At 65.6% G+C, this 57,671-nt stretch carries 54 protein-coding genes (2 of these 54 cut by a window edge); 32 read left to right on the top strand and 22 right to left on the bottom strand.

The features are described from left to right. The 3 genes from ABLE94_RS04695 to ABLE94_RS04685 all read left to right on the top strand — a co-directional run. Positions 1-181, top strand: partial view of a hypothetical protein gene (locus ABLE94_RS04695; RefSeq protein WP_348808155.1) — the 3' portion only. 14 nt of this gene lie to the left of the window's left edge; the window shows 181 of its 195 coding nt (coding positions 15-195); its start codon lies off the left edge, out of view; the stop codon is at positions 179-181. Positions 182-292: 111 nt separating this feature from the next. Further along, positions 293-1,549 (top strand): uroporphyrinogen-III C-methyltransferase, encoded by a 1,257-nt coding sequence (cobA, locus tag ABLE94_RS04690; protein ID WP_348803462.1) that lies wholly within the window; start codon positions 293-295, stop codon positions 1,547-1,549. A gap of 137 nt (positions 1,550-1,686) precedes the next feature. Next, positions 1,687-3,216 carry a DHA2 family efflux MFS transporter permease subunit gene (locus ABLE94_RS04685; protein ID WP_348803463.1) on the top strand — a complete coding sequence of 510 codons (1,530 nt, stop codon included), beginning with the start codon at positions 1,687-1,689 and terminating at the stop codon, positions 3,214-3,216. A gap of 38 nt (positions 3,217-3,254) precedes the next feature. Here ABLE94_RS04685 and ABLE94_RS04680 read toward each other — a convergent pair whose 3' ends face one another. Further along, a complete protein-coding gene (locus tag ABLE94_RS04680) occupies positions 3,255-4,034 on the bottom strand; it encodes a hypothetical protein (protein ID WP_348808154.1) in 780 nt (259 codons plus the stop codon). Positions 4,035-4,092: 58 nt separating this feature from the next. Beyond that, positions 4,093-4,833, bottom strand: coding sequence for a peroxide stress protein YaaA (gene yaaA, locus ABLE94_RS04675; protein ID WP_348808153.1), 741 nt, complete (start codon positions 4,831-4,833; stop codon positions 4,093-4,095). Between the two features lie 82 nt (positions 4,834-4,915). Here yaaA and ABLE94_RS04670 point away from each other — a divergent pair, with 82 nt between their 5' ends. The 3 genes from ABLE94_RS04670 to ABLE94_RS04660 all read left to right on the top strand — a co-directional run bounded on the left by ABLE94_RS04670 (position 4,916) and on the right by ABLE94_RS04660 (position 9,326). Further along, entirely contained in the window at positions 4,916-6,646 is a 1,731-nt protein-coding gene (locus ABLE94_RS04670) for a proline--tRNA ligase (protein WP_348808264.1), read from the top strand. 68 nt (positions 6,647-6,714) lie between these two features. After that, positions 6,715-8,217 (top strand): RelA/SpoT-related domain-containing protein, encoded by a 1,503-nt coding sequence (locus ABLE94_RS04665; RefSeq protein WP_348808152.1) that lies wholly within the window; start codon positions 6,715-6,717, stop codon positions 8,215-8,217. Positions 8,218-8,345: 128 nt separating this feature from the next. Beyond that, on the top strand, positions 8,346-9,326 hold the full coding sequence (locus tag ABLE94_RS04660) for a GTP pyrophosphokinase (RefSeq protein ID WP_348808151.1): 981 nt from the start codon (positions 8,346-8,348) through the stop codon (positions 9,324-9,326). Here the strand turns inward: ABLE94_RS04660 and ABLE94_RS04655 are convergent. From ABLE94_RS04655 to ABLE94_RS04615, 9 genes are all read right to left on the bottom strand, one after another. Beyond that, positions 9,317-12,469 (bottom strand): type I restriction endonuclease subunit R, encoded by a 3,153-nt coding sequence (locus tag ABLE94_RS04655; protein ID WP_348808150.1) that lies wholly within the window; start codon positions 12,467-12,469, stop codon positions 9,317-9,319. The genes ABLE94_RS04660 and ABLE94_RS04655 overlap by 10 nt on opposite strands. 1 nt (position 12,470) lies before the next feature. Continuing rightward, positions 12,471-13,700: a restriction endonuclease subunit S gene (locus ABLE94_RS04650; protein ID WP_348808149.1), complete on the bottom strand. Its 1,230-nt coding sequence runs from the start codon at positions 13,698-13,700 to the stop codon at positions 12,471-12,473. Further along, on the bottom strand, positions 13,697-15,676 hold the full coding sequence (locus tag ABLE94_RS04645) for a type I restriction-modification system subunit M (RefSeq protein WP_348808148.1): 1,980 nt from the start codon (positions 15,674-15,676) through the stop codon (positions 13,697-13,699). Before ABLE94_RS04645 ends, ABLE94_RS04650 begins: the two co-directional genes overlap by 4 nt. A 47-nt stretch (positions 15,677-15,723) precedes the next feature. Next, positions 15,724-16,161, bottom strand: coding sequence for a phosphohydrolase (locus ABLE94_RS04640; protein ID WP_348808147.1), 438 nt, complete (start codon positions 16,159-16,161; stop codon positions 15,724-15,726). After that, positions 16,161-17,087: a hypothetical protein gene (locus ABLE94_RS04635; RefSeq protein WP_348808146.1), complete on the bottom strand. Its 927-nt coding sequence runs from the start codon at positions 17,085-17,087 to the stop codon at positions 16,161-16,163. The genes ABLE94_RS04640 and ABLE94_RS04635 overlap by 1 nt, the downstream gene beginning before the upstream one ends. Then, positions 17,084-18,109: a GTP pyrophosphokinase gene (locus tag ABLE94_RS04630; protein WP_348808145.1), complete on the bottom strand. Its 1,026-nt coding sequence runs from the start codon at positions 18,107-18,109 to the stop codon at positions 17,084-17,086. The genes ABLE94_RS04635 and ABLE94_RS04630 overlap by 4 nt, the downstream gene beginning before the upstream one ends. Positions 18,110-18,121: 12 nt before the next feature. Next, positions 18,122-18,574 carry a hypothetical protein gene (locus ABLE94_RS04625; protein ID WP_348808144.1) on the bottom strand — a complete coding sequence of 151 codons (453 nt, stop codon included), beginning with the start codon at positions 18,572-18,574 and terminating at the stop codon, positions 18,122-18,124. Positions 18,575-18,740: 166 nt separating this feature from the next. Further along, positions 18,741-19,169 (bottom strand): ferritin-like domain-containing protein, encoded by a 429-nt coding sequence (locus ABLE94_RS04620; protein ID WP_348808143.1) that lies wholly within the window; start codon positions 19,167-19,169, stop codon positions 18,741-18,743. After that, positions 19,166-19,750 carry a hypothetical protein gene (locus ABLE94_RS04615; protein WP_348808263.1) on the bottom strand — a complete coding sequence of 195 codons (585 nt, stop codon included), beginning with the start codon at positions 19,748-19,750 and terminating at the stop codon, positions 19,166-19,168. Before ABLE94_RS04615 ends, ABLE94_RS04620 begins: the two co-directional genes overlap by 4 nt. Positions 19,751-19,878: 128 nt before the next feature. Here ABLE94_RS04615 and rimP point away from each other — a divergent pair, with 128 nt between their 5' ends. The 7 genes from rimP to ABLE94_RS04580 all read left to right on the top strand — a co-directional run bounded on the left by rimP (position 19,879) and on the right by ABLE94_RS04580 (position 27,780). Then, a complete protein-coding gene (rimP, locus tag ABLE94_RS04610; protein ID WP_348808142.1) occupies positions 19,879-20,424 on the top strand; it encodes a ribosome maturation factor RimP in 546 nt (181 codons plus the stop codon). A 102-nt stretch (positions 20,425-20,526) separates the two neighbouring features. Continuing rightward, on the top strand, positions 20,527-21,564 hold the full coding sequence (gene nusA / locus ABLE94_RS04605; protein WP_348808141.1) for a transcription termination factor NusA: 1,038 nt from the start codon (positions 20,527-20,529) through the stop codon (positions 21,562-21,564). A gap of 24 nt (positions 21,565-21,588) precedes the next feature. Beyond that, complete coding sequence (locus tag ABLE94_RS04600; RefSeq protein ID WP_348808140.1) at positions 21,589-21,975, top strand: YlxR family protein; 387 nt, start codon at positions 21,589-21,591, stop codon at positions 21,973-21,975. Positions 21,976-22,054: 79 nt separating this feature from the next. Next, positions 22,055-24,865, top strand: a complete 2,811-nt coding sequence (infB, locus tag ABLE94_RS04595) for a translation initiation factor IF-2 (protein WP_348808139.1) — start codon at positions 22,055-22,057, stop codon at positions 24,863-24,865. Between the two features lie 103 nt (positions 24,866-24,968). After that, positions 24,969-25,439 (top strand): 30S ribosome-binding factor RbfA, encoded by a 471-nt coding sequence (gene rbfA / locus ABLE94_RS04590; RefSeq protein ID WP_348808138.1) that lies wholly within the window; start codon positions 24,969-24,971, stop codon positions 25,437-25,439. Further along, complete coding sequence (locus ABLE94_RS04585) at positions 25,439-26,407, top strand: DHH family phosphoesterase (RefSeq protein WP_348808137.1); 969 nt, start codon at positions 25,439-25,441, stop codon at positions 26,405-26,407. Before rbfA ends, ABLE94_RS04585 begins: the two co-directional genes overlap by 1 nt. Positions 26,408-26,448: 41 nt before the next feature. Next, complete coding sequence (locus ABLE94_RS04580; protein WP_348808136.1) at positions 26,449-27,780, top strand: MATE family efflux transporter; 1,332 nt, start codon at positions 26,449-26,451, stop codon at positions 27,778-27,780. Positions 27,781-27,790: 10 nt separating this feature from the next. On the opposite strand, the gene ABLE94_RS04575 is transcribed toward ABLE94_RS04580, so the two are convergent. The 3 genes from ABLE94_RS04575 to ABLE94_RS04565 form a co-directional block, all read right to left on the bottom strand. Next, positions 27,791-28,546 (bottom strand): hypothetical protein, encoded by a 756-nt coding sequence (locus tag ABLE94_RS04575; protein WP_348803478.1) that lies wholly within the window; start codon positions 28,544-28,546, stop codon positions 27,791-27,793. A 71-nt stretch (positions 28,547-28,617) separates the two neighbouring features. Continuing rightward, the gene (locus ABLE94_RS04570; RefSeq protein ID WP_348803479.1) at positions 28,618-29,439 is read right to left on the bottom strand and encodes a hypothetical protein; all 822 of its coding nucleotides are present in this window, start codon (positions 29,437-29,439) and stop codon (positions 28,618-28,620) included. A gap of 67 nt (positions 29,440-29,506) precedes the next feature. Further along, a complete protein-coding gene (locus ABLE94_RS04565; RefSeq protein WP_348803480.1) occupies positions 29,507-30,295 on the bottom strand; it encodes a hypothetical protein in 789 nt (262 codons plus the stop codon). Between the two features lie 83 nt (positions 30,296-30,378). On the opposite strand from ABLE94_RS04565, the gene ABLE94_RS04560 reads away from it, so the two are divergent. The 6 genes from ABLE94_RS04560 (at position 30,379) to ABLE94_RS04535 (ending at position 34,587) form a co-directional block, all read left to right on the top strand. Further along, positions 30,379-31,386 carry a metallophosphoesterase gene (locus tag ABLE94_RS04560; protein ID WP_348803481.1) on the top strand — a complete coding sequence of 336 codons (1,008 nt, stop codon included), beginning with the start codon at positions 30,379-30,381 and terminating at the stop codon, positions 31,384-31,386. Beyond that, entirely contained in the window at positions 31,383-32,051 is a 669-nt protein-coding gene (locus ABLE94_RS04555; RefSeq protein WP_348808135.1) for a 4'-phosphopantetheinyl transferase family protein, read from the top strand. Before ABLE94_RS04560 ends, ABLE94_RS04555 begins: the two co-directional genes overlap by 4 nt. 1 nt (position 32,052) lies before the next feature. Further along, positions 32,053-32,982 carry a tRNA pseudouridine(55) synthase TruB gene (truB, locus tag ABLE94_RS04550; RefSeq protein ID WP_348808134.1) on the top strand — a complete coding sequence of 310 codons (930 nt, stop codon included), beginning with the start codon at positions 32,053-32,055 and terminating at the stop codon, positions 32,980-32,982. Positions 32,983-33,189: 207 nt separating this feature from the next. Continuing rightward, on the top strand, positions 33,190-34,146 hold the full coding sequence (locus tag ABLE94_RS04545; RefSeq protein WP_425476143.1) for an oxygenase MpaB family protein: 957 nt from the start codon (positions 33,190-33,192) through the stop codon (positions 34,144-34,146). A 1-nt stretch (position 34,147) separates the two neighbouring features. Further along, entirely contained in the window at positions 34,148-34,372 is a 225-nt protein-coding gene (locus ABLE94_RS04540; protein ID WP_348808133.1) for a hypothetical protein, read from the top strand. A gap of 20 nt (positions 34,373-34,392) precedes the next feature. Then, entirely contained in the window at positions 34,393-34,587 is a 195-nt protein-coding gene (locus ABLE94_RS04535) for a hypothetical protein (protein WP_348808132.1), read from the top strand. A gap of 231 nt (positions 34,588-34,818) precedes the next feature. On the opposite strand, the gene ABLE94_RS04530 is transcribed toward ABLE94_RS04535, so the two are convergent. Further along, entirely contained in the window at positions 34,819-35,541 is a 723-nt protein-coding gene (locus tag ABLE94_RS04530) for a metal-dependent transcriptional regulator (protein ID WP_348808131.1), read from the bottom strand. Between the two features lie 204 nt (positions 35,542-35,745). On the opposite strand from ABLE94_RS04530, the gene ABLE94_RS04525 reads away from it, so the two are divergent. From ABLE94_RS04525 to ABLE94_RS04510, 4 genes are all read left to right on the top strand, one after another. Further along, positions 35,746-36,723: a bifunctional riboflavin kinase/FAD synthetase gene (locus tag ABLE94_RS04525; protein WP_348808130.1), complete on the top strand. Its 978-nt coding sequence runs from the start codon at positions 35,746-35,748 to the stop codon at positions 36,721-36,723. 1 nt (position 36,724) lies between these two features. Next, on the top strand, positions 36,725-37,342 hold the full coding sequence (locus ABLE94_RS04520) for a hypothetical protein (RefSeq protein WP_348803489.1): 618 nt from the start codon (positions 36,725-36,727) through the stop codon (positions 37,340-37,342). Between the two features lie 149 nt (positions 37,343-37,491). Next, positions 37,492-37,761, top strand: coding sequence for a 30S ribosomal protein S15 (gene rpsO / locus ABLE94_RS04515; protein ID WP_348803490.1), 270 nt, complete (start codon positions 37,492-37,494; stop codon positions 37,759-37,761). Between the two features lie 454 nt (positions 37,762-38,215). Then, complete coding sequence (locus ABLE94_RS04510) at positions 38,216-40,498, top strand: polyribonucleotide nucleotidyltransferase (RefSeq protein ID WP_348808129.1); 2,283 nt, start codon at positions 38,216-38,218, stop codon at positions 40,496-40,498. Between the two features lie 201 nt (positions 40,499-40,699). Here the strand turns inward: ABLE94_RS04510 and ABLE94_RS04505 are convergent, their stop codons facing one another. Beyond that, positions 40,700-42,202: an amino acid permease gene (locus ABLE94_RS04505; protein ID WP_348803492.1), complete on the bottom strand. Its 1,503-nt coding sequence runs from the start codon at positions 42,200-42,202 to the stop codon at positions 40,700-40,702. A gap of 308 nt (positions 42,203-42,510) precedes the next feature. Here ABLE94_RS04505 and ABLE94_RS04500 point away from each other — a divergent pair, with 308 nt between their 5' ends. From ABLE94_RS04500 to ABLE94_RS04485, 4 genes are all read left to right on the top strand, one after another. Then, a complete protein-coding gene (locus tag ABLE94_RS04500; RefSeq protein ID WP_348803493.1) occupies positions 42,511-44,364 on the top strand; it encodes a putative nucleotidyltransferase substrate binding domain-containing protein in 1,854 nt (617 codons plus the stop codon). Between the two features lie 419 nt (positions 44,365-44,783). Next, positions 44,784-45,536 (top strand): NRDE family protein, encoded by a 753-nt coding sequence (locus tag ABLE94_RS04495; RefSeq protein WP_348803494.1) that lies wholly within the window; start codon positions 44,784-44,786, stop codon positions 45,534-45,536. 56 nt (positions 45,537-45,592) lie between these two features. Beyond that, positions 45,593-46,549 (top strand): aldo/keto reductase, encoded by a 957-nt coding sequence (locus tag ABLE94_RS04490; protein ID WP_348808128.1) that lies wholly within the window; start codon positions 45,593-45,595, stop codon positions 46,547-46,549. A gap of 89 nt (positions 46,550-46,638) precedes the next feature. Further along, positions 46,639-47,304: a GAP family protein gene (locus ABLE94_RS04485; protein WP_348803496.1), complete on the top strand. Its 666-nt coding sequence runs from the start codon at positions 46,639-46,641 to the stop codon at positions 47,302-47,304. Between the two features lie 75 nt (positions 47,305-47,379). Here the strand turns inward: ABLE94_RS04485 and ald are convergent, their stop codons facing one another. Further along, positions 47,380-48,495, bottom strand: a complete 1,116-nt coding sequence (gene ald, locus ABLE94_RS04480) for an alanine dehydrogenase (RefSeq protein ID WP_348808127.1) — start codon at positions 48,493-48,495, stop codon at positions 47,380-47,382. Between the two features lie 170 nt (positions 48,496-48,665). Here ald and ABLE94_RS04475 point away from each other — a divergent pair, with 170 nt between their 5' ends. From ABLE94_RS04475 to ABLE94_RS04460, 4 genes are all read left to right on the top strand, one after another. Beyond that, a complete protein-coding gene (locus ABLE94_RS04475; RefSeq protein WP_348803498.1) occupies positions 48,666-49,145 on the top strand; it encodes an Lrp/AsnC family transcriptional regulator in 480 nt (159 codons plus the stop codon). Between the two features lie 378 nt (positions 49,146-49,523). Then, on the top strand, positions 49,524-50,276 hold the full coding sequence (gene dapB / locus ABLE94_RS04470) for a 4-hydroxy-tetrahydrodipicolinate reductase (RefSeq protein WP_348808126.1): 753 nt from the start codon (positions 49,524-49,526) through the stop codon (positions 50,274-50,276). Positions 50,277-50,281: 5 nt separating this feature from the next. Continuing rightward, a complete protein-coding gene (locus tag ABLE94_RS04465; RefSeq protein ID WP_425476142.1) occupies positions 50,282-50,800 on the top strand; it encodes a hypothetical protein in 519 nt (172 codons plus the stop codon). Beyond that, a complete protein-coding gene (locus ABLE94_RS04460; RefSeq protein ID WP_348808124.1) occupies positions 50,797-51,252 on the top strand; it encodes a flavodoxin family protein in 456 nt (151 codons plus the stop codon). The genes ABLE94_RS04465 and ABLE94_RS04460 overlap by 4 nt, the downstream gene beginning before the upstream one ends. 10 nt (positions 51,253-51,262) lie before the next feature. Here the strand turns inward: ABLE94_RS04460 and ABLE94_RS04455 are convergent, their stop codons facing one another. Next, positions 51,263-51,823, bottom strand: coding sequence for a TetR/AcrR family transcriptional regulator (locus ABLE94_RS04455; RefSeq protein WP_348803501.1), 561 nt, complete (start codon positions 51,821-51,823; stop codon positions 51,263-51,265). 70 nt (positions 51,824-51,893) lie between these two features. On the opposite strand from ABLE94_RS04455, the gene ABLE94_RS04450 reads away from it, so the two are divergent. Continuing rightward, positions 51,894-53,327 carry a carotenoid oxygenase family protein gene (locus ABLE94_RS04450; RefSeq protein ID WP_348803502.1) on the top strand — a complete coding sequence of 478 codons (1,434 nt, stop codon included), beginning with the start codon at positions 51,894-51,896 and terminating at the stop codon, positions 53,325-53,327. Positions 53,328-53,344: 17 nt separating this feature from the next. Here the strand turns inward: ABLE94_RS04450 and ABLE94_RS04445 are convergent, their stop codons facing one another. The 4 genes in view from ABLE94_RS04445 to ABLE94_RS04430 are tightly spaced (at most 53 nt apart) and all read right to left on the bottom strand, a layout consistent with a single transcriptional unit that may run on beyond the window. Continuing rightward, positions 53,345-53,656 (bottom strand): Rieske (2Fe-2S) protein, encoded by a 312-nt coding sequence (locus ABLE94_RS04445; protein WP_348803503.1) that lies wholly within the window; start codon positions 53,654-53,656, stop codon positions 53,345-53,347. After that, positions 53,653-56,154 (bottom strand): nitrite reductase large subunit NirB, encoded by a 2,502-nt coding sequence (gene nirB, locus ABLE94_RS04440; protein ID WP_348808123.1) that lies wholly within the window; start codon positions 56,152-56,154, stop codon positions 53,653-53,655. The genes ABLE94_RS04445 and nirB overlap by 4 nt, the downstream gene beginning before the upstream one ends. Further along, complete coding sequence (locus tag ABLE94_RS04435) at positions 56,154-56,507, bottom strand: molybdopterin oxidoreductase (protein ID WP_348803506.1); 354 nt, start codon at positions 56,505-56,507, stop codon at positions 56,154-56,156. Before ABLE94_RS04435 ends, nirB begins: the two co-directional genes overlap by 1 nt. Before the next feature lie 53 nt (positions 56,508-56,560). Next, a protein-coding gene (locus ABLE94_RS04430) for a bifunctional nitrate reductase/sulfite reductase flavoprotein subunit alpha (RefSeq protein WP_348803507.1) crosses the window boundary here: on the bottom strand, positions 56,561-57,671 show its 3' end. Its footprint extends 2,996 nt past the window's final position; only the last 1,111 of its 4,107 coding nucleotides appear in the window; the start codon falls outside the window, past its right edge; it ends in the stop codon at positions 56,561-56,563.

The raw sequence follows: 57,671 nt of genomic DNA, 5'->3' as shown, positions 1-57,671 counted from the left end.
CGCGAACCACAATCCGACCTGGTGGAACGAGGTGCGCTGTCACGCCGAGGACACCGCCGCCGGCGAATACTGCAGTTCGCTGCTCCTCGGTGCCTTGCTGCAATCGGCGGCGCATCGGCTCGGGGTGCCGACCGCGGATGTGTGGTCCTACATCCGCCGTACCGGTGAGCTGCCGCTGTAGCCGGTCAAAGGTCCACTCGGACAACGACGTTCCGGCGCACTCGGGCATCGTGGCGACGGTCATGCCCGCGTGCCCGGGCGCGACGTGCCCGAGCCGGTAGGCTCCACACTCATGTCCGACACCCCTGAGAGCCCCGAGCGTGACGCCGCCGTCGGTGAGTCCGGCCACTACCTGGCCGGCCTCGACCTGGTCGGCCGCAGGGTCGTCGTGGTCGGCGGCGGGTCGGTCGCACAGCGCCGGCTGCCCAATCTGGTGGCGGCCGGCGCCGACGTGCATGTGGTGGCGATCGACCCGACGCCCGCGGTGGAGTCCTACCCGGGGGTGAGCATCCATCGCCGTGCCTATGCCGACGGCGATCTGGCCGGTGCGTGGTATGCGATGGCCTGCACCGACGATCCCGACGTCAACGCCGCGGTGGTGGCCGAGGCGGAACGGTCGCACACGTTCTGTGTGCGGGCCGACGACGCGCGCTTCGGTTCGGCCGTCACCCCGGCCTCGGGTCGCCACCGGGACGTCCAGTTCGGCGTGCTCGCCGGCGGCGATCACAAGCTGTCCGCCGCGCTGCGGGCCGCCATCGGCCGGGCCCTGGCCGACGGTGACCTCGTCGTCGACGATGCACCGCACCCGCCCGGGGTGGCGCTGGTCGGTGGCGGACCGGGGGACCCCGACCTCATCACCGTCCGCGGCCTGCGGCTGCTGATGGCCGCCGACGTCGTCGTCGCCGATCGGCTCGCGCCGCCGCAACTGCTGGCCGCGTTGGGGCCGCAGGTGGAGATCATCGACGCCGCGAAGGTGCCCTACGGGCGGGCGATGAAGCAGGAGGCCATCAACGACGTCCTGGTCGCCCGCGCCAAGGAGGGCAAGTTCGTCGTGCGGTTCAAGGGCGGCGACCCCTATGTGTACGGCCGGGGCTTCGAGGAACTGCAGGCCTGCGTCGCCGCCGGTGTCCCGGTGACCGTGGTCCCCGGTATCACCAGCCCGATCTCGGTGCCCGCATCCGCGGGCATCCCCGTCACCCATCGAGGCGTCACCCATGAGGTGGTGATCGTCTCGGGGCACGTGGCGCCCGATCATCCCGACTCGCTGGTCGACTGGCCGGCACTGGGCAGGCTGCGCGGCACCCTGGTGCTGATGATGGCCGTCGAACGCATCGACCGGTTCACCCAGGCGTTGCTCGACGGTGGCCGCAGCCCGCAGACACCGGTGGCGATGATCGAGAACGGTTCGCTGCCCACCCAGCGGGTGATCCGCGCGGATCTGGCCCACGCCGCCGAGGAGGCGGTGCGCGGCAACCTGCGACCACCGGCCATCGTGGTGATCGGCGACGTCGCCGGGTTCACCGACGCGGACACCACCGTCGGCTCCTGATCCGGCAGAATCCTCGTCTCGACGCCGTCACAGCCGCCTCACGAGGTCACTGCCGTATCAACTTGCCGTCACTTCTGAGCCAACATTGCCAACAACGATTGGCATATTGATCAAGGCGAACGGTAGCGTCGACCCTTATGTCGCTATCAGCTCCGTCTGATCACGGCACCACGGTGGTGCCCGGTCAGTACCGACCGGTCTTCGGTTTCGCGATCCTGGTGCTGTCGGGGATGCAGCTGCTGATGGTTCTCGACGGCACCGTCGCCGCCCTCGCACTCCCGAGCATCCGCGATCACCTGGATCTCGGCGAATCGTCGGCGAACTGGGTCATCACCGCCTACGTCCTGGCCTTCGGCGGTCTGATGCTGCTCGGCGGCAGACTCGGCGACACCTTCGGCCGCAAGCGGATGTTCATCGTCGGTGTCACGGCGTTCACCCTCACCTCGCTGCTGTGCGGGGTGGCCTGGAACGAGGCGAGCCTGATCGTCGGACGAGCCCTGCAGGGCGCGTCGGCGGCCGTCGCGGCACCCACGGCGATGGCCCTGGTGGCCACCACCTTCGCGCCGGGAAAGCCGCGCAGTCAGGCATTCGCCATCTACGCGGCGATGACGGGCGTCGGGTCGGTCGCGGGCCTCATCCTCGGTGGTGTGCTCACCGAGATGTCCTGGCGGCTGGTGTTCCTCATCAACGTGCCGATCGGGCTGGCGGTGGCCGTCGGCGCCGTGTTCGCGTTGCGTGAGTCCCAGGGTGAACGTCTGGCACTCGACGTCCGTGGTGCCGTGCTCGCCACGGTCGGCTGCACGCTGCTGGTGCTGGCGGTCAGCGAGGGCCCCAACGGGTGGGGACGGCCCCTCGTCGTCGGATCCTTCCTCCTCGGCGCGATCGCGCTCGCCGCATTCATCGTGGTCGAACGCCGCGCCGCCAACCCGATCCTGCCGTTCGTCCTCTTCGACAACACCAGCCGGGTCGCCGCCCTCGCCGCGATCTTCCTGGCCAGCATGATCATGATGTGCATGGCGGTGTTCATCTCCCTGTACCTGCAGGGCATTCTGGAGTACTCGCCGATCGAGAGCGGCCTGGCCGTGGTGCCGTTCGCCGTGGGGCTGGGGGTGGCCGCGGCGATCGCGTCCAAGCTCTCGCTGATGATCCAGCCGCGGTGGCTGGTGCTCGTCGGCGGCGCGATCATCCTCGCGGGATGCCTGTACGCGTCCTCGATCGCCACCGACATGCCGCACTACTTCCCGGGCATCGGACTGACGGTCATCATCATCGGCTTCGGCGTCGGACTGGCGGTGATCCCGTTGACCCTGTCGGTGGTCGCCGGCGTCGCGCCCACCGAGATCGGACCACTGACCGCGCTCGCGCAGGTCGCCCAGAACCTCGGTGGCGCCATCGGACTGGTCGCCGTCGGCGCGATGGTCACCTCGCGGGCCCTGTCGCAGGGCGGCACCACCGGGCCGGTGGAGACCATGAACCCCACCCAACTCGCCGCGCAGGCCGACGGTTACGGCCTGGCGTTCGCGTGCTGCGCGGGGATCGCCGTCATCGCGGCGGTCGTCGTCATGTTCATGAGGTTCACCCCCGAGGAGGTCGCCGAGGGGCAGGCCGCGCAGGAAGCCGCGAACACCACCCTTGACGTCGACGACGCCGTCACACATCGGCCCTGACACGCCGGCCCTGACACACCGGCCGTGGAGCCCCGCCCTCAGTCCGGCTCGGACAGGACGGCCTGACGTGGGCCGGTGACCATCAGATGCGCACCGTGCCCCCAGACGCGCAGATGGCTCGCCGCCGCCTGCAGGGTCCAACCGCGTGCCGCATAGCGCAGCCCGACGTCCAACACCGTCGTCGCGGCACCCCACCGCATGGTGATCGTCGCCGGCGGGGCTTCGTCGACGAGGGTTCCGTCGTCCCGCAACCGCATCGGCGGGTCGAACCACACTCCGGTCAATAGGACACCCTCGTCATCGAGCGTGATCGACACCCGATCGCCGAGCGCCCTGGCGACGTGGGCCTCGGAACCGAAGGTGGGCAGGGTGCGTACAGCGGCGCGCGGGCCGTCGTAGATCTCGGGATGCACACCGTCGAGGACGAGGCACTCGGCAACCTCCGCCTCGCTGCGCACGACGATCAGCGCGGTGTCGGTCGGCCCCCGGTCGGCACCCAGCCAGGCCCGGTCGCACGTGATGTTCACACCGATCCCGGCACCGAGGGCGGTGCCTCCCACAGTCGAGAGCACGTCGTGGACGACGGCGGCCTCCGCCGGCCCGGGTGTGACGGCGAAGGTCGCGGTGTCGGGGGCGAGGTCCAGCCGGATCCACGGCGCATCGACCAGCGTGCGGCCACTGGATTCCGCTGACCGGTCGGTGGGGCGGTCCGTCAGCCGCCGCGCGGCGAACGCCTCGAGCGCTGACGGATCGAACGGCTGGTCACGCAGATCGTGGGTGCGCGGATCGAGGTTGACGACGAACAACGGTTCAGACATTGCGATTCACCATAGTTAATGGCGTCTTCTGGACATCGGTTCGGGTCCCGACTCACGGTCAGTCGGTGATCACGACGATCTCATCACCGCGCGCGATTTCCACCCGCTGACCGGCGTCACCGAGAACCGACGCGAGTCCGTTGATGTCGCGCACGGTGCGGCGGGTTCGCACGAGTTCGCGCGCCATCAGTCCCTTGTAATGCTTGTTGAAGTGGCTGACCACCTTGCGGGTGCCGTCGGCGGCCTCGGTGACCACGGTGGCGGTCACCGCCCCCGACACCGGGCCGAGCTGCTGATAGATACCCGAGCGCAGATCCACGACGAAATCGTCGACCGCGTCGAGTGCCGCCGACAGGTCCGGTTTCCACAGTGCGGTGAGGGTCGGCAGCCCGGGGAGTTTCGATCCGCCGGAGAGGCGATAGGCCGGGATCGGGTCGGTGGCCCGAACCACGCCGAACAGCGCCGAGCCGATGGCGAGACGCTCGGCGGCCTTGTTCTTGCCCGCCTTCGTCAGCGAGCGGTGATCGAGGGCGTCGTAGAGCACGCCGGTGTAGCGCTCGATGGCCGGGCGGGTGGGGGAGAGCCACAGGTCGGCGTTGCGGTCGACCTCGGCGAGTTGGGTCTTGCCGAGGCCGAGTGCCCTCTGGCTGGCATCGAGGTCGGCGGCGAGGTCGACGATCGCGTCGGCGATGCGCTCACGGGTCGGGTTCAGCTCGGTGAAGGACAGCGCGTCGAGGTCGAGCGGGGCGCCGGAACCGCCGTCGGACTTGGTTTCCGAAGGGGGGAGGATGACGAGCACCGCCACACTGTATCGGCGGTGCCGACGGGCGCGACAACGCGGTCGCAGCACCCGACTAGACTCTGCTCCCGTGATCACCCGCATGTCGACCCTGTTCCTGCGAACCCTGCGTGACGACCCCGCCGACGCCGAGGTTCCCAGCCACAAACTGCTCGTCCGCGCCGGATACGTGCGACGCGCAGCGCCCGGCGTGTACAGCTGGTTGCCGTTGGGCCTCAAGGTCCTCAAGGCCGTCGAGCAGGTCGTGCGCGACGAGATGAACGCCATCGGCGCCCAGGAGATCCTGTTGCCCGCGCTGCTGCCGCGCGATCCGTACGAGGAGACCGGCCGCTGGACCGAATACGGTCCGGCGCTGTTCCGGCTGAAGGACCGCAAGGGCGCCGACATGCTGCTCGGGCCCACCCACGAGGAACTGTTCGCCCAGCTGGTCAAGGGGGAGTACTCCTCGTACAAGGATCTGCCGGTGGTGCTGTATCAGATCCAGACCAAGTACCGCGACGAGGAACGCCCCCGCGCCGGCATCCTGCGTGGCCGTGAATTCGTCATGAAGGACTCCTACTCCTTCGATCTCGACGACGACGGGCTCAAGCTCAGCTACCAGGCCCACCGGGAGGCGTACCAGAAGATCTTCGCGCGCCTCGGCGTGCGGTACGTGATCGTCGCCGCCACCTCGGGAGCCATGGGCGGCAGCGCCTCCGAGGAGTTCCTCGCCGAGAGCGAGGTCGGTGAGGACACCTTCGTCCGGTGCATCGAGTCGGGTTACGCCGCCAACGTCGAGGCCGTGATCACCCCTGCGGCGGAGCCGATTCCGTTCGACGACGCACCCGCCGCCGTCGTGCACGACACCCCGGACACCCCGACCATCGACACCCTGGTGGCGTGGGCCAACGACACCCTCGACGGCACCTACACCGCCGCCGACACACTCAAGAACATCCTGGTGAAAGTCCGTGAGCCGGGCAAGGATTGGGAGTTGCTGGGCGTCGGTGTGCCCGGTGACCGCGAGGTCGATTTCAAACGTCTCGAGGCGTCCCTGGAGCCGGCCGAGGTGGAGTTGCTCACCGAGGCCGACTTCGCCGCCAACCCGTTCCTCACCAAGGGATACATCGGGCCGAAGGGTCTGCAGGACAACGGGGTTCGCTATCTCGTCGACCCGCGGATCGGTGACGGCTCGTCGTGGATCACCGGCGCCGACGCACCCAACAAGCATGTCGTCGGCCTGGTGGCCGGACGCGACTTCGTCGCCGACGGCACCATCGAGGCCGCCGAGGTCCGCGACGGTGACGCCTCACCGGATGGCAAGGGCCCCTTGGTCAGTGCCAAGGGCATCGAGATCGGTCACATCTTCCAGCTCGGTCAGAAGTACACCGACGCCTTCGAGGTCGACGTCCTCGGCGAGAGCGGTAAGCCGGTACGGCTGACGATGGGCTCCTACGGCGTCGGGGTGTCGCGGCTGGTGGCGGTGCTCGCCGAGCAGAACCACGACGACAAGGGTCTGCGCTGGCCGCGTGCGGTGTCGCCGTACGCCGTGCACCTGGTGATCGCCAACAAGGACCAGGGCGCGATCGACGGCGCCAACACCCTGGCCGCCGACCTCGACGCCGCCGGTCTGGAGGTCCTCCTCGACGACCGCAAGGCCTCACCCGGCGTGAAGTTCAAGGACGCCGAATTGCTCGGTGTACCAACGGTTGTCGTCGTCGGGCGCGGCTACGCCAACGGAGTCGTCGAGGTGCGTGACCGGTTCACCGGCGAGAGCACCGAGGTTCCCGTCGACGGCGCGGTCGAGGCGATCACGGCGGCGGTTCGCGGCTGAGTCCGCGCTGAATGGCCTGTGCCAACGACTGACACTCTTTCACTCACGCTGTGAATGTCGGGGAGACGATGACTACTGAGAATCCGGGCCCGAAGGGTGACGACACTGACGACGAGGCAGTACCCACGTACCTCTGGAACTATGCGCGCAACTTCGACAACATTCAGCTGGCGTCCGACGACTTGAACCGCGTCATGTTCGACGTTCTTGCCGACGTGAGCATGAGTTTATTCGAGGTGTCTTCGCGGGCGAAATCGATACGCTCGTTTCAAGACAAGGCGAAAAGAACGGTGAAAGACGATCAGACCGGCGTACAGCGGCCCAAGTACTCAGATCCTGCTGCCGAAATCGAGGACTGCGTTGGCGCCAGGGTCATTCTGTTCACGCAGTCGGATGTGAAGGACTTCGTCAAACAGATTAGGGCCCGGTTCGATATTGCGCGCGAACCCCATAATCCCGGCGATCACAACCACGATGGCTATGACAGCGTCCATGTGGTGATCAATGGATTTGCAGACGACGCTCATGCGCAGCGGTTTAAGCACTTGCGCGATTACTTGGCCGGTCGGCGCGCGGAGATCCAGGTCCGAACTGTCGCGGGGCACGCGTGGGCGGCGTACAGCCACGACGTGAAGTACAAGGCCACCGGCAACATGTACGCTGCACTCGACGACAAGTCTGCGAAGAAGCGGGTAGACCTACTATTTTTCCAGGCCGCCGGTCACCGTGAGGCACTCGATCTAGCGTTCGATCGGATAAATGCGATTATCAAACCGGCGACCGGCGTGATCGCTCCCGTCGAACCTCAGTCGTCGGCGGAAGTCAGCGATGCCGAACCCGACTCGGTTTGCGTTCGCCCGCACGAGTCAAATACCACCGAGTTCGAGTTGAATGCCGACGAGTTCTACGCAGTGTTGGAAGAACACTACCCGGAGTTCGATGACGACACTCACGATGAAATCAGCGCGGCTCTCGGGCGGATCGGGGCGTTACACCTGGATGGTGAGCGGTTCGGGTTTGAGCGGATTCGCTCGGTGGATGATCTCCGCACAATTTTGGATTTGTGCGCCGAGGACAGTGAACGCGTCACCTCGTTGATGGATTATCAATCTGCTCCCAGTCGTATTCGCCGTTTTGATGACGACATGCTTGCCTTGGTCAAGGATCGCTATCTCCAAACCGCTGCCCGTGATCACGTCCGCGGTCCGGTCTTTGAGCTGAGGCTGCGACGTCTCCGCGGAAAGCGAAGCATCTATCGCATCGATGGCCCTGAGGATGCACCCACAACAGAATTGACCGGCGCGGCGACGCTTCGTGCACTCGTCAATCTGGTAATTGAACGAGGCGAACTCAATTCGGCAAACATTGACGCGGTAGTATCAGACGATCCGGATGAGCAATTTCGCGGTCGTTATGTAGTTGTCGAGACATCCCATGGAAGCGTTAATGTAAATTCTAATATGAATCGCGAGTGGATTGATTCGTGTATTCGGGAGTTGATCGTGCGATGGCGACGACTGACCGACGAGGAAATTGACGTCACGCGCGGTGGTGACTCGATCGGCACATGATCGGAAGTCGCAGCCCTCCGCGACGCGAGTTCAATTCGCTCTATATTGGTCTTGCCCTGTAGTCTGGACAAATGAAACTGGCGGGAGAATAACGCGGGCTCCGGTGGATGGTCGCTATCGTCGCCACCATGGCCGATCTTTCCGAGTTGGTAGCCGACCTATACGCCGACCGAGATGATAGCTGGACCGAAACGCTGGAGTTGGCGACGGAAATCGTCAAGCGGACGATGCGATCGGCGAACCCCACAGGGGCGGACTATGTCTATACATCCTCGACGAGGAAGAAGCAGCAAGACCGCGCGATAGAGAAAATCCGGCGAAAGTTCCCGGATCGGTCTTTTGGTGCGCCAGCTGAGGTCGAGGAGTCGATCAGTGACTGGCTTGGGGTCAAAATTACCTGCAATACCACCGATGATGCCTTTGCATTCATCTCAAAACTGCATACCGCATGCGCGGAGGACGGCGACATACAGTTTTCTTCGAAGGTGCACGGAGATCAGTCGGAAATTGACGTAGTCGATTACATGGCGGCTCCGAAGGAATCAGGATACCGCGCCTACCATGCAGTGGTTGTCGTTGGACTCGATACGTCCACGCATGGCGGTATGCGTGTGGAGATTCAAGTGAAGACGCGTCTGCAGGATGCCTGGAGCAGTCTCACGCACGAGAGCTTCTACAAATATGGCGGGAAGGAACCGAGGCCCTTCTATCAAAATATGGCGTCGACGATGTCGGAACTGTTGGCTGTCGTCGACAAGTGGGCATCGGCATTGGCGTTGCAGGTGGCGGCAGACGGCGGGGATACCTCAACTTCTGGCGTCGACGTTGAACGCACGACGATCGACCCAGCGGCATCAACCGTCGTTGTCACCGTGGTGCACATCGATCCTCGCTACGCGCTCGCCGTAGACCGATCGGGAAACAAGGGTTTGATCCGAGCTGCGTCACTCCGCGATTTTCTGGTGGCGACGGGCAAGGTGACCGCCGGTGAATATATCAGCGTCGACGATCACCTGACACTCAAACAGCGACTGCAGGCCACTGCGATCGAGGAGAATGGGAGTACATTGTTCGAGCCTGTCTCCCTTGCGGTTCCTCGCTATTCCTGAGATGCGTTCTCGCTGTTGAGTTTCCGATAGATTATCGGCGCCAGTTCCGCAACAAGTTTGTCTCTGATCACGGAGTTGCTGAGAATCTGGGTAGACAGATCGCTATGAGCTTCCATCGCTTCGATCACCGCATCGTTGAACTCGATGTCGATGTCGGGACTGGCTTCAAACTGATCTTGAGAGTTGTTGTGAGCCTGGGTTTGCAGGTTCTCGCTCTCCATCATTTTGTCTCGCAGATGGGTGACGACGCTGCGTACGTCAGCGTTGGAGTGGCTTCCATCGAACAGGTCGTTGACGGTGGCGATGACTTCATCGAGTTCCACCAGATCGCGCGGACGTATCGTACCGCTACCGCCGCCGACCCCTGCCTGCGCGAGTGGGGCATCGCCGGTGAGCTTACGGCCCGTGGTCACCTGCCTCGTATGCTTCAAGTAGTCGAAGTCAACCTCCGACAAGTCGACCGCGCGCTGCAGATTCTCCGGCCGGATAACCGGCGCGAGGTGGCGCAGATAGATTGACAGTTGTTCTAGCGCAACATCTTCGTAGTTGAAGAGCTGTGACAAAAAGTCATACTGGCGGATGAACGTTCCGACATCTTTACGGAACATGGTCAATTCATCGAGTGCTGCGGTGTCACCTCGATCGTGGGCGTTGCGTTCCCGATCCCGAAAGACGTGCTGGGCCGGCATCACCCACTTGCTCAAGGCGGAGTTTCCGTTGTTGTCAACAAAGTCCTTGGCCAACCCTTCTACATCGGACCACCGGTAGATCCCCGCCGCGTCGAGTTTGGCCATGGTGGCGTGCACGATGTTGGGATCGGTGACGTCGGCCAGCGTCGTGGTCTTGAAGAATGGTTCGAATGCGTCGACCATGTCGTCGGCGCTGTTGGCGAAGTCGATGATGAAGGTCTGGTCCTTGCCCGGTGCGGTACGATTGAGTCGCGACAATGTCTGTACTGCTTGCACTCCGGCGAGCTTCTTGTCGACGTACATGGCCACGAGTAGTGGCTGGTCGAATCCGGTCTGAAACTTGTTGGCGACCAACATCACCTGGTATTCGTCCGTGGCGAAGGCTTCCCGCAGGTCGCGGCCCTTGAGGCCAGGGTTCATCTCCTTGGATCGTTCGGTGACCTTCTCCAGCGCGTATTCGTCGTCGGTGATCTCGCCCGAGAATGCCACCAGTGCCGCGACATTGGTGTATCCGCGTTCTGCTACGTACTTGTCAAAGGCGCGCTTATAGCGCACAGCGGCCAGACGTGAACTGGTCACCACCATCGCCTTGGCCCGGCCATCCAGGCGCCAGGCCACGTTGGACCGGAAATGTTCGACGATGATCTGCACCTTCTGCGCAATGTTCGTCGGATGCAGCCGTACCCAGTTCATCACCGACTTGATCGCCTCACGCTTGTCCACAAGCCGTGAATCCGCACCGGGGTCGGAGTCCACCGCCACGGTTCCGCCGGAGTCCGTATCTGCCGTGCTGTAGCTGTGGCCGTTGTGCGACAGCCGGAATGCCGTCATGTACGGCGTGTAGTTCTGCAGCACGTCAAGGATGAAGCCCTCCTCGATTGCCTGCTGCATCGAGTACACATGAAACGGCACCGGGGGTGCATCGGATGATGGTCGGCGCCCAAACAGCTCGAGAGTCTTCGCCTTTGGCGTTGCGGTGAATGCGAAGAATGAGATATTGCCGGCAGCAGCGCGATTGGCCATCTCCGCGGCGAGAATGTCTTCGACATCGACACTTCCGCCATCGGCGACATCGTCCAGCTCGGTAGCTGTCAGGGCCTTCTTCAGTTGCTTCGATGCCTCACCGGCCTGAGAGGAGTGGGCTTCGTCGGCGATGACCGCGAACGATTTGCCCGCCAGCCCTTGGCCGGTTCGGATCAGATCGAGGGCGTACGGGAAAGTTTGGATCGTGACGATGATGATCCTGGTTCCCGACTCCAGTGCACCCGCCAGCTTGCTGGACTTCGAGCCTCCCAATGAGTCGATATGCGCCACCATTCCCGGCGTGTCATCGACCTGACGAATCGCCTCCTGCAACTGCGAATCCAGCACCGTGCGATCGGTGATCACGAGGACCGCATCGAACACAGGCTTGTTCTCATCGTCATGCAACACCGACAGGCGGTGTGTCAGCCATGAAATCGAGTTCGTCTTCCCGGATCCTGCCGAATGCTGGATCAGGTACTTGTGACCAGGCCCTTCAGTTTTCGCAGAAGCGATCAGCTTGGTGACGGCATCCCACTGGTGAAACCGGGGGAACAACATCCTCTCGGTGCGGCGCTTCGTCCGTGCGCCACGGGCAATCCGCTCGGTCGAATGGTCAAAGGTCTCGTTGATCTGAAGGTGCATGAACCGCCCGAGGATGTCCAACCAGTTGTCGCGGTCCCAGATCTGTTCCCAGAGATAGGACGTCGCTGAGCCGTCAGGATTGAACGGATTACCGGCATGACCTTGGTCTCCGCGATTGAATGGCAGGAAGAAGGTGTCATCGCCGGCCAGTTTCGTGGCCATCTGCACTTCGGTGTTCGAAACAGCGAAGTGCACCACCGCGCGGCGGCCGAACCCCAACAGCGGCTCGCCCTTTGGTAGACGGTCCTTTTTGTACTGACGCACCGCATCGATGATGTTCTGTGTGAAATCGGTCTTCAACTCCACGGTCGCCACCGGAATCCCGTTGACAAACAGCACCAGGTCGATCGCGTTGGAGTTCCGCGACGAATAATGCACCTGCCGCATCACCCGGAGGCGCACGGCGGCATAGCGTTTCGCGGTGGTCTCGTTGAGAGTGGTGTTCGGCTTGAACTGACACATCGAGAACTTGGCGTTGAGGTCCTTGAACCCGTGGCGTAACACATTTAGTGTGCCACCGCCGGCCTTGAGATCCGCGTCAAGTCGTTTGGCCAGCGCGGCCAGAACCTTGCGCTCGGCTTCCGCGCGCGCCGTTCCGGTCAGTTCAGGCCTGACCCGCTTGGCCAGCTCATCCGGCTGGGTATCTGCCAGCCAGCCGAACACGTCCTCCGGGAACAGTGCCAGCGATTTGTCGTAGCCGGCATCGCTCGACGAGTAGAGCGACCCATGGTCGGCGAGGTACTCGCAGATCTCGTCCTCGAGAACGACCTCATGGTGCTGGGGCATATCAGACCATCTCTCGCACATCGAGTTTGCCGGTCACCGAATTTGTGATAACGGCGGAGCGGTACTCACGAAGAATGGTTATGGCCTGTCGGGTCTTCTCAATGACGTGATCGAATTCGTCAGTCCGTTCGTCGAGTTGCGCGACGAGGTATGTCTGTTCGTCCACAGGTGGCCAAGGAAATCTCAGAGCCCCGAGCCGGCCCGCGCTGATAATCGGGAGTGTATTTCCCATCGAAGCTGCCCAAATATTCTGGCGCTGAGCAACCAACGCGTAGTATAAGAATTTTGCGTTCGGAGGATTCTCAACAGCGGTGACCTGCTGGTTTGTGGAGCAACTACCGCGTACGTATCCGATCTTTCCAAGTGTGGCACCGATTGACACTACGTGCACGGATTCACCCGTTAGAACTGGAATCCCCCTCTGCCCGAGATTGCTTATGAACATACTCGCCTGTGACTCTCGTCCTGCCGGATCGTAGTCTTCTGGGCGGAACCATGGACGTCCTACGGAGTCAGAGAAATTGCGCGGATCGGCCGTACTGGGTGTCTTCCCAGTCACCAGTCGACCCACCCACTTCAATTGGGTCATCGTCCACTTTTCAGGTAAACCCTTCGTACCCCGACTTACTCCACGCGTCACCGCGTCGATGATGGTGGCGATGCGATCTTCCTGGAGTGTCGCGATCAACTGCTCCTGCTTGGCGATCAGCGTATCGATCTTCGCCGTCTCGCGGTCAAGGAAGTCGACAATCCGAGTCTGAAGGCGCCGATCGATCAACGGAAAAGGATTTGCACCGACCTCGGCCACTGTGATCTGCGGAATCGCTGTCTGCGTGTACCTGAATAGATCCTTTCGCAACCCACTCAAGTAGTAGAAAACAAACTTCGGATCGACTGCGCTACGGTCGATCACCTTCCCGTAGATCGTCGTCTGACTCGTGGTGGCTGGTCGATCAACGAGCTTGACGTGGCCAATTGAGTTTCCGCGAGCGGGTATTACTAAATCACCCCGCTGAAGCCTCACACGAGGATCGTCGATGTGCCCAAGGAAGACGGTTGACTCTGTCGCAGAGTAGACGGGCCAACTACCCCCATCGACGAGTTGTTCGCGGAGGATCGTTTCACCCATGGCGAATCTTATGACCCTGCTGCATCTCGTGATTGACCATCCAGCGGGGTTGTGCCTAAAGATCTGAGCATGCGAACCGGACAATGCCGCATGAGATGTCATGCTCCGACCTCCTTCAACATCTCCTGGATCTCCCCGACCAGTTGACGGAGGTCTTTCTGGATCTCTTCGAGGGGTCGGGGTGCGATGTAGCGGTAGAAGTGGCGAGTGAAGGGAATCTCGTAGCCGACTTTGGTCTTGTCGTGGTCGATCCAAGCATCCGGAACATGGGGCAGGACTTCGCGTTCGAAGTACTCGTCGACGTCCTCGGCGAGTGGCACGTTCTCGGTATCGCGGAGGGAGGGGTCGGCTTCGGGGTTGCCGTGGCGGTCGGTGATGACGTCGGCGGCGTCGGAGTGTTCGCCGATCGTCGACCAGATCGCTTTGAGGATCGATGCTCCGGGTCTGGCGAAGCCGTTGTCGCGCAAGGCTTCCTTGAGCTCGCTGGTGAAGGCGTCGCGGTTGGCCCATTCCCAGTCCGACAAGTAGGACAGTGCTTTACGGATCGCTTCCTGCTCGTCGTTGCGGAGTTTCGTGATCGCTTTGATGGTGAGCACTGCGTCAATCTTCGCGTCGTCGATGCGGAAGGCGAGTTGCAACGGTCGCTCGACGGTGATGGTGCGGTAGCCGAAGTCGTCGTTGGCAAACACCTTGGATAGAGACGCAACATCGTCGGAGCCCGGGTCGTCGATATGATCGAAGTAGAGTTGCACGATCCGCGCGATGTCGTCGTCCTGGAGGAGCTTCCGCTTTGACCCAAGCGATTTGCGCATCTTGCCGAACATGTCCACGGCGTTGATGAGCTGGACGGTTCCTCGGCGTTCGGCGGGTTTGTTGTTGTCGAGGATCCAGATGTAGGTGGAGATGCCGGTGTTGTAAAACATATCGGTCGGCAGTGCGACGATTGCGTCGAGAAGGTCGTTTTCGAAGATCCACTGGCGGATGTTCGACTCTCCCGATCCCGCCCCGCCGGTAAAGAGGGGCGATCCGTTGAGGACGATCGCAAGTCGCGAGCCGCCGTGACCGTTCGGTTCGACAGGAACCATCTTGGAGATCAGATGCATCAGGAACAGGAGTGACCCGTCCGAAACGCGGGGGAGCCCGGGACCGAATCGGCCAGCGGACCCTTGGGCCTGGCGTTCTGCGTTGACTAAGCTCCGCTGAGACGTCCAATCCACGCCGAATGGGGGATTGGACAGCAGGTAGTCGAAGTGGCGGCCCCGAAAGTGGTCATCCGTGAGGGTATCGCCGAGGTAGATGTTGTCGACATCCTGGCCTTTGATGATCATGTCGGACTTGCACATCGCGTACGAGCGCGCGTTGACCTCCTGTCCGTACAGTACTGGCCGCGCTTTGTGATTCATCTCGAGCAGATGATCATATGCCGTCGACAGCATCCCTCCGGTGCCGGCGGCTGGGTCGTAGATGGTGCGGACGGTACCGGGCTTGGTCAACGCGTCATCGGCGGTCGCGAAAAGCATGTCGACCATGAGGGTGATGACCTCGCGTGGGGTGAAATGGTCCCCTGCGGCGGCGTTGTTGGATTCGGCGAACTTGCGGATGAGTTCTTCGAAGATCAGACCCATCTGGTAGCCGTTGACCACCTTGGGGTGCAGGTCGACCCCAGCGAATTCCTTGACGATCAGATAAAGGCGGTCGGACTTGCTCAACCGCTCGATCAGGTCGTACATCCCGAAGCCCTCGAAGACGTCACGGACGTTCGGGGAGAACAAGTTGAGGTACTCAATGAGATTGGCGGCGATGCCGTCTGTATCGCTGGGCAGCGCCTGGAAGTCCCACCGTGAGGTGTTGTAGAACGGCAGCTTGAACTTGGACTTGAGGACGATGTCCGGGTCGACCTTGGTCTTTGCGAGCTTGTTGAACTCCGCGAGCACATCGTGCTTGGTCGGCTCGAGGATGCAATCGAGTCGGCGCAGGATCGCGAACGGCAGGATGACATCGCCGTACTGATTTGGCTGAAATGGCCCGCGAAGCTTCTCGGCGATGCTCCAGATCAGGCCGGCGTTGGTGGTGCTCACAGGTAGGTGTCTCCAGGGTGAGAGGTGTGGATCTGGACAGCAAGAAATTACCCAGAAAGAAGTCGTTGCCTGGCCCGTTCGTACTTTGCTTTCAGACGTGACGCCGTCTGCGGATCAACCTCGGCCAGCGCTGCATTGTCGGCCAGGTTCTGCGCGTTGTCTGCCAGCTTCACCTGCCGGCCCAGCGGGTTCGCAGCCGCCCGCTCGATGGTGGCGTCGTAGGACTCGCCTGGGACTTTGGTCACGGCGATGACCGCATCGACGACGTTGCTGGGTACGCCGAGAGTCAACAATTGTGATGGGGTGACGTCGGTGTCTTCGAGGATGTCGTGGAGCAATCCAGCCATCTCCGCGTCGGTGCCGAGCGGCGCGAGTCGTTCGGCGATCGGGGTGAGGTGCGCGGTGAAGTAGTCCCGGCCCATCTTGTCGACTTGCCCGTAATGAGCGTTGCGTGCAAAGTCGCGTACCGCACCGAGAGTAACCATTAGCTGAAACCAATCTGTGCGGACGCGCTTTCGAGTTTTTCTGACAGTTCTCGATTATCGACACTCGGAAAGTGTGGCTCTTCCGGAGCTCCGGGTGCCGCCGTGAACATGATTTCAGGCCGGCGGAACGAATTATTCTCTGCAACAGAATCTCCGAAACTCCAGTCCTCGAAGCAGAGTGCAAGTACGCGCAGCTTATTGCGGATTTGGCCGACCAGGATCGCGGAGTCCGTGCACCCGGGTTGGTAGTTGGCCTGAAGTTGCATGAGTTCGACTCGAACGTGCGACAACAACAGCAGAGCCTCGGTGCCGGCGGTGGACGCAGAAATCAGGGGAGTCCAGTCGCGCATGGCGGCGAGCAGGCGGCGAACGCACTGATCGATCAGCTCGCCGCCGAGTGCACAGTCCGCCCTTGCCGCTACAGCCATCGTCCGCGGATCGTGTGCGTCCTTCTTGGTCAACTCGCCACGGCCGTTACGAAGCCACCGCAATGGTTTCCCGTCCAGCCAATCCTTCCACCAAATCGGGTGCAGTGCAGGAGGTTCCTTGTCTTGGGAGAGCAAAGCCAGTGCGATTTCAAGGTCGATCATGTGGTCGACAATCCCGCCGACACCCGCACCGGAAAGCCCGGTGACCATGGCATCCTGCCGCTGCTGCTCATTGTTCTCGTAAAAGATGTACACGGTTCCGACGAGCAGGAGTGAGGACAGGATCGCCGACGCGACGGAATGATCGGACCAGTACTGAGACGCCACGTCATCCAGATCCGAGATGACCATGGCAACCAGTCCCAGGGCGCTCAGGGAACCCAATACAAGCAGAATGCCGCGCGGTAGTCGGTCGTTGCGAACGAGATCCACGACCCACGCGATCAGTGCGGCCGCCAGGATCGTCCCGGCAGCGAGCATCGCGGAAGAGATATTCATCCCTCGATCTCCAATTTGTGCGCGATCGACTCACCTACCATGGCGTGTTCGACAAACCATTGATAATCGTACATCTCCTCGTCGTCGGAACCGCCGAATAGACTCGGCCGGGACCGTCGCAGCCAGACGTCAAGCAAGAACGCTGGGTTGCACCACGCCACGTCCACGCGGGGATCGGGGGACAACTGTTTCGCTGAGCTGATCAGATGGTCACCGATCGTGTCGGCGAGCATTCCCATATCCGATATGTCCTTTCCTCTGATCCGCTTGGCGAGCGTTTCATACCAGGTATCTGCGGTCCTCGAACGTTCTGACGCTTTGTTCACGCCTGCGAAAAGCGATTCGGCGAAGGTGCGAAGTTCGTTGGCGTCGACGGGTTTTCCGTGTAGTCCTTGGGTCCCCAGTCGAGCGGCGCGCACTTCGCGAAACTCCTGATCGGCCAGTTCGAGGAGCCCGGCGAGCGCGTGGAGGCGTCGCTGCAGAGCGGGCGCCGGAACCTCATCAGGCTTGTAGAGGAGGTCATGGCTCAACTCGGCCCAAGCGTGTTGGAGAATGGTACGCAGTTGAATTTCCACGACCTTTACGGGGGCGTCGAACGTGGAGACGTCCAATTCCCCGTGAATGCTCTGATAACCGGGCCGGGTTTGGTCGGTGGACCCATCGCTTCCGTGGCTTGCAAGTCCGTCGATGACGGTCCAGTTGTGGTCGACGAGGACTTGTACACGTTCAAGCTCTTGAGTCATTGGTGTGGTCACCCGGACAGCCACCACGTCGTGAATCTCGGTGATCGGGTCGCCGTACTTGAATTGCTCTGTGTCACCGGAGGTTCGTGCCTTTAGTGCCTTGTCGATGAGCTTGGAACGGTCTTTGACGCGCGCGTTCACCAGGATCGGGGCATCGGCAAACTCGGCTTTCAACTGCTCCTTCAGGTCATGTTCGAGCCTCCGGCACAACGCATCCAGGGCAGGTTGTGAACGGGTGTACCAGTTGTGGATGTCATTCCTGCGTTGCGCAACGGCCACGTCGTCGATGATTCAGCGCCCCTTTGTCAAGTAGAAGTGGCGGACTACCAACAGGTTGTCGATGTTGCCGGCATCCTTGAAATCGCCGAGTCCCTTCGGCTTGAATCTGCACCACTCGGTCTCGGGGTCGTCGGGGCCCGTCAGGACGAACCGTGTTCCTCTGGTTGCGCCGGACGCGACAGCGCGCATCAAGGCGATACCTTCGGCCCGCTCCTGAGGGTCGTCACTCAGTGCCAGGTGGGCGATGTGGTCTTCGTCGAGCTTTGCATCACCGGAATCGACTACCTGGGTCAGCAGTCCGGTCACGCCATCGGCTTCGAGAAAAATGACCCAGCCGACTTCACCAGGCTTGTATTCGCGCCGGTGGATGAGCAGGCCGCCAGTTTCGCGGTAGAAGTCCAATGCCGAGAGGCTCGTCCCGACCTTCTCGGCAAAGAGGCACTTCTCTCCGAGTGCATCTGTCATTGCGCACCCGTCATTGCACACCCCGGGGAGTTGTCGTCATGAACGGCGTTACGTCGCAATGTCCCTCCGATGCCACATTGTCGTCGACTGCATCATTCTGTCTGGGTCAGCAAGCTACCTGCTGCCGGCGTTGCCCGCCCCTGATGTCATCGGGTCGGACGATAGGTCAGCGTCTTCCCGGGAATGCGACCGTTGCCGGCCGCTCGCCCAGCACCACACGCCACCGGGCGGACCGCAACGCCGACGATGTCAGTCCGTCGACACCCAGGGTGCGTGCCGGGGCGCCGTCGGCCTGCTCGAGCAGTGCGCGATAGGCGACGGTGCAGTCGATTTCGGAATCCAGGACCACCCGCGCAGCGCTGACCGGGTCGTTCACCGTGATCGGCAACGTATAGCCGGCCGCGGCCTCGGGTGCAGTGCCGCCGGCCGCCGTGATCGCCGCGGTGAGCCGATCCCGTTCGGTGCGGTGCTCGGCGATGAACTCCTCGAGCATCGGCCGCCGTGCGGACGATATGAACGCGGTGGCCACCCCATAGGTGAAGATGGCGGCGTTCTGGGTGTCGACGGCAGCCGACATCGCATCGACCGAACTCATCCGAGCTGCACCTCCACCAGGGTTGTCACCGACGCGCTGATCGAACCGGCCAGGCCCGAGGAGTACCCGCTCAGGTCGATCGCCGAACTCTCCGCCGCCCTGGCCGACGCCGCCAACGCCGATCGCAGCCCGTCGAGGGTGGTCGCCGACGGCGCCGCCGGACCGCTTGTCGCGCTGGGGCCGGCACCCGACGACGTCGGTGCACTCGATGCGGTGCCGGACGCCGGTGTATCGATCTGCCCGGCGATGTCTTGATCGAGACGGGTGATCTCCTCCCGCAGTGCTTGCGCATGCTGACCGCGTTGATCGGCGACGACGCCGAGTGCCGCGGAATAGTCGGTCAGCTGCGGGGCCAGTGCCCGTGCCGCCGCGGCGTCGGCCACCGCCGACCGGGCCAACGGCACCAGCGCCTGTGCGGTGACCTGACCCGGCGTTGGCCCTCGATCGCATCCCGTGGCGGTGGCCACCGCCGTCGCGCCGACACCGAGCATCACACTGCCGCGCAGGACGGTGCGACGGGACGGGCCGGTGCCGCCGTGGGGCGTATCGCCGTGGACGGGGTCGGCGGGTGGTGGACGCATCACCCGACACATGATGCCAGCCCGGTCGGAGTCCGCACCGGCCGTGCACGCGGTGGTCGGATCCGCTCGGCCCATCCACTACCATGGGCGGGCCGACCGACCGGACAACTGAAGACGAGGAGAATGCGGTGGCCATCGAGAAGCAACGGGTTCACGACCTCGTCGAACATCTGGTCGTCGAGAACGGCTTCGACCTCGAGGACGTGATCATCTCGTCCGCGGCCGGCACCGACGAGGTCCGCCTCGTCGTGGATCGTGACGGCGGCGCCGATCTCGACGTTCTGGGTGCGCTCACCCGCGACATCAACGAGGTCCTCGACGCCGGTCCCGACATCTCCGACACCCCCTACACGCTCGAGGTCACCTCACCCGGCATCGGGCGTCCGCTCACCCTGGCGCGGCACTGGCGACGGGCGCATGGCCGCAAGGTCGGCATCACGCTGCACGACGGCCGAAAGGTCGAGGGACGCATCGGGGCGAGCACCGACGGCGAGGTCACCGTCGTCACCAATACGCGGGGCCGGATCGGCGCCGAAACGATCCCGTTCACCGCGGTCGACCGGGCCGTGGTGGAGGTCGACTTCTCCCGCCCGAGCGTGGCCGAGCTGCAACGCTGCGGCCTCGACGACAGCGAGATCGAGCGACGCCGCGAACCCGGTCCGACGGAATTGTGAAGGACGGGTCCCGCGGCGGACACTGGACTCGACACAACTTCAGTGGCCACAACTGAATATCCGTACAAGTGAAACCGACAAATGAATAGGAGCACTCACGACATGAACATCGACATCAACGCCCTGCGGATGATCGAGGCCGACAAGGGCATCTCGATCGACACCGTCATCACCGCCATCGAGACGGCCCTGCTCACCGCCTACCGGCACACCGACGGTTTCGCCCCGCACGCGCGCATCGACGTGAACCGGAAATCCGGTGAGGTGCGGGTGATGGCCCAGGAACTCGACGAGCACGGCGACGTCGTCCACGAGTACGACGACACCCCCGAGGGATTCGGCCGCATCGCGGCGACCACCGCGCGCCAGGTGATCCTGCAGCGGCTGCGTGACGCCGAGAACGAGAAGAGCTTCGGCGATCTGGTCGCCCACGAGGGCGAGATCGTCGGCGGCGTCGTCCAGCAGGACGCCCGCGCCAACGCCCGCGGCATGGTCGTCGTGCAGATCGGCAGCGAGGCCAACGCCACCGAAGGCGTCATCCCGCCCGCCGAGCAGGTGCCGGGGGAGACCTACACCCATGGCGATCGCATCAAGTGCTACGTCGTCGGAGTCACCCGAGGACAGCGTGGACCGCAGATCACCTTGTCGCGCACGCACCCGAACCTGGTTCGCAAACTGTTCTCGCTGGAGGTCCCGGAGATCGAGGACGGCTCCGTGGAGATCGTCGCCGTCGCCCGTGAGGCGGGTCACCGGTCGAAGATCGCGGTGCACACCGGTGTCAGCGGCCTCAACGCCAAGGGGGCCTGCATCGGCCCGATGGGTCAGCGCGTGCGCAACGTGATGAGTGAACTCGCCGGCGAGAAAATCGACATCATCGACTTCGACACCGATCCGGCCACCTTCGTCGGGAATGCACTGTCGCCGGCGAAGGTTGTCTCCGTCGAGGTCGTCGACCTCGCGGGGAAAGCCGCACGAGTGGTGGTACCGGATTATCAACTGTCCCTCGCCATCGGCAAGGAAGGACAGAATGCGCGGCTGGCCGCACGGCTGACCGGGTGGCGAATCGACATCCGATCCGATGCCGACGGGTCGGCCGCGACCGGCTCCCGCACACCGAGTGGTGGCCGATTGTCCTCTTAGCGGCGACTCACGCTAGACTGAGCGATGGTTCAGCGAAAGCCGTCGACCACGTCCTCCGACGATGGCCGTCGGGATCGTCCCGTCCGAATGTGCATCGGATGTCGGCAACGCGCCGAGATCACCGCACTGGTTCGTCTGGTCGCCCGCGAGGGTGCCGACGGACCGACGGTCGTGGTCGATCTCGCGAAGACCATGCCGGGACGAGGTGCGTGGCTGCATCCGAGCGTGGACTGTGTGTCCGCGGCGGTGCGACGACGGGCATTCGCAGTGGCATTGAGGACGACGAATCTGGCCGCCAACCCAGATGACCTCGCCGAAGCGATCGGAGCCGGGGATCGGTTCCCGATCGCGGACGACAGCAGGCTCGACACCGAGCCGGAACAGGTAGCAGAAGACATGAGCACACCGTGAAGTCCCCACGATGAGCACGTATCGGACATAATCCGAGGCCGTAGCGGGCAGCCCGCTCGGCCTCCAAGTGAGGAGAGCAGTGGCAGGCAAGGCCCGCGTGCACGAACTGGCCAAGGAACTGGGCGTGACGAGCAAGCAAGTGCTCGAGCGACTCAAAGAACAAGGTGAGTTCGTCAAATCCGCGTCGTCGACCGTCGAGGCCCCCGTGGCCCGTCGACTTCGCGAATCATTCCCCAAGAAAGACGGCGGCTCCGCCGCACCCAAGCCCAGCGGTAACGGCGGCGCACCCAAGCCCGGTGCGCGTCCGCGTCCCGGCCCCAAGCCCGGCGGCAAGGCGTCGGCGCCCAAGCCCGGTCCCGCTCCGGCACCCGAGGTGAGCGCGCCGGCAGCCCCGGCCCGTCCCGCGGCCGCCACCCCGGCGGCCCCGGCCCCGCAGGCCCCGGCTCCCGCGCCGAGTGCTCCGGCAGCCAAGCCCGCAGCACCCAAGCCGGCTGCTGCGTCGGCACCCGCGCCCGCAGCGCCGTCGGCCCCGAGTCCCGGTCCGCGCCCCGGACCGAAGCCCGGTCCGCGTGCACCACGGGTCGGGAACAACCCGTACTCCTCGGCACCGGCCCCCGCGCCGCGTCCGCAGGGTCCGCGTCCCGGCCCCGGTCAGGGCGGTCCCCGTCCCGGCGGTGGACGTCCCGGCGCGCAGAATCGACCCGGTCAGGGTGGCGGACGTCCCGCTCCCGGCCAGGGCGGTCCCCGTCCCAGCCCCGGCAACATGCCGCCGCGCCCGAACCCGGGTGCGATGCCCAGCCGTGCCAGCCGACCCGACGCCCGGCCCGGTGGCCGCAGCGGCGGTCCCGGTAACCGCGGTGGTGGCGGCGGTGGCTACCGCGGCGGCGGTGGCGGTGCTCCCGGTGCCGGCGCACCCGCAGGTGGCGGCGGTTTCCGCGGCCGCCCCGGCGGTGGTGGACGTGGTCGCGGCGGTGCCGCGGGTGCGTTCGGACGTCCCGGCGGTGCGCCCCGCAAGGGCCGCAAGTCGAAGCGGGCGAAGCGCGCCGAGTACGAGAACATGCAGGCACCAGCGGTCGGTGGTGTCCGGCTGCCGCGTGGCAACGGTGAGACCATCCGTCTCGCCCGTGGCGCCTCGCTGTCGGACTTCGCAGACAAGATCGACGCCAACCCGGCATCGCTGGTCCAGGCGTTGTTCAACCTCGGCGAGATGGTCACGGCGACGGAGTCGGTCAACGACGAGACGCTGGAGCTGCTCGGCTCGGAGATGAACTACACCGTCCAGGTGGTCAGCCCCGAGGACGAGGACCGCGAACTCCTCGAGAGCTTCGACCTGTCCTACGGCGAGGACGAGGGCGACGAGGAAGACCTCGAGCAGCGTCCGCCGGTGGTCACCGTCATGGGCCACGTCGATCACGGTAAGACCCGACTGCTGGACACGATCCGTAATGCCAGCGTCCGCGAGGGCGAGGCCGGCGGCATCACCCAGCACATCGGTGCCTACCAGGTGAATACGCACCTCAACGGCGATGATCGGCTCATCACCTTCATCGACACCCCGGGTCACGAGGCGTTCACCGCCATGCGTGCCCGCGGTGCGAAGGCCACCGACATCGCGATCCTGGTGGTCGCCGCCGACGACGGCGTCATGCCGCAGACGGTGGAGGCCATCAACCACGCGCAGGCGGCCGACGTGCCGATCGTGGTGGCGGTCAACAAGATCGACAAGGAAGGTGCCGATCCGCAGAAGATCCGCGGTCAGCTCACCGAGTACGGTTTGATCCCCGAGGAGTACGGCGGCGACGCCATGTTCGTCGACATCTCGGCCAAGCAGGGCACCAACATCGACGAACTACTCGAAGCGGTGCTGCTGACCGCCGACGCGTCGCTCGACCTGCGGGCGAACCCGGACATGGACGCCCAGGGTGTGGCCATCGAGGCGCACCTCGACCGTGGTCGTGGACCCGTGGCGACCGTGCTCATCCAGCGCGGCACGCTCAGGGTCGGCGATTCGATCGTCGCCGGCGACGCCTACGGACGTGTGCGCCGCATGGTCGACGAACACGGTGACGACATCGAGGCGGCCCTGCCGTCGCGTCCGGTTCAGGTGATCGGTTTCACCTCGGTGCCCGGGGCGGGCGACAACCTGCTCGTCGTCGAGGAGGACCGCATCGCCCGGCAGATCGCCGACCGCCGCAATGCGCGCAAGCGCAACGCGCTGGCCGCACGCAGCCGCAAGCGGATCAGCCTCGAGGACCTGGATTCGGCGCTGAAGGAAACCAGCCAGCTGAACCTGATCCTCAAGGGCGACAACTCCGGTACCGTCGAGGCCCTCGAAGAGGCGCTGCTCGGTATCGACATGGGCGACGAGGTGTCGTTGCGCGTCATCGACCGCGGTGTCGGTGGCGTCACCGAGACCAACGTCAACCTGGCGGCCGCCTCGGATGCGATCATCATCGGGTTCAACGTCCGCGCGGAGGGCAAGGCCACCGAGCTGGCCAACCGCGAGGGCGTCGATATCCGGTACTACTCGGTGATCTACCAGGCCATCGACGAGATCGAAAGCGCGCTCAAGGGCATGCTCAAGCCGATCTATGAAGAGGTGGAACTCGGCCGCGCCGAGATCCGCGCCATCTTCAAGTCGTCGAAGGTCGGCAACATCGCCGGTTGCCTGGTGCAGTCGGGCATCGTCCGCCGCAACGCCAAGGCACGTCTGCTCCGCGACAACGTCGTGGTGGCCGAGAATCTCACCATCGCCTCGCTGCGACGGGAGAAGGACGATGTCACCGAGGTTCGCGAAGGCTACGAATGTGGTCTCACGCTGACCTATAGCGACATCAAGGTCGACGACGTCATCGAGAGTTACGAATTGCAGGAGAAGGCGCGCGACTGACGCGCAGCGCAACAATCGAGGCTCCCCTCCCGCGGGCGGTGTCCGGGTTCGCCCGGACCGCCCGCCGGGAGGGGAGTATCTTCTGACCTCTGGGAGGACACCGATGGCCGATCCGGCACGAGCACAACGTCTCGCCAAGCGGATCTCGTCGATCGTCGCGTCGGCGATCGCCAACGAGATCAAGGACCCGCGTCTGGCGCATGTCACGATCACCGACGCGCGGGTCACTAATGACCTGCACGACGCCACGGTGTTCTACACCGTGATGGGATCCACCCTGGACGAGGAACCCGACCTCGTCGCCGCCGCGGCCGGCCTGGCCAAGGCGACCGGCATCCTCCGATCGAAGGTGGGCGCGGGCACCGGGGTGCGGTTCACCCCGACGTTGACCTTCGTCCTCGACACCGTTCCCGATGCCGCGCGGCAGATGGAGGAACTGGTGGCGCGGGCCCGGGCCAACGACGAGCTCGTCGCACGTCGTGCCGCGGGCGCCGAACCGGCCGGCGACGCCGACCCGTACCGCAGCAAGGACGCCGACGAATCCGATGCCGTGACCGGCGAAGTCGAGCAGTAGTGGTCGACGCCTCGAGTGCGGCCGTCGCCGACACGCTTCGCCGTACCGCCGAGAGTGGCGGTGCGGCGACGATCCTGTGTCACGTCCGCCCCGACGCCGACACCATCGGCAGTGGTCTCGCCCTCGGACTGGCACTGGACCGTCTCGGCGTGGATGTCGAGATCGCCTTTCCGGGTCCGGAGACCCTGCCCGCGGCCCTCGGTGCACTTCCCGGCGCGAAATTGCTCGTCGACGCCCCCGGCGTCCGGGGAAGTGATCTCGTGATCTCGGTGGACGCGGCCAGCGTCGAGCGGCTGGGCGTCCTGGGGCCTCTCTTCGATGCGGCCGCCACCTCCCTCGTCATCGACCACCATGCCTCCAACAAGGGTTTCGGCGATCTGAACTTCATTGATCCGCAAGCAGATTGCACCGCGGTGCTGGTGCTGCGGATACTCGACGATCTCGGTGTCGACCTCGACAGTGACATCGCGACGTGCCTGTATGCCGGTCTGACCACCGACACGGGGTCCTTCCGGTGGGCGCGCCCGAACTCATACCGCATCGCGGCCCGACTGATCGACGCCGGCGTCGACTCCCGCACCTGGAGTCGGCGGCTGTTCGACACGCATCCCTTCGCCTGGCTGGGGATGGTCGCCGGTGTTCTGGCGTCGGCTCAGTTGGACGCTGCGGCGTGTGACGGCGAGGGACTGGTGTACGCCGTGGTCGACCGTGCGGCGTTGAGCGGGATGAGCTGGGAAGAGTCCGAAAGCGTCATCGACATCGTGCGCACCACCGCCGAGGCCGAGGTTGCGGCCGTGTTCAAGGAAGTCGACGCCGACAGCTGGACAGTGTCGCTGCGGTCGAAGAATACCGTCGATCTCGTCCCGGTCGCGCGAGCGCACGGCGGCGGCGGCCATCGAAACGCCTCCGGCTACAGCGACACCGGTTCGGCCGACGAGGTGATCGCCCGGCTGCGGGAGTCACTCTGAGCGGATCACCGACGACGACCGGCCCCGACATCGATGCCGGGATGCGACGCGTCGGGACCCTCACCATCTCGGCGCTTGCGGTGCTCATCGCCCCGCCGCTGTACCTACTGCTCGACCTGGCCGTGGTCGGCCGGCTCGGCGGTGACGAACTCGCCGCGCTCGCCGTCGCCACCCTGGTTCTGTCGATCATCAGCACCCAGCTGACGTTCCTCTCGTACGGAACGACGGCACGCTCGGCTCGACGGTTCGGCTCCGGTGATCGTGCCGGCGCCATTTCCGAAGGCGTACAGGCGAGTTGGATCGCGCTCGGCGCAGGTCTGCTGATCGTCGCCGTCACCTGGCCGATCGCGCCGTATGTGATGCGGGCATTGGTGGGTGATGCGTCCTCATCGTCGGCGACGGTGGCCACCGACGCCACCGAATGGCTGCGTGTGGCGGTGTTCGGCGTCCCGCTGATCCTGCTGTCGATGGCCGGCAACGGCTGGATGCGTGGCGTGCAGGAGACCCGTCGTCCGGTGATCTATGTGCTTGTCGGACTGTCACTTTCGGCGGTTCTCGTGGTCGGGCTGGTGCATGGACTGTGGGGGTTCCCGCGTCTGGGCATCGTCGGTAGCGCGATCGCCAATGTCATCGGGCAGTCCATCACCGGTGTCCTGTTCGCGACGCGGGTGATCCGCGAACACACCCGCGATTCGGGGGTGAGCTGGGCGGCATTCCGGCCCGATCGCGCCATGATCGGGGCACAACTGGTCATGGCCCGCGACCTCATCGTGCGCAGTCTCTCGTTCCAGATCTGCTTCGTCTCCGCGGCCGCCGTCGCCGCCCGATTCGGCGTCGCGCAGGTCGCGGCGCATCAACTGGTCCTGCAACTGTGGGAGTTCATGTCGTTGTTCCTGGACTCGGTGGCGATCGCCGCGCAGGCGCTGGTCGGTGCCGCGCTCGGCGCCGGTTCGGTGTCCGTGGCCGTTTCGGTGGCCCGACGGGTGACGATCATGTCGGTGGCGGCGGCGGTGTTCATGGCCGGGGTGTTCGCCGCCGGCTCGTCGGTCCTGCCTCGGGTGTTCACCTCCGACGACGCGGTGCTCGACGCGATCGGTGTGCCGTGGTGGTTCTTCGTCGCGATGTTGCCGATCGCGGGTGTGGTGTTCGCCTTCGACGGCGTGCTTCTCGGTGCGGGCGACGCGGCGTTCCTGCGCACTGCCACCCTGATCGCCGCGTTGTGCGGGTTCCTGCCGTTGATCTGGCTGTCGCTGATCTTCGATTGGGGGCTGGCCGGGGTGTGGACCGGCCTCGTCGTGTTCATGATCCTGCGGCTGGCCGCTGTCGGGTGGCGGATCGCGTCGGGGCGCTGGCGGCGGGTGGGAGTCGGCTGACGCGCGGTGGTCACTGCTGCGGCGGCCATCCGGGTGGTTGCTGTGGTGGCCAGGGCTGTGGATTCGGTGGGTGGCCGGGCCGGCCCGGTCCATGACCGTACGGTGCAACGACCCCGCGGGGGCCTTGCGGCGGTCGGGGACGGTCACGGCGCAGGAGCAGGCCGAGGCCGTCGCACGCCCACACGAGCAAGATGCCGAGGACCGTCAGCCCGAATGCTATGCCGAGGAACGCGGCCCAGTTCGCCATCGTCGCGTACACCGCGACGTCCCAGGGGATCCAGAGATCGGGCGGCTGGAAGGTGAGCGGCCAACCGCCGAGCCACACCACGCCGACGGCCGGTAGCACGCCGATCAGGGCGGCGGGCGTCCGGCGTCGTGCGAGACTCCATCCGGTGATGGAGCCGATCAGCAGCGTGATTCCGATGCGCCGGGTGCCGAAATTGCCGGGATCGGCCCACTCGTCGGTCGACAGCGGGTCGACGTAGTACGCGATCGTGATTCCCAGGCACAGTCCGAGACAGATCATGGCGACGATGACGCTCAGGATCCGCTGAGTCGACGTTCTTCCCCACACGGCGAGAACACCGATGTACAGCAGGACGAGCAGTCCCCAGACCGCGAACTCGGCGGATCTGCCGAGCCCGCCGACATGGGTGATCACCGGCACGAAGTAGAGGCCGGCGAAGGAAACACCGAAGAGAACCACCGCGATGGCGGCACTGATGAGCGTCTGCACCCACCACGGGCCGCGATCGCCGAGGGGCACTCGGGGAGTTGGTGGTGCAATCGGGTTCTGAAACGGAGGTGGGGGCGGTGTCGTCACCAGAGGAACTCGTCTCAATACCGGGGCGGCCGCTGCTGGTGCGGCGACCAACCCGAATCGTGCGGTGGCGGTGGCGTCGATGGACCGGGCCACGATGTTCCCTGGCCGGGAGTCCCGGGCGTACCGAACGGCGACGTTCCGAACACCGGGGATGTCGGAGGGGGAGCGGGTCGAGTGCGTTGCAGGAGTAGGCCGAGGCCGTCACATGCCCAGACGAGCAGGATGCCGAGGACCGCGAAGCCGACAAACGCCCCGCAGAGGTTGGACCACCACGCGATGGGCAGGTACAGGTCGTCGACATAGTCGAACGCGGGAAGGTGAAACTCGATGATCCAGGTTCCCAACGCGATCATGCCGACGGCGGGGATGATGCCGAGGAGGGAATACAGTGTCCGGCGGCGGGCGATGCTCCACCCGAGGATCGACGCGAGAAAGATCATCGCGTCGGTGATGATGAGGAGGGTGGTGCTCGAAACGGATTCGACTACACCCCAATCGAAGTCATATGACGCGTACACCATGTGTGAGGCCGTGAGGAGTACGGCTGCAGCGGTGGCTGCGAGAACACGTCGCAGGAGCGTGCGCCCCCAGATCGCCACTATCGCGACAATGAGAAAGTACGGAATGATCCAGGACACGTACTCGACCCAGATGCCGGCGTCGGTGGCTGCCGTCTTGCTCGCGGCGAACAGGACCGGCACCGAGACCGCGTAGATCACCACCGGCACAACGGCACTGATCAGCGTCTGCAGCCACCACGGGCCGCGGTCGGAGAAGGAACGCCGCGGCGTCGGCGTCGGGAGTGGCGGAGTCCCAAAGGGATACGGAGCTGCCATCGTCACATCACCTCTCCGGCATCGTTCGTGGGGGACTCGATCCGCAGTAGTTCTCAAGCCACAGGGTTCAGGACTGCGGTGGCCACGACTGCTGCGGCGGTGGCCACCCTTGCCCCTGCGCGGGCGGCGTCGGACCGGCTTGGCCCGGCCACTGCGTGCCGTAGCCCTGGGCGCCGTAACCCCCGACGCCACCAAACGGCGACGCCGGTGGCGCGGAGCTGTTGCGTTGCGAGGCCAGCCCGAAGCCGTCGCATCCCCACAAGATCAGGATGCCGACGATCCAGAAGGCGAAGTCGATGGCGTTACCCGCCAGCGGACGCCAGAAGTCGTTGTCGATGTACGGCAGTTCCCAGTTGACCCACACGGCCACGGCGATCAGGATCGCCACCGGCAGGAGACCGATCCAGGTGAAGCCGGTCCGCCGACGGGCGACGGTCCACCCGAGAATCACACCGGAGTACAGGACAGCGGTCCCGGTCCACCAGAATGCCTTGAACTGCCAGTCCGCCCAGTCGAGGAAATCGTCCTCAATAATCACCCAGAACACCTGCAGGATTCGCTGGACACCGATCAACACCAGCGCGACGAGTGCTCCGGCGATCCGCCGGGTTGTCGTCCGTCCCCACAGTGCCAGGACCCCGACAAAGATCACGCCGAGCACGGACCAGGCCGCCACGTTCGGCCACTGGTCGACATCCACCTGGATCAGTACGTACTGCAGTGCCACCGACAGCACGAAGAACACCACGCCGATACCCGCGCTGATCAGCGCCTGCACCCACCACGGCCCACGGTCGCCGAGGGCCGGGCTGCGGGCGGGTACCGGTGCAACAGGGGGATAGCCAGGGGAGTACACCGCGTGATCATGTCACGTGGTGGTGCTCACCGCCGGGACAGCGCTGCGCGGTGTCATCCGGGCGCATGGCACGATGGATCCTCGTGGCAACTCTCTGGGCGATCAGCGATCTGCACGTTGCGCATCGCGGCAACGAGCACATCGTCGACCAGATCCGTCCGACCTCCGATCAGGACTGGCTGATCGTCGCCGGCGACGTCGCCGAACGCACCGACGACATCGTCGACACCCTGCGTCGGTTGCGCGCCCGATTCCACACCGTCGTCTGGGTACCCGGCAATCACGAGCTCTACACCACCGCCAAGGATCCGCTGCAGATCTTCGGTGCCGCCCGCTACGACTATCTCGTGCAGGCTTGCCGTGACCTGGGTGTCGTCACGCCCGAGGACATCTATCCACTGTTCGATGCCGGTGACGGATCCGCGCCGGTGCGGGTGGTGCCGATGTTCCTGCTCTACGACTACACCTTCCGGCCCGAGGGAACCTCGACGGCACTGGCGGCCCTGGCGTTGGCGCGGGAGCGCAATGTGGTGGCCACCGACGAATTCCTGTTGTCGCCGGAGCCGTATCCGACCCGCGATGCGTGGGGACGGGCTCGGGTGGCGGCGACCCGGGCCCGGCTCGAGGCGCTCGACCCGGCCGAGCAGACCATCCTGATCAATCATTGGCCGCTGCGTCGTGAACCGACCGACGCACTGATGTATCCGGAGTTCGCCTTGTGGTGCGGCAGCACCGAGACCGCGGACTGGCACACCCGCTTCAACGCGGCCTGCTGCGTCTACGGCCATCTGCACATCCCGCGCACCACGTTCTACGACTTCGTGCGGTTCGAAGAGGTGTCGGTGGGTTATCCGCGGGAATGGAAGCGGCGCGGTCTGCCCGAACCGCTGCTGCGGCAGATCACCCCCGACCCGGGACTCTGCGAGGAGGATCTGCCCCCGCACGGCGCACGCTTCGAACTGCCGCCCGATTATGAGCGGCGCGCCGAGGAATTCCAGCGGCGAGTTGCCGAGCGCCGGGAACGCCAGGCCGCCCGGCGCGCGCAGAACTCCACGACCCCGACACCCTCACCGGAAGGACCCGAGACGTGATCGAACGCCTGCTGCCCTCGGGTGTGGCCTCGGCCGAATCCTTCGGTGACCCACCGGGTCTCACGCCACTGCCGGGGGAGGAGTCGCTGATCTCACGCGCCGTGGAGAAACGTCGCCGCGAGTTCACGACCGCGCGGCACTGTGCCCGCGAAGCGCTCGGCCAACTCGGCATCGAGCCCGTCGCGATCATGCGGGGCGAACGCGGAATGCCGTTGTGGCCCAAGAACGTTGTCGGCAGTCTCACCCATTGCGACGGATACCGGGCAGCGATCGTCGGCTACGGCATGGCGGTGCGATCCCTCGGCATCGACGCCGAGCCCCACGACGCGCTACCCGACGGCGTGCTCGACCACACCAGCCTGCCGGAGGAGCGTGAGGTCCTCGCCGGGCGTCCGGACACCCTGCACTGGGATCGACTGTTGTTCTGCGCCAAGGAGGCCACCTACAAGGCGTGGTTCCCGCTCACCGAGCGGTGGCTCGGATTCGAGGACGCGCACATCACCTTCACCCAGGACGACCACGCCACCGCTGCTCCGACCGGAACGTTCCGCTCCCGCATCCTGATCGACGGGCGCACCGTCGACGGAGGCGCTCCGCTCGACGAACTGCACGGACGCTGGACGGTCGAGGGCGGCCTGATCCTCACCACGATCGTGAACGTCTGACATGGCCGACGCATCGATCGAGAACGCCGGTCTGCTCATCGTCGACAAGACCCCCGGAATCACCAGCCACGACGTCGTCGCCCGGTGCCGCAAGATCTTCAACACCCGCCGGGTGGGTCACGCCGGCACCCTCGACCCGATGGCGACCGGTGTGCTCGTGGTCGGAATCGAGAGGGCGACAAAGCTTCTCGGGCTGTTGTCGCTGACCACCAAGAGTTACACGGCCACCATCCGGCTGGGCGCGGCCACCGACACCGATGACCGCGAGGGCCAGATCATCTCCCGCGGCCCGGTCGAGGCGATCACCGACGAGGCGATCGATGTCGCCGTCGCCGAACTCACCGGCGACATCCAACAGGTGCCCGCCAAGGTCAGTGCCATCAAGGTCGACGGCCGTCGTGCGCACGCACTGGTGCGCACCGGAGCCGACTTCGACCTCGAGGCGCGTCCGGTGACGGTGTCGCGCTTCGAGATTCGTGACCGGCGCCGCGTCGACGTCGCGGCCGATGACGCCGATCCCGGAGGCACGTTCCTGGACCTCGACGTCGAGGTCGACTGTTCGGCCGGCACCTACATCCGTTCGCTGGCACGCGATCTCGGGGCGGCGCTGGGCGCGGGCGGGCATCTCACCGCCCTGCGGCGCACCGCGGTGGGACCGTTCACGCTCGAACACTCCCGCACGCTCGACGATCTCGCCGAGAACCCACGACTGTCGCTGACGATCGACGAGGCCGCCCTGCTGTCGTTCCCGCGGCGCGACATCGACGACGACGAGGCCGAATCCATCTCGCAGGGGCGGTGGCTGCGGCCGATCGGCCTGACCGGAATCCACGTCGCCGTCGACCCATCCGGACAGGCGATCGCGCTCATCGAGGAGAAGGGCCGCCGGGCCAGTTCGGTGATGGTGGTGCGGCCGGCCACGCTGCGCTGACACCGCACACGCCAGTTCACATGTGAGATGCGCCGACTCCTCGGCATTCATGACCGACGTCACGTCGCCGTGCGCTGTCGGCTATTCTGATCACGTGCGTATCCAGATCGGGGGCAGAAGATGACGAGGTCGATGGGTCGGCACCGGCGACACGGTGACGCAATCAGCGATGATGCAGGTCGGGACGCGGACCGTGACGGCTCCGAGGTGGCCGTTGCCCGGCCGGGCGCCGTCGAACCCGGCCGTCCGGCGACCGGCCGGTACCTGCCGGACTGGCAGAACACCGTTCCGCGGTTGACCTCGGAACAGACCCGCATCTCCATCGCCACCCCACGGCGTGCCACCAGCGCGGAGCTCGCCGGGCAGCGGATTCAGGAGGCCCTCGACGGCTGGGCGGCCGCCGGTGCGGCCGCCAACGTCGCGATGCAACTGGGATGGCCGGAAGTGGGCTACGGCGTGATGGAATCCCGCGTCGAATCCGGGGCGCTGATGGTGCATCCGTGGAAGCGCCTACGCACCACCGCCCAGTACCTCGCCGTGGCCATTCTCGGCACCGAGGAGGAGCGCGCCGCCTACCGCGAGGCGGTGAACTCGGCCCATCGTCACGTGCGCAGCACCGAATCCTCGCCGGTGAAGTACAACGCCTTCGACCGGGAACTGCAGATGTGGGTTGCGGCGTGTCTGTTCATCGGTTTCGAGGACACCCACCAGCTGCTGTTCGGAAAGATGACCCCCGAGCAGGCCGAGGAGTTCTACCAGAGTGCCCGCCCGCTCGGCACCACGCTGCAGGTGCCCGACGACATGTGGCCGGCCACGCGCGCCGATTTCGAACACTTCTGGAACGTGGCGTGTGAGCGGATCGCCTACGACGAGACGCAGCGAGAATTCCTCAACCGGTTGATCGACCTGAAGATGGTCACCCCCCTGATGCGGTACCCCCTGCGGGGTCTCTTGCGATTCCTGACGATCGGCTCACTCGCGCCGGTGTTCCGCGAGCGGATGGGGCTGCAGTGGCGACCCATCGATCAGCGGCGCTTCGACAATCTCTTCCTGTTCGTCGGCTTCACCAATCGTTTTCTGCCGCAACCACTTCGATTCTGGGCATTCCACCTGGGGATGGGTGACCTGCGACATCGGATCCGCACCGGAAAGGATCTGGTGTGACATGAAGACCATCAACCGCATCCTCGACCACCAGATGAAGGTCTCGGAGATCCTCGGAACCCTCATCCTCATTGGCATCCCCTACGGAATCATCGGCGTTGTGTGGACCTTGACCCACACCGCGCATCTTGCCGACATCGACAACCCGGTCGACAAGGTCGTCTCCTTCCTCGGAGCGATCGTGTGCTGGCCCGTGCTGACGTTCGCCAACGTCACAATGACCTGAGACCGACCGGAGACACGCTGATGATGACACTCGTACGGCTCATCGACCTGTTCGTCGAGTTCGTGAAAATCCTGCTCGGACAGGGCTCCGGGGGGCCGATCGTCCGCGTTCTGGCGTGGCTGGTGGTGATCGCGGTCGGCGCGGTGGCCGTTGCGCTCGTGGCCTGGTTCGTCGTGTCGATCCCGGCCATCGTCGACACGATCAACGGTTCCTGATCGAGTGGCGGCTGTCGCTTGTGGGGTCGAGTCGCCGTCCCGCTGGTCGAGTGGCGTCGAGCCTTCCTGTCATTCGAGCCGCACCTCCCCGCTGGTCGAGTAGCGTCGTCCGAGCGAAGCGAGGCCGCCGCGTATCGAGGCCACGCCAACCGAGCGCCGGAACCCGCCCACAGCCATCGCCGCCACTGACCCTCGCATTCGAATTGGGCTGTCCGACGAGGTGATCCGGGGTCAGGGCGTCGGCACGAGGAAGATCGCGCGGGCCGCGATGTCCCCGATGTCCAGGGCGTCGCCGTCGTCGATGGAAATCGAGATCGTGCCGGCGAACGGTCGTTTGCCGGTCACCGTCACCCGGCAGTCGAGCGCCACGCCGACCTCGTCGAAGTAGCGCAGCATCTCCGGGTCGTCGTCGGAGATCCGTGCGACGGTTCCCGATGCGCCGACGTCGAGATCGGCGAGCGAATCGGCATCGGGGGTCGGGACCGAACCGTCGACGGCCGGGATCGGATCACCGTGCGGGTCGCGGTTGGGATGACCGAGCTTGGCGTCGAGTCGCGCCATCAGCCGGTCGGACACCGCATGCTCGAGGACCTCGGCCTCGTCGTGCACCTCGTCCCAGCCGTAGCCGAGCTCGCGGACCAGGAAGGTCTCCAGCAGGCGATGTCGTCGGACCATGAGAACGGCTGCGGTGCGACCGGATTCGGTGAGCGTCACCGCGCCGTAGCGTTCGTGGGACACCAGGCCCTGATCGGCGAGTTTGCGGATCGATTCCGACGCGGTGGACGCCGACACGCCCATCTTGTCGGCGAGCAGCTTCGTGGTGACCTTGACCTCCGCCCATTCCTGGGAAGTCCAGATCACCTTCAGATAGTCCTGGGTCACCGTCGACAGCTCCGTCACCGCCTGTTCGGCTCCGGTGCCTCGGCGCGGCGTGGACGCTCCTTTGGTGGGCATATCGGCAAGCTTAGGTCGCCGTCGCACCAACGGCGACGCCGACGCTCCCACTGTGTGGTTCACGGTGCGAACGCCCGCACCTCGTCCGGTGCGCCGCCGGTATCGACATGTCCGGTTCACCGGTGTCGAACGACTGCGTCACGTCGGGTTCATTCGGGACGGCGGTGCTGGTTTGGTGCGCCGCCGCGCCGTAGTCTGGTCGGCGTGTTGCGTTGGCGAGGTCTGGACGATGTGCCCGCGGACTGGGGGCGTTGCGTGGTGACGATCGGTGTGTTCGACGGTGTCCATCGTGGTCATGCCGAGTTGATCGGTGCCGCGACGCGGGCCGCGCACGACCGGGGTGTGCCCGCGGTGCTGATGACGTTCGATCCGCATCCCGCCGAGGTGGTGCGCGCCGGCAACCACCCGCCGCAACTGACCACGCTGACCCGACGTGCCGAACTGGCCGAGCAGCTGGGCATCGACGTGTTCTGTGTCATGCCGTTCACACCCGAACTGGCCTCGCGCACACCCAAGGACTTCGCCCACGACATCCTGGTGGAACGACTGCACGCCGCCGACGTGGTGGTCGGCGCGAACTTCACCTTCGGCAAGAAGGCCGCCGGTGACGTCGCCAAACTCGCCGAACTCGGTGCGAAGTTCGGGTTCGAGGTGCAGGCGATCTCGTTGTTCGGCGAGCATGCGGTGACCTACTCGTCGACCTACATCCGCTCCTGTGTGGCCGCCGGCGACGTCGAGCGGGCCGCCGAGGCGCTCGGCCGGCCGCACCGGGTCGAGGGAGTGGTCGTCCGCGGTGACGGCCGGGGTCGCGAATTGGGTTATCCGACAGCCAATGTCGCACCGCCGATGCATGCCGCCATCCCCGCCGACGGTGTGTACGCCGCGTGGTTCACGGTGCTCGGCGCCGGACCCGTCGTCGGGCAGGTCGTGCCGGGGGAGCGGTATCAGGCCGCCGTGTCGGTGGGCACCAACCCGACCTTCTCCGGGCGCACCCGCACCGTGGAGGCCTTCGTCCTCGACACCAGCGCCGACCTCTACGGCCAGCACGTCGCCGTCGACTTCGTCAGTCACATCCGCCCGATGGAACCCTTCGACAGCATCGACGGCCTGATCAAGGCCATCGCCGACGACGTCGACAAGACGCGGGTGCTGCTGGCGGCCGACAGCGCGGAGACGGACTGAGTTGACATCGACAACCGGACTCCGGATCTCCGGAGCTCTTTCCCTCGTGCTCGGAGTGCTCGCGGTGGTGGCGAGTTTCATGACCTGGGTGGATCTGTCGGACGTCGGTGCCGAGGTCTTCAACCCCACCGGCTTCGGGCCACGTCCACTCAGTCGGAAGCGGCTGACGCCGGGGCTACCCGCACTCGGTTGGGTGACGGTGCCCCTCGGTATCGCTGTGATCGTCGCCGGCGTGTTGGCCTCGATGGGCAGACGATTTGCTTCGGTCGTCGTGACCGGCTGCGGGGCGGCACTTCTGGTGATCGCGGTGTCGGTCTGCGTGTGGACCACGCGCGTGGCGATGAGCTTGGCCCAAATCGGGGCCGAGTCCATGTCGGGCAGCGTGGGTAGGCCGACCATGGGAGTGTTCGTGCTTCTCGCGGCAGGTCTGTGCGCGGTCCTGGTCGGTGTCGTGGGTGCGGCGTCGTCTACGACGGATTGCGACGCCCCCCGTCGTGCGGTGGGAACGTCATTGGCGGTGGCCATCGGGATCGGTGTCGCGCTCGGGGTGATCGCGGTCGCAGGTATCTGGTGGCTCTACTCCGAGCCACGCCACATGCCGTGGTGGAACGGGTCCTGACCACCGATTTGGGTGCACCACATCTCCGCTGGTAAATTGGTCTCTCGGCGTTGCTGCAGTCCGCGGTGGCACGCCGCCCACGAACCGTCCGGGTGGACGGGTTCGCAGGATCTGAAGTTGACGCGGTACTGAGAAACAGGAGTAATTCCATGGCGCTGACCGCTGCCGAGAAGAAGACCATCCTCACCGAGTACGGCCTGCACGAGACCGACACCGGTTCCCCCGAGGCCCAGGTGGCGCTGCTGACCAAGCGCATCACCGACCTCACCGAGCACCTCAAGACCCACAAGCACGATCACCACAGCCGTCGTGGTCTGCTGCTGCTGGTCGGCCGTCGTCGCCGCCTGCTCAAGTACGTCGCCAAGGTCGACATCAACCGTTACCGCTCGCTGATCGAGCGCCTCGGTCTGCGTCGCTGAGCGCATCCAGGCTTCATTGACATACCGCGAACCGGTCATCTCCGCTGGAGGTGGCCGGTTCGTCATATCGGCAGTGATAAACTGACCGACGGAATGTTGCCGTGACGATCATCTGATGCACGGAAGCGATGACGAGCCAGATCGGTTTTCGGTAGTGGCCGCCGGAACGTGACCCGCACGAATGGGTCGTAGGACAGAAGTTTCCGGCCGCTTCGATCGAAGGCCGTCTGAGCACACGCGGTGCGCAACGAGTGCGCCGATCGCCTCCCGCCGACGATTTCTCTTCCCGGCAGTTCCGGGGCTGATGCACACGTGCACCCCGATCCGGGGATTCACAGGACAGGTGTTCTGCGTGCACGTCGTGGCAGGCCCACAGCCGTATAACGAAGGCCGCGCGGACGCGGCCACCCCACGGCCGCACGACGCGGCCGCAACGAAGGGATCACCACCCCACATGTCAGATGTGACCACCACCGACGACTTCGCCGACGACTACGACGAAGCCATCACCGAGGCCACTGCCGTCATTGACAACGGCAGCTTCGGTACTCGCACCATCCGATTCGAGACCGGGCGCCTCGCGCTGCAGGCCGCCGGCTCGGTGACCGCCTACCTCGACGACGACACCATGCTGCTGTCGACCACTGCGGCGTCCAAGCACCCGAAGGAGCATTTCGACTTCTTCCCGCTGACCGTCGACGTCGAGGAGCGGATGTATGCCGCCGGGCGTATCCCCGGTTCGTTCTTCCGTCGCGAGGGCCGCCCGTCCACCGACGCCATCCTCACCTGCCGCCTGATCGACCGTCCGCTGCGTCCGTCCTTCGTCGACGGCCTGCGCAACGAGATCCAGGTGGTCGTCACCATCCTCTCGCTCGACCCGAAGGACCTCTACGACGTCGTCGCTATCAACGCCGCGTCGGCCTCCACCCAGCTCGCCGGACTGCCGTTCTCCGGCCCGGTCGGCGGTGTGCGCGTCGCGCTCATCCCCACCGAGGAGAACAAGGCCGGCCAGTGGGTCGCCTTCCCGACCGTGGAGCAGCTCGAGGGCGCCGTGTTCGACATGGTCGTCGCCGGGCGCATCGTGGGTGGGTCCGGCGACACCGCCGACGTCGCGATCATGATGGTCGAGGCCGAGGCCACCGAGAACGTCATCGACCTCATCGCCGGTGGCGCCCAGGCGCCGACCGAGTCGATCGTCGCCGAGGGCCTCGAGGCCGCCAAGCCGTTCATCGCCCGTCTCTGCGAGGCACAGAAGTCGCTCGCCGACGCCGCCGCCAAGGCGACCGCCGAGTTCCCGCTCTTCCCGCCGTATGAGACCGACGTCTTCGACGCCGTCTCCGCCGCCGCGAGCGAGCAGCTGAGCCAGATCCTCACCATCGCCGGCAAGAAGGAACGCGACGAGAAGACCGACGAACTCAAGGCGCAGATCCTCGACCAGCTCGGCGATCAGTTCGAGGGACGCGAGAAGGAGATCGGCGCGGCCTACCGCTCGGTCACCAAGAAGCTGGTGCGTCAGCGCATCCTGACCGACCACTTCCGCATCGACGGCCGCGGCATCACCGACATCCGGTCGCTGTCGGCGGAGGTCGCGGTCATCCCGCGCGCCCACGGCAGCGCGCTGTTCGAGCGTGGCGAGACCCAGATTCTGGGCGTCACCACCCTCGACATGGTGAAGATGGCCCAGCAGATCGACTCGCTGACGCCGGAAACCTCCAAGCGCTACATGCACCACTACAACTTCCCGCCGTATTCGACCGGTGAGACCGGTCGCGTCGGGTCGCCCAAGCGTCGTGAGATCGGCCACGGTGCGCTCGCCGAACGTGCCCTGGTGCCGGTCATCCCGAGCGTCGAGGAGTTCCCGTACGCCATCCGTCAGGTCTCCGAGGCGTTGGGCTCCAACGGTTCCACCTCGATGGGGTCGGTGTGCGCCTCCACCATGTCGCTGTTGAATGCCGGTGTGCCGCTTCGCGCCCCGGTTGCCGGCATCGCCATGGGTCTGGTGTCCGACACCGTTGACGGCGAAACCCGTTATGTCGCACTGACCGACATCCTCGGCGCCGAAGATGCCTTCGGCGACATGGACTTCAAGGTCGCCGGCACCAAGGACTTCGTCACCGCCCTGCAGCTCGACACCAAGCTCGACGGCATCCCCAGCCAGGTGCTGGCCGGTGCGCTGAGCCAGGCCAAGGATGCGCGTCTGACGATCCTGGACGTGATGGCCGAGGCGATCGACGAGCCCGACGAGATGAGCCCGTACGCCCCGCGGATCACCACCATCAAGATCCCGATGGACAAGATCGGTGAGCTGATCGGCCCCAAGGGCAAGACCATCAACGGCATCACCGAGGACACCGGCGCCAACATCTCCATCGAGGACGACGGCACCGTGTTCATCGGCGCCTCCGACGGCGAGTCGGCGCAGGCCGCGATCGACAAGGTCAACGCCATCGCCAACCCGCAGCTGCCGAAGGTGGGCGAGCGGTTCCTCGGCACCGTCGTCAAGACCACCGCATTCGGTGCGTTCGTGTCGCTGCTGCCGGGTCGCGACGGCCTGGTGCACATCTCCAAGCTCGGTAAGGGCAAGCGCATCAACAAGGTCGAAGACGTCGTGAACGTCGGATCGAAGCTGCGTGTAGAGATCGCCGATATCGACGAGCGCGGCAAGATCAGCCTGGTGCCGGTGGACGAGGACGCCAAGTCCGAGGCCCCCGCCGAGAAGGCGACCGCCGACGCCTGATCTGCCTCCCAGACGCACCGCGGCCCCCGACCGATTGGTCGGGGGCCGCGGTGTTTCTCTGCGTGGGTGGGTTCCTGCGTCGGTGCCGGCTCGCGCGAGCCGGGGTCGCTCGCGCGGTCCCCGTCGCTCGCGCGGGTCATCGACGGCCTGAGTGAGCCGAGAGGACCCGCACGAGCAGACTCGACCCGCGCGAACGGGACCTCAGTCGGACTTCGTGCCCGTCCAGGCCGGCCCCAACTTGCCGTCGGTGTGATCGGTGACGTTGCCCCGGATGAGGTACCAGCCGCCGATCATGGCCGCCGCGATGAGCGGGATACCGCCGACGACGACCCAGAAGTCGGTCTTCTCACCGAGATTCGGCGAGGCGAGCCACCCGGAGATCGCCAGAGCGACGACGACCCCGACGAGGAAGACCAGCCCGAAGATCGAGGTGTACGGATAGCCGGGCGCCTGGAACGGACTCTTCGGGATCACACCGCGATTGACCAACTGCCGCAGTCGAAGCTGACACGCGAAGATGGTGCCCCAGGTGAACACGATGCCCAGCGACGCCGCCTCCAAAGCGATGTCGAAGGCCTCGCCGGGCATCAGGATGTTCAGGATGACACCGAGGCAGTAGACGATGGCGGTCACGCCGATGCCGATCCACGGTACGCCCGAGCCGCTCATCCGGGTCATCATTTCCGGTGCCTGCTTGGACATTCCGAGGCTGCGCAGCACGCGGCCGGTGGAGTAGAGGCCCGAGTTCAGCGAGCTCATGGCGGCGACGATGAGCACGGCGTTGATCACGCCGCCCATCCAGCCCATGCCGAGCCGGGAGAACACGGTCACGAACGGACTCTCGACGTCGCCGGCGGCGTTGGTGCCGTACTCCGAGGTGGGCAGCATGCAGGCGAGCAGCAGGATCGAACCGCAGTAGAACACGCCGATGCGGAAGATGACGGCGTTGACGGCCTTGGGGACCTCGCGTTCGGGATTCTGCATCTCGCCGGCCGCGACACCGACGAGTTCGATGGCGGCGTAGGCGAACACGACGCCGGACAGCACCAGGATCGGGCCGTACCAGGCATACGGATCCGCGGTCGGCCAGAAGCCGCCATTGGACCACAGATTGGAGATTCCCGCCTGCGTGGTGCCGACATGGATGCCGCCGACCACCACGACCACACCGACGACGAGGAACAGGACGATGGCGCCCACCTTGAGGATGGAGGCCCAGAACTCGAACTCGCCGAAGGCCTTTGCCGAGAGCAGGTTGATGGCCAGGACCACCACCAGGGCGATCAGCGCGCTCACCGCGTTCGGCAACCCGGGAAACCAGAACTTCATGTACACGCCGACGGCGGACAATTCGGCGATTCCGGTCAGCGCCCAGTTCAGCCAGTACATCCAGCCGGTGACGTATGCGGCCTTCTCGCCGAAGAATTCACGCATGTAGGAGACGAAGGCGCCGCTCGTCGAACGATGCAACACCAACTCGCCGAGGGCCCGCATGAGGAAGTAGGCGACGAGTCCGGCGAACGCGTAGCTGAACAGCAGTGCCGGGCCGACGGAATGCAGGCGAGTCGCCGACCCCAGGAATAGACCGGTTCCGATCGCACCCCCGATGGCGATCATCTGGACGTGGCGTCGGCCGAGTTCCTGTTTGTAGCCGACCTGTTCGGCGGCGAGATGGGCGTGGGGAGTCGTGGTGGTTTCCGTCATCGATGTCCTCGTGGTCTGCGGTCCTCACGTGTGCGTGAGGCACTCGTTCTGTACACATGCCGTCGGGGTGACCGGGCGTGCGGGTGCGGACGTGCGTGGACGCTGTCCGTCGGGTGTGCTCTTCGTCGCCGGTTCGCCGACAACGGGGCACACGCCCAACCGAAAGTAGGGAACCGATGTTGCCCGATCATTACGATCAGGCGAGGTCACGTTACCGGCGGCGACATTTCCGACATTCCGGGTGCGCCCGGCCGATGATGTTGTGACCTATCCTGATTCGGAACGCGACCGAGACGAAAGGATGGGGTGTGGACGATCTCGCGGCGGCGCTGGGATCGCACCCACCGCTGGACTCACTCTCCGACGCCGAACTCGTGAGTATCGCCTCCCGGGCCACCGTCGCCTCGTTCGAATCGGGTGCGCAGATCGTCAACGGCTTCGTGACGTCCACGCATCTGCTCTGGGTGGTGCTCGCCGGACAGGTCGAGATCTTCAACCATCCGGAGCCCTCCGCCGACGGACCTGACGAAATCCTCGGCCCGGGAGGGATTTTTGGATACTCCTCGTTGCTGACGCGAGAACGTCAGGGACCGATCGCCGTCGCGGTCGGGCCCGTTCGGGTCTGCCGGATACCCGAAGATGCTGTGCGCCCGCTGTTCTCGGGACTTGCGGGTGCGAGATTCCTGGCGGGGCAACTGTCCTCGACCCGTCGGCGCGTGGTGAGCCCAACCCCCGGGCACGGAACGGTCGAGGAGTTGATCGTCACGGTCCCCGCAGTCGCATCGGCCGACGAGACCGTGGTTGCCGCCGCCGAGCGGATGACCGCAACCGGCCAGCCGCACGTGGTGATCCCGCATCCGGATGGACGTTTCGGCGTGCTCACCGACCGTGACATCCGCGTGCGCGTGGTCGCGGCGGGCCGCACGGCGAACACCCCGGTGGGTGAGGTCATGAGTTTTCCCGCCGTCACCGTCCGCGCCGACGCCCCGGCCTCCGATGTGCTCACGCTCATCGTCGAACGTGGGCTCGGCTGTGTGCCCGTGACGGGGCTCGACGGTGAACTCCGCGGGGTGGTGGTGCCCACCGACTTCGTTGCCGTTCCGGCGGGTCCGAGCATGACCCTGCGCCGACAGGTGGCCGACGCCGCGACGGTGACCGAATTGCAGGAACGGGCGCGGCGGATGCCATATCTGGTGGGCGATCTCGTGCGCGGTGGACAGCCCGCGGCGGAGATCACCCGGGTGCTCTCGCTGGTCCACGACGCCGTGGTGCGACGGGCGATCGAATTGGTGCTGGCCACGACGCCCCACCTGGATCCGGCTGCCATGACCTGGCTGTCGCTGGGCAGCAATGCCCGCCGTGAACCGGTCCTGAGTTCCGACGTGGACAGCGCGGTCTCCTTGAGCGATGAGCTCGAAGCGGCCGAGATCGACTCGTACCGAGCCGCATTCGCCGAGGTCGACACCATCCTGCGCGGCGCGGGACTGGTGGTCGACACCAACGGCGCCATCGCGTCGATGCCACTGTTCACCCGCACTCACGGTCAATGGCGTGCTGCCGCCCGCACCTGGCTGGATGCGCCCACCGAGAACAAGGGGATGATCTTCACCTCGCTGCTTCTCGACGCCCGGCCGATCTGGGGTGATCCCGGTCTGACCGCGGTCGCAGAGGTCTTCGGTGACCTGCGATCGCATCCGTCGACCCTGCGGATGCTGCTCGCCGAGGCTCTGGCGACACCGGCGCGGCTACGATCCATGCGCGATGTCCTCGTCCGCCGGACCGACACCGTCGACATCAAACGCCACGCACTGACCCCGCTCGTCAACATCGCCCGCTGGGGTGCCCTCGCGGTCGGCTCCGTGGAACTCGACACCCCGTCCCGGTTACGCGATGCCGGCGAATCGGAGGTGCTCGGCACCGACGCCGCCGCCACCCTCGTCGAGGTCTTCGATGTGCTGCAACGGATTCGGCTGAGGTATCAGCTCGAACAGATCGAACGACGCGAAGATCCGTCCGACATCATCACGATGCGCCGCCTCTCGCCCCTGGACCGAAGCCTGCTGGCCCAGGCGGTCCGCGAGATCTCCTCGGTGCAGCGCCGGATGGGCAATGTCGCGCAGTACGCGCCGGTGGAGGACTGGGGAGCCGGCACCGACCGGTGACCGATGATCCGCCGGTCGAGCCTTACCCCGCTGGCCACTCGCTGGCCCCCGGTGGTCGAGCCTGGTCGAGCCGGTGAGGAGCGCAAGCGGCGAGCCGTGTCGAGACCTCCGCAACCCGACAGCGAAACATGGTAAACGCCAACCGAACACAGATCTGCCGACGCTGACGGCGTTCACCCCCAACCGATTCGGCGCCGATCAGTTTTGTCGGTGGTCGTCGCTCCTCCGCAACCTGCGCTGTGATCGGCTTCCAGCTTCGTGTTGCGTGGTCTCGAGGCTCGTCGCCCTGGGGGCTCCTCGCTCCTCGACCGGCGGAAGGGCCACCTGGAGTTGTGGGATGCGGTGGTTCGATTGGCGGAGGGCAACCTCGGCCGGCGGCAGAAGACGGATCGACCGGGAAGCCAGGTAGCCTCGACGGCGTGTGCTTGATCCTGTTCGCCGTCGACGCATCCCCACGCCACCGGCTGATCCTCGCGGCCAACCGCGACGAATTCTTCTCGCGCAGTACCGAACCGGTGCACGCCTGGCCGGATCTGCCGATCATCGGCGGACGTGACCTGCAGGCCGGCGGGACCTGGATGGGGGTGTCGACCGTCGGCACCCGGCGCCTGGCCGCGGTGACCAACGTCCGCGACGGCGTCGCGCAACCGATGCCGGACAAACGGTCACGCGGGACGCTGCCCGTCGAGTTCCTGACCTCCGGTGAGTCGGCGCGCGCGTCGGCCGATGAACTCGTCGAGAGCGCGACCGACTACGCCCCGGTCAACCTGATCGTCGATGACGGGACCGACACATATTGGGCGACAAACCATCCCGAGCCACAGCTGCGCCGAGTGGAGCCGGGCGTGCACGGATTGTCCAACGGTCTGCTCGACGAGCCCTGGCCCAAGGTCACCCGCGGAGTGACCGCACTGGGAACCCATCTCGACGCCGAACCCTACGTGCTGCTGGATCTGTTGCATGACACCACGATTGCCGACGATGCGGCACTCCCGCACACCGGTGTGTCCCGCAAGCAGGAACGTGCGCTGTCGCCGATGTTCATCGACACCGGCGACTACGGCACGCGTGCAAGCACCGTCGTGCGCATCGGACACGACGGACACGGCGACATCACCGAACGACGCTATGCGCATGGACAGCAGCCACGGACCCTCGCACTGGAATTCTGAGCGCGGGGTAACGCCAGTACCTCCCACGGCGACGACTCCGCGCCTACCGTGAATCCATGACGATGGAGTACCGCCCGCTCGGGCGCACCGGTGTACGTGTCAGCCCGCTGTGTCTGGGCGCGATGATGTTCGGGCCGTGGGGCAATGACGACGTCGACGACAGCGTCGCGATCATCCACCGAGCCCTCGACGCCGGGGTCAACTTCATCGACACCGCCGACGTGTACTCGGCGGGGGAGTCCAAACGCATCGTCGGCACGGCACTGGCAGGTCGCCGCGACGACGTCGTGCTGGCCACCAAGTTCTACATGCCGATGGGCGAGAACCCCAACGCCCGTGGCGGCTCACGCAAGTGGATCTTCCGTGAGGTCAAGGAATCGTTGCGGCGCCTGCAGACCGACTACATCGACCTCTACCAGGTGCATCGCCCCGACCCCGACACCGACGTCACCGAAACCCTCGGTGCCCTCACCGATCTCGTCGCGCAGGGCAAGATCCGGATGATCGGGTCGTCGTCGTACTCCGGCAGCCAGATCGTCGAGGCGCAGTGGGCGGCACGAGACCGCAACCTGTCGCGGTTCGTCACCGAACAGCCGCCGTACTCGATCCTGGTTCGCGGAATCGAGGAGGATGTCCTGCCCACCGCACGTCGGCACGGAATGGGCATCCTCACCTACAGTCCGCTGTCCGGCGGATGGCTGTCCGGCCGCTTCCGCAAGAACGCGAATGCCGCACCGGTGTCGAAGGCGCGGCCGGGGGCGCGTTTCGACATGTCCCGCCCGGACAATCAGGGCAAGCTGGACATCGTGGAAGAGCTTGCCGGTGTGGCCGATTCGGCGGGGCTGACGATGATCGAGCTCGCCATCGCATTCGTCATCCGCCATCCCGGCGTCACGTCGGCGATCGTCGGACCGCGCACGATGCAACAGCTGGAATCGTATCTACCGGCCACCGAGGTCCGCCTCGACGACGATGTCCTCGACCGCATCGACGAGTTGGTCGCGCCGGGGTGACGCTCAATCCCGACGACAACAGCTACGGAGCGCACGAACTCGTCGCGACACAACGACGCCGGCCGTAGCGGTTCGGCTAGGTTGACCGGATGACCAACGCCGTCCTCGACGTCCTACCGATCGCCGTCGCCCTGTTGATGGCATCGGTCCCGCTGGTCATGGTCAGCATGGCGCTGGTGATCAAACGGACGCCGATCATCGGGTGGTCGTTCCTCGGCGGATGGCTCGTCGGGCTGATCGTCACGCTCGTCGTTCTGATCGCCGTGGCCGATGTGTTCTCGCTGTCCGGTGGAAGGCGCCCGGCGGTGGCGGTGATCGGGCTGATCGTCGGCCTGCTGTTGCTGTGGCTCGGAGTCCGAAAGTGGTACGGCGCCTGGCGCGGTGCGGAGAAGTCCGAGGTGCCCGGCTGGTATGCGATGGTCGAGACCATCGGCGTGGCCAAGGCCGGTGCGCTCGGCGTCGGTATGGCCGCGGCGAATCCGAAGAACCTGCTGATCACGGTGTCTGCGTCGGCCGCGATCGCCGAGGCGACCGCCGACGTCGGCGCGCAGGCCGTGGCGCTCGCGGTGTTCGTGGTGGTCGGCAGTCTGGCGATCGCGGCTCCCACGGTGGTCACGACGATCGCCGGGACGCGAGCCGAGCCCGCCCTGGCCCGCATCGACGAGTGGGTGACCCGCCACAACTCGGTGATCGTGGGAACCGTGCTCATCGTCCTCGGTGTGGTGGTGGCATCAAACGCGCTGGAGGCGTTGTAGCCAGGTGTCGGCGGACATCCGACACGTCGAAGCCGGACCGGTCGGAGATCGACGCGGCCCGGCTTCGTCGGGGATTCAGTTGGTGGCGAACGGATTCGCGACCACCGGAAGGCCGAGGGCCTCGCCGACCTCGGGGGTGTAGAGCTCACCTGCATGGGTGCTCAGACCCGCCGCGAGGGCCGGGCTCTGGGCGAGGGCGGCCTCCCAGCCGAGATCGGCCAGGCGCAGCACATACGGCAGGGTGGCACCGGTGAGCGCCTGCGTGGAGGTGCGGGCGACGGTGCCCGGCATGTTGGCGACGCAGTAGAACACGCTGTCGTGCACGGTGAACGTCGGGTCGTCGTGGGTGGTGGGACGGGAATCTTCGAAGCAGCCGCCCTGATCGATGGCGATGTCGACCAGCACCGAACCCGGCTTCATCTGGGCGACAAGGCTGTTCGGCACGAGCACCGGGGCCTTGGCGCCGGGGACGAGGACGGCGCCGATGACGAGGTCGGCCTCGCGGATGGCCTCCGACAGTGCGAGGGTCGTGCTGTAGCGGGTGTGCACCCGGCCGCCGAACCGCGCGTCGATGGCGCGCAGCTTGGTGATGTCGAGGTCGAAGACGGTGACCTGGGCACCCATGCCCATCGCGATGGTCGCGGCGTTGACGCCGCTGACACCGCCGCCGATGACGACGACGTCGGCGGGTTCGGTCCCGGGCACGCCGCCCATCAGTGCGCCGCGCCCGCCTTCGGAACGCATCAGGTGGTAGGCGCCGACCTGCGGCGCGAGTCGTCCGGCGACCTCGCTCATCGGGGCGAGCAGCGGCAGCGAACCGTCGGCGCCGCGAACGGTCTCATATGCGATCGACGTGGTGCCCGACGCGAGGAGGGCGTCGGTGCATTCGCGGCTCGCGGCGAGGTGCAGGTAGGTGAACAGGGTCTGGCCCTTGCGCATGCGGTGGTACTCGGCCGCGATGGGCTCCTTGACCTTGAGGATCATCTCGGCCTGCTCCCACACCTCGTCGGCGGTGGACAGGATCTGTGCGCCGGCCTCCTTGAAGTCGGCGTCGGAGATGGCCGACCCCACGCCCGCTCCGGCCTCGATGACCACCTCGTGGCCGCGGTGGGTCAGTTCGGCGACCCCGGCCGGGGTGGCCGCGACGCGGTACTCGTGGTTCTTGATCTCGGTGGGAATGCCGATGCGCATCTGATGCTCCTGAAGGTTCGTCGGAAGTGTGGCGAGGAAAAGGTGGTGGATGAATGTTCCTCGATGAACGTGCCTCAAGAGTGAAGTAACTGCGGAAACAGAGCAATAGATATGACGATGATTCTCTATCTGGCTATTCTGGCGAAGATGAATCGACACGGAGGTGTGAGATGCCCACTCAGGTGAAGGATGTTCGGCCGCAACTCGACGACATCGATCGCCGGTTGCTGCGACATCTGCAGTCCGACGCCCGCATCACCAACAGTGACCTCGCCGCACGGGTGGGAATCGCGGCGTCGACCTGCCACGGACGAGTACGTCGGTTGCTGGACCTGGGCGTGATCCGCGGGTTCTTCGCCGACGTCGATCCCGCAGCCGTGGGACGTCCGCTCCGGGCGATGGTGGCGGTGAGCCTGCAGTCCGACGCACGAGGTCAGATCCGGCAGTTCGTCGCCGAGATCACCGGCCACGACGAGGTGATCGACGTCTTCTTCCTCGCCGGCACCGACGACTACCTGCTGCACGTCGCGACCGCGGACACCGAGACCCTGCGGAGGTTCGTCGAGATGCTCAACTCCCGTCGCGAGGTGGCCGGCACCACCACATCGCTGGTGTTCGACCACCAACGGGGGGACGCGCCCATCTTCTGACTCCCGCTTGCCATTTCCAGACATTCGACGAGTACGCATCACTTCGCGACCTGGGCTTTCGCCGACACTCTACTTCGAGAATGTCTAGAAATGGGCAAGCAGCGTGGAACGAGGCAGCACGTGGTCCAGTAACCCCACTGACAGCGCTCACCTCGACACTGACAGCGCTCACCTCGACACTGACAGCGCTCACCTCGACGCTGACGGCGCTCACCTCGACGCTGACGGCGCTCACCTCGACGCTGACGGCGCCCCGGCGCGGTTCGCGGACCGCGATCGTGCCCGCCAGGGCAGAATTCGGCGATCACGCCGACTGCATAGACTTGACGCCGACAAGCTTCGACCGGCTGGGCAGCCCAGCCACGACGAAAGGCCGGCATGACAGACGGCATCAAGGTTGGCGTGTTCGGCTCCAACGGCAAGGTGGGCAAGGCGATCGTGGCCGGTGTCGAGGAGGCCCCCGATCTCACGTTCAGCGCAGGGGTCGACAAGGGTGACGACCCGGCGCTGTTCGTCGAGTCCGGCACCCAGGTCGTGGTCGACTTCACCCACCCCGACGTCGTGATGAACAACCTGAAGTTCCTGATCGACAACGGAATCCATGCGGTCGTCGGTACCACCGGCTTCACCGAGGAGCGACTCGCGCAGGTGCGGGAGTGGCTGTCGGCGGCCCCGGACGTGGGTGTGCTCATCGCCCCGAACTTCGCCATCGGAGCCGTACTGTGCATGCGGTTCGCGCAGCAGGCCGCCCGCTTCTTCGACTCCGTCGAGGTGATCGAACTGCATCATCCGGCGAAGGCCGACGCGCCGTCGGGCACCGCATTCCGCACTGCGTCGCTGATCGCCGAGGCCCGAGAGGCCGCCGGAGTCGGCGTCAGCCCCGACGCCACCACCAGCGAACTCGACGGTGCACGCGGCGCCGTCGTCGACGGGGTGCGGGTGCACTCGGTGCGTCTGGCCGGATTGGTCGCCCATCAGGAGGTGCTGCTGGGCACGCAGGGGGAGACGCTGACCATCCGCCACGATTCGCTCGACCGCACCTCCTTCGTTCCGGGTGTCCTCCTCGGTGTCCGCAACGTCGCCGACCGACCCGGACTCACCGTCGGCCTCGACGCCCTGATAGACCTCTAGACCGGATGACCGCAGAGATGGCCTCCGACAGCAAACCCCGCAAGCAACGCAACCGCGACGCCCGGCCGATCGTGTGGATGATCGCGTTCCTCGTCATCGCCATGTGCGTGTACTTCGTGCTGCTCGGGCAGCGGGGCATCGACTTGATCTCCAGCGGCACCGCCGCCGGCATCGGTATCGGCATCGGCGTGCTCATCCTGCCGTTCCTCGGGATCTGGATGATCGTCGCGACCCTGCGCGCCGGCATCGAGCATCAGAAACTCGCGCGGATCATGGCGGAGGAGGGTCGTGAACTCGATGTCTCCGATCTGCCGCGGCGTCCGTCGGGCCGGATCGAACGCGACGCCGCCGACGACCTTTTCGCACAGGTGAAGACGGAGTGGGAAGCCGACCCGGAGAACTGGCGCAACACCTACCGCATCGCCCGCGCGTACGACTACGCGGGCGACCGCAGTCGGGCGCGGCAGATGATGAAACGTGCTGTCGCACAGTTCCGTGAGTCGCCCGAGGAGCGTTCGGCATGAGTCGTCTGCTCATCGTTCATCACACGCCGTCCCCGCATTGTCAGGCGATGTTCGAGGCGGTGATCTCCGGCGCCACCGACCCCGAGATCGAGGGCGTCGAGGTCGTGCGCCGGGCCGCGCTGTCGGTGTCGGCGAGTGACTTCCTCGAGGCTGACGGATATCTGCTCGGCACACCCGCCAATCTCGGATACCTCAGCGGTGCGCTGAAGCACGCCTTCGATGTCGCCTACTACCAGATCCTCGACTCGACGCGGGGCCGTCCGTTCGGCGCGTACCTGCACGGGAACGAGGGGACCGAGGGTGCGGTGAACGCGATCGACCGGATCACCGCGGGTCTCGGCTGGACCAAGGCCGCCGACTACGTCGTCGTGTCGGAGAAGCCCGGCAAGGACGACCTCGAGAAGTGTTGGGAGTTGGGGGCCACGGTCGCCGCCGGGTTGATGGAGTCGTGAGGGGCACCATTCACTCCGGTGGCCGCGGACACACCGCATCGGTGACATAGGCGGCGATCGCCGCGTGCGTCAGAAACCGGCCCGGCGACAGCAACTCCGCGAAGGTCACGCTGACCATGAACTCCATCGCCGTCCGCGGATCGGGCTGCAGGTGGCCGGCGAGTTCCGAGCCCTCCACATGTGCCAGCGAGCGGTCGGTGACGATGTCGACGATGGTCCGGTGATCGGGAGTGCGGATCATCCACGGCGTCAGGGCCGCCCCGTCGAAGCGCAGGACGGCCTGGACGATCTCGTTGGTGGCGTTGAAGTCGAGGACCTCGCGCACCAGCATGTGAACGGTCTCGCGTGGTTCGTCGGCGAAGCGCAGACGGGTCAGGAGAACACTCTCCAGCGCATCGAGTTCGGCGTCGATCAGCGCGGAGATCAACTGATCGCGAGACGCGAAGCGGCGGTAGACCGTGGCGCGACTCAGCCCGGACTCCTTGGCGACGGCGGCGAGTGTCAGTGCACCCACACCGACGCGCCGAATGACTGCGCGCGCCGCGCCCGTGACCCGGTCGTTCTGTGGCATGGGGAGAATCTTAGCGAGCCGATCTGAGACACACTGTCCAATACTGTCTCAAGTATGCGATGCTTCAACCATGACCGACTCACTTCACGCCGAGCCCCGCACCGACACCGGCGAGTCGCCCTGGGACGCTCAGCGCGTGGAGCGCGACTATCAGGTGCGCGAGATCGACGGTGTGATCCCCGAGACGCTGCGCGGGGTCCTCTATCGGATCGGCCCCGGCCGGCTCGACGTCGGCGGACATCCCATGGGACACATCTTCGACGGCGACGGGATGGTCTCGCGAATCGCCCTCACGCCCTCCGGCGTGCACTATCGCAATCGCTACGTCCGCACCCGTGCCTACCATCACACCAACGAAACCGGCGCGCCGCCACGGGGTTTCTGCACCCAGCGGGCGGGTGGTCCGCTCGCCAACGCACTGCGCTTCCCGTGCAACACGTCGAACACCAGCGTGCTGGTCCATGACGACGCGCTGTACTCGCTCTGGGAGGGCGGACGCCCGCATCACCTCGATCCGGACACCCTCGAGACCTTCGGCACGGAGTCGTTCGGCGGAGCGCTCAAGCGGCTCGGAGCCTTCTCCGCCCACCTGAAGGTCGATCCGACGACGGGCGAGGTCTTCAACTTCGGACTGGACTTCTTCCCGCGCCCGGTGATCCGCTGCTATCGGCTGGTCCGCGGTCAGATGTTCCCGGTCCGGACCGTCCCGATCCGCACCCTCGGATTCGTCCACGACTTCGCGCTCACCGAGCGGCACATGGTCTTCATCCTGGGGCCACTGGTGGTCCGACGACCGATCCCCGTCGCACTAGGACTGCGGCCGTTCGACGATGCGCTGTCCTATCAACCGCAACGTGGCACCACCATCGTCCTCGTCCCCCGCGACGGGGCCGCACCCACGACGATCGAGTGCGACGCGATGTTCAACTTCCACGTCACCAACGCCTACGACAGCGGCGACGAGGTCATCGCCGAGATCGTCACCCACGAGTTCGAAGACGGATGGTCCGGATGGAACAAGTACCTGCGTGACTATCGCGGCAACATGGGATCGGCGTTCGGCGGAACGCTGACCAGGCTCCGCATCGACCGCCGACGGGCCACCGCGACACGAGAGACGGTGCACGAGAACGGATGCGAGTTCCCCCAACTCGACCCTCGTCGCGCCACCAGGGAGCATCGGTACTCCTATGTGGCCGAGGCGTCCCGGACCGGTGGGGAGCCGGACTCGATCGTGACCATCGATCACCGGAGCGGGCGATCGGGCCGCTACACCGTCGACGACGGCGCGACGGTGTGTGAGCCGTTGTTCGCCGCCGACCCCGACGCCGACGGGGCCGAGGGGCAGGGATGGCTGCTGAGCCTCGAACATGTTCCGGCCCTGCGGCGTTCCCGCCTGCTGGTGCTGCCGGCCGATGATCCGGGCCGCGGGCCGGTGGCCACGGCCACACTCGAGCATCACGTGCCGATGACCTTTCACGGGGCGTTCACCGCATCGCAGTAGGTGAGCCGCAGCCCACCTCACCCGACGTCGACGTGCACCGTACCCGTCTCGTCGACCCGCACCGCATACGACGTCGTCGCATACCCGCCGAAGGCCATCTCCGCTCCACTGCACAGGTCGAAGGTGTGATTGTGCAACGGGCACACCACGACCCGCGCGTCGAGGAGTCCGTCGGCCAGGGGACCGCCCCGATGGGGGCACACGGCGTCGAGGGCACGCAGCGTGTCGTCACGCAGCCGGAACACCGCGATCTGACGGTCGCCGACCCCGAAGGCGCGTCCCTCGCCGGGCGGGATCTCGTCGAGTCTCGCGACGGCATGTTCGGTCATCGGACCGGCACCTGCGGTAGCGGCAGAAGCGGTAGCGCCGAACGGAATTGGCCCGGGGTGACCGGGTCTCTGCCGTCGAGCCACGGATCCCGGTAGGCGTCCACGGATTCCTGCATGCGCGAATCCAGTTCGGCGGCAATACCATCGTCGTCGTCGACGACGGCGGCCCGGATTCGTTCGATGCCGTACCGCGGCACCCACGCGTAGGTGCGTTCCAGCCATTTCGCGTTCTCGCGGTAGAACTGCAGGAATCGTCCGGTCAGCGTGATCACCTCCTCGGGGGTGTCGACGGTCGCGAGCAGATCACCCTTGCGGATGTGCGCACCCGCCGCGCCGCCGACGTAGATCTCCCAGCGGCCGCCGTCGATGGCCACCACGCCGAGGTCCTTGCACAGTGCCTCGGCGCAGTTGCGGGGGCAGCCGGTGACCGCGAGTTTCATCTTTGCCGGTCCGGCGATCCCCTGGAAGCGGGTTTCCAGGGCGATACCCAGCGCGGTGGAGTCGCCGACGCCGAAGCGGCAGAAGTCCATGCCCACACAGGTTTTCACGGTGCGGAAACTCTTGCCGTAGGCGTATCCGGACGGCATGTCCAGATCGGCCCACACCTTGGGTAGATCCTCCTTGCGGATGCCAAGGAGATCGATGCGTTGTCCGCCGGTGAGTTTGATCATCGGGACGTCGTACTTCTCGGCGACGTCGGCGATGGTGCGCAGCTGGTCGACGCTGGTGACCCCACCCTTCATCTGCGGGACCACCGAGAACGTGCCGTCGCGCTGGATGTTCGCGTGCACGCGGTCGTTGATGAAACGTTCGGCGCGTTCGTCGACGAACTCGGCGCCCCACATCATCTCCAGCAACGACGACAACGCCATCTTGGAGTTGGCGTCCTCGGCGCCGTCGGGCGCGAGGGCGGCGAACACCGATGTGACCGAATGCAACCGCAGTTCACGGATCAGCCGCATCAGTTCCGGCTTCTCGTAGGGGATGCACGGCACATACCAGTTCGCCGACGGATCCTCGGTGACGGCGTCACCGGCGGCCCACTCGACGATCTGGGACACCAACGACTTACACGACCCGCACCCCTTCCCGGCGCGGGTCTGCGCCATCACACCGGCCACCGAGGTGGTGCCGGCCGACACGCACCCGACGATGGTCGCCTTGTCGACGCCGTTGCAGTTGCACACCTGCGCGTCGTCGGCGAGTTCGGCGACTCCGGTGTCCGCGTCGGGGGTGCCGAGATCGAACATCAGCGACACCCGCTCATCCGGAAGCGGCGTACGTTGATCGAAGGCCTGCAACAGAAACGACACCTTGCTGACGTCGCCGACGAGGGTCGCGCCGATCAATCGGTTGTCGCGGATCACGACGGTCTTGTACACGCCGCGACGTGGCTCGTAAAACTGCACGAACTCGTCGTCCGGATGCTCCGGGTGCTTGACGCCCATCTGCGCGACGTCGACACCGGCCACCTTGAGCTTCGTCGACGTCCGCGAACCGTGATAGGCGGCGGTGCGGTCATGTCCGGTCAGGTGTGCGGCGAGGATCTTCGCCTGCTCCCACAACGGGGCCACCAGGCCGTACACCTGGCCGCGATGCTGGGCACATTCACCGACGACATAGACATCGTCGTCATCGATCGAGCGCATGTGATCGTCGGTGACGATGGCACGCTCCACGGTAAGGCCGGCGCCCCGGGCCAGCCCCACATTGGGGCGGATGCCGGTGGACAGCACCAGCATGTCGCAGTCGAGGGTCGTACCGTCGGCGAAGCCGATGCCGGTGATCGTGTGGTGCTCGTCGGAATATGCTGTGGTGGTGCGCTTGTCGGTCACCACGTCGATGCCGATGTCGCCGATGCGGCGGCGCAACACCGCGCCGCCGGTCTCGTCGAGTTGGGCGTTCATCAGCACCGGGCCGGAATGGATCACCGTGGCCGCCACGCCCCGGTTCTGAAGTCCGCGTGCGGCTTCCAGCCCGAGCAATCCGCCACCGACGATCGCGGCGCGCGCCCGGCCCGGCGCATAGTCGATCATCGCGGTGGTGTCGTCGAGGGTACGAAACCCGAACACCCCGGACACCAACGTGGTGTCGTCGACCCAGAGGCCGTCGATGGGTGGCAGGAAGGCCCGGCTGCCGGTGGCGATGATCAGTTTGTCGTAGGCGACGATCGAACCGTCGTCGGCGAACACCCTTTTCGCGAACGTGTCGATGCGCACCACGCGGACGCCGGCACGCAACTCGATGTCGTTGTCGTCGTACCAGGCCAGGCTGTTGAGATAGATGCCGTCCGGGGACTCCGACCCGGCCAGCACATTGGACAGCTGAATGCGGTTGTAGTTGCCGTACGGTTCGTCGCCGAAGACGACGATGGCGAACTGTTCGGCGCCACCGAGTGCGAGGATCTCCTCGAGTGCACGGGCGCCGGCCATCCCGTTGCCGATCACCACCAGCGAGGCGCGGTCGGGCCGTGGTGGGTGAGAAGTGTTGGCCAACATCAGAACTCGACCAGACCGAGGTCGATGATCAGGGTGCCGGTGGTGCTCTTGTCCGCGGTGACGTGCAACTCCACCACCTCGCCGGCATCGAAATCCTCGACCAGACGCAGCGGGACGTGCGTCGCGCCCTTCGCGCCGATCGGGAAGTACCGGACCGGCACACCGCCGCGCAGCAGTGCGACGGTGACGAGTTCGTCGCTGCTGTTACCACCGCGAAAGTAGACCGCCTGCAGCGTCTTTCCGTCGGACACCGTGAGGGTCAGTGACTCGTCGATCGGTGCGAGACTGTCGAAGCCGTCGCCGGTGAACGGGAATCGGCCTTGCAGGAATCGCGGTGTGCTGGCATCGCTCATGGTGGGAACCGTCCTTCGATGGGTCGATGGTGGGCTGGGTCGGGTGAAGCTGGTCAGTAGACGTCGCGGACGTAGCGTTTCTCGGCGGACAGGGCCTTGACGTAGGCCTGTGCGCTGGGACCGGACAGTTTTCCATGTTGGGCGACGACGGCGGTCAGGGCGGCGTCGACGTCGCGGGCCATCCGGGTCCGATCGCCGCAGACGTAGAAGTGGGCACCGTTGTTGAGCCACTCCCACAACTGCTTTCCCTTGGCCATCATCCGGTCCTGCACATAGATCTTGCGGTCCTGATCACGGGAGAACGCGAGGTCGAGGTCGGTGAGGAGGCCGTCGGCGTGAAAGCCCTCGATCTCGTCCCGATAGTAGAAGTCGGTGGCCGCGTGTTGCTCACCGAAGAACAGCCAGTTCTTTCCGGTGTGGCCCAGTGCGCGACGCTCCCGGAGGAACCCGCGGAAGGGCGCGATGCCGGTGCCCGGTCCCACCATGATCATCGGCGTGTCCGATTCCGCCGGCGGACCGAAATGCGCCGACGGCGCGACCCACACACCGATCTCGTCGTCGGCGGCGTGATCGGCGAGATAGGTCGAGCAGACCCCATGGCGAGGCACCCCGTGGACGTTGTAGCGCACCGCCGACACCGTCAACTGCACCTCGCCGGGATCCTCCAGTGGCGACGACGAGATCGAATACTGGCGTGGGGCAAGCGGGGTGAGCACGGCGAGCCAGTCGTCGACGGAGGCACGGATTCTGTGCTCGCCCAACAGGTCCGCGAGCTGTCGGCCCCACGACCAATCGTCGAACGCGGCGCGCTCGGCGCCGGCGAGCCGATGCAGGTCCTCGGACCGGCACCGCTGCGCGACGAACGACACCAGGGGCTGGGTGAGTCGCGCGATGTCGAGCGTGTCGCGTAGCGCCATGCGCAGGTCCATGTCGGTGCCGCCGATGGTGACCACCGACGATCCGTCGAGGCCGGTGAGGTCCAGGACGTGCTCGACCAGTGCCGGACCGTTGCGTGGCATCACCCCGAGGGCATCGCCCGCGGTGTAGGTGAGTGTTCCTTCGGGAAGCGCAAACCCGATCTGGCGCACATCCTTCTGCGATCCGGCGCCGGTGAGGACGGTATTGCGGATCAGCCGCGTCGGCAGGGGGTTCTTACGGCCGTAG

It is taken from the genome of Gordonia sp. VNK1, from assembly GCF_040049135.1.
Taxonomy (GTDB): domain Bacteria; phylum Actinomycetota; class Actinomycetes; order Mycobacteriales; family Mycobacteriaceae; genus Gordonia; species Gordonia oleivorans.
This window is presented reverse-complemented; position numbering and strand designations above follow the sequence as displayed.

What these genes read in the sequence shown, in the direction of transcription:
- cobA (WP_348803462.1), top strand. Translation starts at nt 293, where the DNA reads ATGTCCGACACCCCTGAGAGCCCCGAGCGTGACGCCGCCGTCGGTGAG.
- ABLE94_RS04685 (WP_348803463.1), top strand. Translation starts at nt 1,687, where the DNA reads ATGTCGCTATCAGCTCCGTCTGATCACGGCACCACGGTGGTGCCCGGT.
- ABLE94_RS04680 (WP_348808154.1), bottom strand. Translation starts at nt 4,034, where the DNA reads ATGTCTGAACCGTTGTTCGTCGTCAACCTCGATCCGCGCACCCACGAT.
- ABLE94_RS04670 (WP_348808264.1), top strand. Translation starts at nt 4,916, where the DNA reads ATGTCGACCCTGTTCCTGCGAACCCTGCGTGACGACCCCGCCGACGCC.
- ABLE94_RS04665 (WP_348808152.1), top strand. Translation starts at nt 6,715, where the DNA reads ATGACTACTGAGAATCCGGGCCCGAAGGGTGACGACACTGACGACGAG.
- ABLE94_RS04660 (WP_348808151.1), top strand. Translation starts at nt 8,346, where the DNA reads ATGGCCGATCTTTCCGAGTTGGTAGCCGACCTATACGCCGACCGAGAT.
- ABLE94_RS04655 (WP_348808150.1), bottom strand. Translation starts at nt 12,469, where the DNA reads ATGCCCCAGCACCATGAGGTCGTTCTCGAGGACGAGATCTGCGAGTAC.
- ABLE94_RS04650 (WP_348808149.1), bottom strand. Translation starts at nt 13,700, where the DNA reads ATGACATCTCATGCGGCATTGTCCGGTTCGCATGCTCAGATCTTTAGG.
- ABLE94_RS04640 (WP_348808147.1), bottom strand. Translation starts at nt 16,161, where the DNA reads ATGGTTACTCTCGGTGCGGTACGCGACTTTGCACGCAACGCTCATTAC.
- ABLE94_RS04635 (WP_348808146.1), bottom strand. Translation starts at nt 17,087, where the DNA reads ATGAATATCTCTTCCGCGATGCTCGCTGCCGGGACGATCCTGGCGGCC.
- ABLE94_RS04625 (WP_348808144.1), bottom strand. Translation starts at nt 18,574, where the DNA reads ATGACAGATGCACTCGGAGAGAAGTGCCTCTTTGCCGAGAAGGTCGGG.
- ABLE94_RS04620 (WP_348808143.1), bottom strand. Translation starts at nt 19,169, where the DNA reads ATGAGTTCGGTCGATGCGATGTCGGCTGCCGTCGACACCCAGAACGCC.
- ABLE94_RS04615 (WP_348808263.1), bottom strand. Translation starts at nt 19,750, where the DNA reads ATGCGTCCACCACCCGCCGACCCCGTCCACGGCGATACGCCCCACGGC.
- nusA (WP_348808141.1), top strand. Translation starts at nt 20,527, where the DNA reads ATGAACATCGACATCAACGCCCTGCGGATGATCGAGGCCGACAAGGGC.
- ABLE94_RS04600 (WP_348808140.1), top strand. Translation starts at nt 21,589, where the DNA reads ATGGTTCAGCGAAAGCCGTCGACCACGTCCTCCGACGATGGCCGTCGG.
- rbfA (WP_348808138.1), top strand. Translation starts at nt 24,969, where the DNA reads ATGGCCGATCCGGCACGAGCACAACGTCTCGCCAAGCGGATCTCGTCG.
- ABLE94_RS04580 (WP_348808136.1), top strand. Translation starts at nt 26,449, where the DNA reads ATGCGACGCGTCGGGACCCTCACCATCTCGGCGCTTGCGGTGCTCATC.
- ABLE94_RS04570 (WP_348803479.1), bottom strand. Translation starts at nt 29,439, where the DNA reads ATGGCAGCTCCGTATCCCTTTGGGACTCCGCCACTCCCGACGCCGACG.
- truB (WP_348808134.1), top strand. Translation starts at nt 32,053, where the DNA reads ATGGCCGACGCATCGATCGAGAACGCCGGTCTGCTCATCGTCGACAAG.
- ABLE94_RS04540 (WP_348808133.1), top strand. Translation starts at nt 34,148, where the DNA reads ATGAAGACCATCAACCGCATCCTCGACCACCAGATGAAGGTCTCGGAG.
- ABLE94_RS04535 (WP_348808132.1), top strand. Translation starts at nt 34,393, where the DNA reads ATGATGACACTCGTACGGCTCATCGACCTGTTCGTCGAGTTCGTGAAA.
- ABLE94_RS04530 (WP_348808131.1), bottom strand. Translation starts at nt 35,541, where the DNA reads ATGCCCACCAAAGGAGCGTCCACGCCGCGCCGAGGCACCGGAGCCGAA.
- rpsO (WP_348803490.1), top strand. Translation starts at nt 37,492, where the DNA reads ATGGCGCTGACCGCTGCCGAGAAGAAGACCATCCTCACCGAGTACGGC.
- ABLE94_RS04510 (WP_348808129.1), top strand. Translation starts at nt 38,216, where the DNA reads ATGTCAGATGTGACCACCACCGACGACTTCGCCGACGACTACGACGAA.
- ABLE94_RS04505 (WP_348803492.1), bottom strand. Translation starts at nt 42,202, where the DNA reads ATGACGGAAACCACCACGACTCCCCACGCCCATCTCGCCGCCGAACAG.
- ABLE94_RS04490 (WP_348808128.1), top strand. Translation starts at nt 45,593, where the DNA reads ATGACGATGGAGTACCGCCCGCTCGGGCGCACCGGTGTACGTGTCAGC.
- ABLE94_RS04485 (WP_348803496.1), top strand. Translation starts at nt 46,639, where the DNA reads ATGACCAACGCCGTCCTCGACGTCCTACCGATCGCCGTCGCCCTGTTG.
- ald (WP_348808127.1), bottom strand. Translation starts at nt 48,495, where the DNA reads ATGCGCATCGGCATTCCCACCGAGATCAAGAACCACGAGTACCGCGTC.
- ABLE94_RS04475 (WP_348803498.1), top strand. Translation starts at nt 48,666, where the DNA reads ATGCCCACTCAGGTGAAGGATGTTCGGCCGCAACTCGACGACATCGAT.
- dapB (WP_348808126.1), top strand. Translation starts at nt 49,524, where the DNA reads ATGACAGACGGCATCAAGGTTGGCGTGTTCGGCTCCAACGGCAAGGTG.
- ABLE94_RS04465 (WP_425476142.1), top strand. Translation starts at nt 50,282, where the DNA reads ATGACCGCAGAGATGGCCTCCGACAGCAAACCCCGCAAGCAACGCAAC.
- ABLE94_RS04460 (WP_348808124.1), top strand. Translation starts at nt 50,797, where the DNA reads ATGAGTCGTCTGCTCATCGTTCATCACACGCCGTCCCCGCATTGTCAG.
- ABLE94_RS04455 (WP_348803501.1), bottom strand. Translation starts at nt 51,823, where the DNA reads ATGCCACAGAACGACCGGGTCACGGGCGCGGCGCGCGCAGTCATTCGG.
- ABLE94_RS04450 (WP_348803502.1), top strand. Translation starts at nt 51,894, where the DNA reads ATGACCGACTCACTTCACGCCGAGCCCCGCACCGACACCGGCGAGTCG.
- ABLE94_RS04445 (WP_348803503.1), bottom strand. Translation starts at nt 53,656, where the DNA reads ATGACCGAACATGCCGTCGCGAGACTCGACGAGATCCCGCCCGGCGAG.
- nirB (WP_348808123.1), bottom strand. Translation starts at nt 56,154, where the DNA reads ATGTTGGCCAACACTTCTCACCCACCACGGCCCGACCGCGCCTCGCTG.
- ABLE94_RS04435 (WP_348803506.1), bottom strand. Translation starts at nt 56,507, where the DNA reads ATGAGCGATGCCAGCACACCGCGATTCCTGCAAGGCCGATTCCCGTTC.